This is a genomic window from Rhizobium sp. 01N447_2 (assembly GCF_056399245.1).
In genome coordinates, this window is record NZ_JBFTQY010000049.1 from 1 (window position 1) to 50,578 (window position 50,578).

General features: G+C 59.2%; 45 protein-coding genes and 4 pseudogenes. 10 read left to right on the top strand and 39 right to left on the bottom strand.

Annotated features, from left to right (window positions below):
* Both AC1ECN_RS26310 and AC1ECN_RS26315 read right to left on the bottom strand, forming a co-directional pair.
* Window positions 1–203: pseudogene (locus AC1ECN_RS26310) on the bottom strand (branched-chain amino acid ABC transporter ATP-binding protein/permease); the annotation flags it as partial.
* Window positions 204–205: 2 nt separating this feature from the next.
* Window positions 206–1,051 carry a branched-chain amino acid ABC transporter permease gene (locus tag AC1ECN_RS26315; protein WP_477954552.1) on the bottom strand — a complete coding sequence of 282 codons (846 nt, stop codon included), beginning with the start codon at window positions 1,049–1,051 and terminating at the stop codon, window positions 206–208.
* A gap of 378 nt (window positions 1,052–1,429) precedes the next feature.
* On the opposite strand from AC1ECN_RS26315, the gene AC1ECN_RS26320 reads away from it, so the two are divergent.
* The gene (locus AC1ECN_RS26320) at window positions 1,430–2,431 is read left to right on the top strand and encodes a LacI family DNA-binding transcriptional regulator (protein ID WP_477954554.1); all 1,002 of its coding nucleotides are present in this window, start codon (window positions 1,430–1,432) and stop codon (window positions 2,429–2,431) included.
* A 311-nt stretch (window positions 2,432–2,742) separates the two neighbouring features.
* On the opposite strand, the gene AC1ECN_RS26325 is transcribed toward AC1ECN_RS26320, so the two are convergent.
* From AC1ECN_RS26325 to AC1ECN_RS26380, 12 genes and pseudogenes are all read right to left on the bottom strand, one after another.
* Window positions 2,743–3,276 (bottom strand): carboxymuconolactone decarboxylase family protein, encoded by a 534-nt coding sequence (locus tag AC1ECN_RS26325; RefSeq protein WP_477954556.1) that lies wholly within the window; start codon window positions 3,274–3,276, stop codon window positions 2,743–2,745.
* Window positions 3,277–3,453: 177 nt separating this feature from the next.
* Window positions 3,454–4,227: a fumarylacetoacetate hydrolase family protein gene (locus AC1ECN_RS26330; protein ID WP_113546411.1), complete on the bottom strand. Its 774-nt coding sequence runs from the start codon at window positions 4,225–4,227 to the stop codon at window positions 3,454–3,456.
* A gap of 97 nt (window positions 4,228–4,324) precedes the next feature.
* A pseudogene (locus AC1ECN_RS26335) lies at window positions 4,325–4,543 on the bottom strand (IS110 family RNA-guided transposase); the annotation flags it as partial.
* A gap of 610 nt (window positions 4,544–5,153) precedes the next feature.
* Window positions 5,154–5,660 (bottom strand): acyl-CoA thioesterase, encoded by a 507-nt coding sequence (locus tag AC1ECN_RS26340; RefSeq protein ID WP_113546409.1) that lies wholly within the window; start codon window positions 5,658–5,660, stop codon window positions 5,154–5,156.
* A gap of 214 nt (window positions 5,661–5,874) precedes the next feature.
* Window positions 5,875–7,308 carry an NAD(P)(+) transhydrogenase (Re/Si-specific) subunit beta gene (locus AC1ECN_RS26345; protein WP_477954558.1) on the bottom strand — a complete coding sequence of 478 codons (1,434 nt, stop codon included), beginning with the start codon at window positions 7,306–7,308 and terminating at the stop codon, window positions 5,875–5,877.
* Window positions 7,309–7,327: 19 nt separating this feature from the next.
* Window positions 7,328–8,902 (bottom strand): Re/Si-specific NAD(P)(+) transhydrogenase subunit alpha, encoded by a 1,575-nt coding sequence (locus tag AC1ECN_RS26350; RefSeq protein ID WP_477954560.1) that lies wholly within the window; start codon window positions 8,900–8,902, stop codon window positions 7,328–7,330.
* Window positions 8,903–9,047: 145 nt separating this feature from the next.
* Window positions 9,048–9,494: a RidA family protein gene (locus AC1ECN_RS26355; RefSeq protein WP_477954561.1), complete on the bottom strand. Its 447-nt coding sequence runs from the start codon at window positions 9,492–9,494 to the stop codon at window positions 9,048–9,050.
* Between the two features lie 132 nt (window positions 9,495–9,626).
* Window positions 9,627–10,133, bottom strand: coding sequence for a cupin domain-containing protein (locus AC1ECN_RS26360; protein WP_222334178.1), 507 nt, complete (start codon window positions 10,131–10,133; stop codon window positions 9,627–9,629).
* A gap of 202 nt (window positions 10,134–10,335) precedes the next feature.
* Entirely contained in the window at window positions 10,336–11,640 is a 1,305-nt protein-coding gene (locus AC1ECN_RS26365; protein ID WP_113546404.1) for an MFS transporter, read from the bottom strand.
* Window positions 11,641–11,678: 38 nt separating this feature from the next.
* Window positions 11,679–12,467 carry an SDR family oxidoreductase gene (locus tag AC1ECN_RS26370; protein ID WP_222334177.1) on the bottom strand — a complete coding sequence of 263 codons (789 nt, stop codon included), beginning with the start codon at window positions 12,465–12,467 and terminating at the stop codon, window positions 11,679–11,681.
* Window positions 12,464–13,468 (bottom strand): D-2-hydroxyacid dehydrogenase family protein, encoded by a 1,005-nt coding sequence (locus tag AC1ECN_RS26375; protein ID WP_205928428.1) that lies wholly within the window; start codon window positions 13,466–13,468, stop codon window positions 12,464–12,466. The genes AC1ECN_RS26370 and AC1ECN_RS26375 overlap by 4 nt, the downstream gene beginning before the upstream one ends.
* Window positions 13,469–13,473: 5 nt before the next feature.
* Entirely contained in the window at window positions 13,474–14,220 is a 747-nt protein-coding gene (locus AC1ECN_RS26380) for an RraA family protein (RefSeq protein ID WP_131591830.1), read from the bottom strand.
* Between the two features lie 55 nt (window positions 14,221–14,275).
* Between AC1ECN_RS26380 and AC1ECN_RS26385 the strand changes: the two genes are divergently transcribed.
* Window positions 14,276–15,307, top strand: coding sequence for a LysR family transcriptional regulator (locus AC1ECN_RS26385; RefSeq protein WP_245506149.1), 1,032 nt, complete (start codon window positions 14,276–14,278; stop codon window positions 15,305–15,307).
* Window positions 15,308–15,908: 601 nt separating this feature from the next.
* Here the strand turns inward: AC1ECN_RS26385 and AC1ECN_RS26390 are convergent.
* From AC1ECN_RS26390 to AC1ECN_RS26425, 8 genes and pseudogenes are all read right to left on the bottom strand, one after another.
* On the bottom strand, window positions 15,909–16,226 hold the full coding sequence (locus tag AC1ECN_RS26390) for a MurR/RpiR family transcriptional regulator (RefSeq protein WP_131591829.1): 318 nt from the start codon (window positions 16,224–16,226) through the stop codon (window positions 15,909–15,911).
* 45 nt (window positions 16,227–16,271) lie between these two features.
* Window positions 16,272–16,892: a dual specificity protein phosphatase family protein gene (locus AC1ECN_RS26395; protein ID WP_477954565.1), complete on the bottom strand. Its 621-nt coding sequence runs from the start codon at window positions 16,890–16,892 to the stop codon at window positions 16,272–16,274.
* A gap of 101 nt (window positions 16,893–16,993) precedes the next feature.
* Window positions 16,994–17,878, bottom strand: coding sequence for an inositol monophosphatase family protein (locus tag AC1ECN_RS26400; RefSeq protein ID WP_477954566.1), 885 nt, complete (start codon window positions 17,876–17,878; stop codon window positions 16,994–16,996).
* Between the two features lie 56 nt (window positions 17,879–17,934).
* Window positions 17,935–18,997: pseudogene (locus AC1ECN_RS26405) on the bottom strand (ABC transporter substrate-binding protein).
* A 37-nt stretch (window positions 18,998–19,034) separates the two neighbouring features.
* Window positions 19,035–20,174, bottom strand: a complete 1,140-nt coding sequence (locus AC1ECN_RS26410) for an ABC transporter substrate-binding protein (RefSeq protein WP_131591826.1) — start codon at window positions 20,172–20,174, stop codon at window positions 19,035–19,037.
* A gap of 23 nt (window positions 20,175–20,197) precedes the next feature.
* Window positions 20,198–21,325 (bottom strand): ABC transporter substrate-binding protein, encoded by a 1,128-nt coding sequence (locus AC1ECN_RS26415; protein WP_131591825.1) that lies wholly within the window; start codon window positions 21,323–21,325, stop codon window positions 20,198–20,200.
* A gap of 42 nt (window positions 21,326–21,367) precedes the next feature.
* On the bottom strand, window positions 21,368–22,501 hold the full coding sequence (locus AC1ECN_RS26420) for an ABC transporter ATP-binding protein (RefSeq protein ID WP_130659488.1): 1,134 nt from the start codon (window positions 22,499–22,501) through the stop codon (window positions 21,368–21,370).
* Entirely contained in the window at window positions 22,501–24,354 is a 1,854-nt protein-coding gene (locus AC1ECN_RS26425; RefSeq protein WP_477954569.1) for an ABC transporter permease, read from the bottom strand. Before AC1ECN_RS26425 ends, AC1ECN_RS26420 begins: the two co-directional genes overlap by 1 nt.
* Window positions 24,355–24,855: 501 nt before the next feature.
* On the opposite strand from AC1ECN_RS26425, the gene AC1ECN_RS26430 reads away from it, so the two are divergent.
* Complete coding sequence (locus tag AC1ECN_RS26430; protein ID WP_097624466.1) at window positions 24,856–25,839, top strand: LacI family DNA-binding transcriptional regulator; 984 nt, start codon at window positions 24,856–24,858, stop codon at window positions 25,837–25,839.
* On the opposite strand, the gene AC1ECN_RS26435 is transcribed toward AC1ECN_RS26430, so the two are convergent.
* From AC1ECN_RS26435 to AC1ECN_RS26500, 14 genes are all read right to left on the bottom strand, one after another.
* Window positions 25,836–27,476 carry a Na/Pi cotransporter family protein gene (locus tag AC1ECN_RS26435; RefSeq protein WP_442139348.1) on the bottom strand — a complete coding sequence of 547 codons (1,641 nt, stop codon included), beginning with the start codon at window positions 27,474–27,476 and terminating at the stop codon, window positions 25,836–25,838. The two genes, AC1ECN_RS26430 and AC1ECN_RS26435, sit on opposite strands and share 4 nt — an antisense overlap.
* Window positions 27,477–27,589: 113 nt before the next feature.
* Complete coding sequence (locus tag AC1ECN_RS26440; RefSeq protein ID WP_442140930.1) at window positions 27,590–29,290, bottom strand: metallophosphoesterase family protein; 1,701 nt, start codon at window positions 29,288–29,290, stop codon at window positions 27,590–27,592.
* Complete coding sequence (locus AC1ECN_RS26445) at window positions 29,287–29,892, bottom strand: dual specificity protein phosphatase family protein (protein ID WP_128450443.1); 606 nt, start codon at window positions 29,890–29,892, stop codon at window positions 29,287–29,289. The genes AC1ECN_RS26440 and AC1ECN_RS26445 overlap by 4 nt, the downstream gene beginning before the upstream one ends.
* Window positions 29,893–29,952: 60 nt before the next feature.
* A complete protein-coding gene (locus tag AC1ECN_RS26450) occupies window positions 29,953–30,813 on the bottom strand; it encodes an inositol monophosphatase family protein (protein ID WP_017997276.1) in 861 nt (286 codons plus the stop codon).
* A gap of 191 nt (window positions 30,814–31,004) precedes the next feature.
* Complete coding sequence (locus AC1ECN_RS26455; RefSeq protein ID WP_245274069.1) at window positions 31,005–31,553, bottom strand: hypothetical protein; 549 nt, start codon at window positions 31,551–31,553, stop codon at window positions 31,005–31,007.
* Window positions 31,554–31,629: 76 nt separating this feature from the next.
* Entirely contained in the window at window positions 31,630–32,757 is a 1,128-nt protein-coding gene (locus AC1ECN_RS26460; protein WP_113548586.1) for a gluconeogenesis factor YvcK family protein, read from the bottom strand.
* Between the two features lie 88 nt (window positions 32,758–32,845).
* A complete protein-coding gene (locus AC1ECN_RS26465; RefSeq protein WP_041935949.1) occupies window positions 32,846–33,409 on the bottom strand; it encodes an NUDIX domain-containing protein in 564 nt (187 codons plus the stop codon).
* A 171-nt stretch (window positions 33,410–33,580) separates the two neighbouring features.
* The gene (locus AC1ECN_RS26470) at window positions 33,581–34,108 is read right to left on the bottom strand and encodes an NUDIX hydrolase (RefSeq protein WP_012759971.1); all 528 of its coding nucleotides are present in this window, start codon (window positions 34,106–34,108) and stop codon (window positions 33,581–33,583) included.
* Window positions 34,109–34,175: 67 nt separating this feature from the next.
* Window positions 34,176–35,183, bottom strand: a complete 1,008-nt coding sequence (locus tag AC1ECN_RS26475) for a LacI family DNA-binding transcriptional regulator (RefSeq protein ID WP_012759970.1) — start codon at window positions 35,181–35,183, stop codon at window positions 34,176–34,178.
* Between the two features lie 97 nt (window positions 35,184–35,280).
* Entirely contained in the window at window positions 35,281–35,928 is a 648-nt protein-coding gene (locus AC1ECN_RS26480) for an HAD family hydrolase (RefSeq protein ID WP_017997282.1), read from the bottom strand.
* A gap of 115 nt (window positions 35,929–36,043) precedes the next feature.
* A complete protein-coding gene (locus AC1ECN_RS26485) occupies window positions 36,044–37,105 on the bottom strand; it encodes an ABC transporter ATP-binding protein (RefSeq protein ID WP_012759968.1) in 1,062 nt (353 codons plus the stop codon).
* Complete coding sequence (locus AC1ECN_RS26490) at window positions 37,102–39,324, bottom strand: ABC transporter permease (RefSeq protein ID WP_477954574.1); 2,223 nt, start codon at window positions 39,322–39,324, stop codon at window positions 37,102–37,104. Before AC1ECN_RS26490 ends, AC1ECN_RS26485 begins: the two co-directional genes overlap by 4 nt.
* Before the next feature lie 68 nt (window positions 39,325–39,392).
* The gene (locus AC1ECN_RS26495) at window positions 39,393–40,421 is read right to left on the bottom strand and encodes an ABC transporter substrate-binding protein (protein ID WP_477954576.1); all 1,029 of its coding nucleotides are present in this window, start codon (window positions 40,419–40,421) and stop codon (window positions 39,393–39,395) included.
* A 118-nt stretch (window positions 40,422–40,539) separates the two neighbouring features.
* Window positions 40,540–41,562, bottom strand: coding sequence for an ABC transporter substrate-binding protein (locus AC1ECN_RS26500; protein ID WP_130659496.1), 1,023 nt, complete (start codon window positions 41,560–41,562; stop codon window positions 40,540–40,542).
* 215 nt (window positions 41,563–41,777) lie between these two features.
* Between AC1ECN_RS26500 and AC1ECN_RS26505 the strand changes: the two genes are divergently transcribed.
* Window positions 41,778–42,518, top strand: coding sequence for a response regulator (locus AC1ECN_RS26505; RefSeq protein WP_221966112.1), 741 nt, complete (start codon window positions 41,778–41,780; stop codon window positions 42,516–42,518).
* Complete coding sequence (locus AC1ECN_RS26510; RefSeq protein WP_477954578.1) at window positions 42,515–44,608, top strand: ATP-binding protein; 2,094 nt, start codon at window positions 42,515–42,517, stop codon at window positions 44,606–44,608. The genes AC1ECN_RS26505 and AC1ECN_RS26510 overlap by 4 nt, the downstream gene beginning before the upstream one ends.
* Before the next feature lie 127 nt (window positions 44,609–44,735).
* Here the strand turns inward: AC1ECN_RS26510 and aztD are convergent, their stop codons facing one another.
* Entirely contained in the window at window positions 44,736–45,974 is a 1,239-nt protein-coding gene (aztD, locus tag AC1ECN_RS26515) for a zinc metallochaperone AztD (protein WP_222334208.1), read from the bottom strand.
* A 1,012-nt stretch (window positions 45,975–46,986) separates the two neighbouring features.
* Between aztD and AC1ECN_RS26520 the strand changes: the two genes are divergently transcribed.
* Entirely contained in the window at window positions 46,987–47,175 is a 189-nt protein-coding gene (locus AC1ECN_RS26520; RefSeq protein ID WP_315855606.1) for a hypothetical protein, read from the top strand.
* Window positions 47,176–47,484: 309 nt separating this feature from the next.
* Here AC1ECN_RS26520 and AC1ECN_RS26525 read toward each other — a convergent pair.
* Window positions 47,485–47,688, bottom strand: a pseudogene (locus tag AC1ECN_RS26525) (methyl-accepting chemotaxis protein); the annotation flags it as partial.
* A 12-nt stretch (window positions 47,689–47,700) separates the two neighbouring features.
* On the opposite strand from AC1ECN_RS26525, the gene AC1ECN_RS26530 reads away from it, so the two are divergent.
* From AC1ECN_RS26530 to AC1ECN_RS26540, 3 genes are all read left to right on the top strand, one after another.
* A complete protein-coding gene (locus AC1ECN_RS26530) occupies window positions 47,701–48,168 on the top strand; it encodes an SH3 domain-containing protein (RefSeq protein WP_315860815.1) in 468 nt (155 codons plus the stop codon).
* A gap of 474 nt (window positions 48,169–48,642) precedes the next feature.
* Window positions 48,643–49,083 (top strand): MarR family winged helix-turn-helix transcriptional regulator, encoded by a 441-nt coding sequence (locus tag AC1ECN_RS26535; protein ID WP_222334068.1) that lies wholly within the window; start codon window positions 48,643–48,645, stop codon window positions 49,081–49,083.
* Between the two features lie 89 nt (window positions 49,084–49,172).
* Window positions 49,173–49,580, top strand: coding sequence for a hypothetical protein (locus AC1ECN_RS26540; RefSeq protein WP_222334066.1), 408 nt, complete (start codon window positions 49,173–49,175; stop codon window positions 49,578–49,580).
* 295 nt (window positions 49,581–49,875) lie between these two features.
* Here AC1ECN_RS26540 and AC1ECN_RS26545 read toward each other — a convergent pair whose 3' ends face one another.
* Window positions 49,876–50,304 (bottom strand): response regulator, encoded by a 429-nt coding sequence (locus AC1ECN_RS26545; RefSeq protein ID WP_261321060.1) that lies wholly within the window; start codon window positions 50,302–50,304, stop codon window positions 49,876–49,878.
* Window positions 50,305–50,367: 63 nt separating this feature from the next.
* Here AC1ECN_RS26545 and AC1ECN_RS26550 point away from each other — a divergent pair, with 63 nt between their 5' ends.
* Complete coding sequence (locus AC1ECN_RS26550; RefSeq protein WP_261321059.1) at window positions 50,368–50,496, top strand: hypothetical protein; 129 nt, start codon at window positions 50,368–50,370, stop codon at window positions 50,494–50,496.
* Window positions 50,497–50,578: the final 82 nt, after the last annotated feature.

Consider the following 50,578-nt stretch of genomic DNA (forward strand, 5'->3'; position numbering starts at 1 on the left):
GTTGTGTAGACGCCAATCCCGAAGAACGCGGCATGACCAAAACTCCAGTAACCCGTATAACCGCTCAGGATGCCCCAGCTCGTTGCCAGCACGACCCAGAAGAAGATGATATACAGGTAGGAAAGGTAGTAATCCGCCATTCCCAGGTAAGGCAGCAAGGCCAGGACCGCTACGATAGGCGCCGTGATTAGAAGCTTTTTCATAATCAAATCACCGGTTTGCGCAAGAGGATGACGATGAGCACGCTGAATGCTACGAGCGGCGCCCAAGCGGGATTCACAACGGACATGGTAAGGCTCTCGGCCACGCCAATTAGCATTCCGGCGCCCAGTGCACCAATGGGGCTGCCCAATCCTCCGATGATGGCGACGGCAAATACGACCCCTATCCAGGCCTCGATTTGAGATGGTGCCAAAGTTCCGATCAGGGCGATGAAGACACCGGCGATACCCGCTGTCGCCGAGCAAAGGCCAGCCAGAATATATGACACGCGAGCAGAGTTGATACCGAAAGCTGACGCTACGGGGGCGTCATGGGCGGCCGCACGCAGCGCCTTGCCGAGCATGGTCTTGTTCAACGCGTACCAGGCCGCTCCAGCGAGCACCCCGGCGCAAACAAAGGCGGAAAGATCCAGCACGGGCACAAAGATCGGACCAAGCCGGATGGTGCTCTGGGCATAGGGTGTTTCATAACGAAGGAAGTCAGCCGACCAGATCCATTGGATCAGCGACTCGATCAGGATCGTGACGCCGAACGTCACCAGGAGAGACGCGAATTCCTTCACCTGAAAGCGGACGAACACGCTGTGCAGCGCAACGCCGAGTGCGAAAAACAGCGGCGCGATCACCAGAACGCTCAAATATGCCGGGACGCCGTAAACGGTGCCAAACTGATAGGTCAGGTAAGCACCAAGGAAGGCCAGCGCGAAGTGACTGAGGTTCACCAGCTTCAACAAGCCCCAACTCAGGCTGAGGCCCATCGCCAGCAGGCCATACATCCCACCCAGCAAGACGCCACCAACAGCCGATTGCAAGAAAAGAGCAAGGGTCATCAGGATCCACGTCCTTCTGTGGATACGATGACCGGCTCCAGGAACACCAGAACATCCATACGTTATGCCTCCTCCCGTTTGCGCTAACGTTCGCACAACATTCGTCTCATAGCGAAGCCTGCCTGTCAACGCCGTTCAACAGGTTAATTCGCTGCCGGCGTTCGCTTCAGGCGCGGCGACAACGAGCGAGAAGTCCCGGAACGCGAGATCAAGCCTATGAGAAATTTGGAATTTTTATGACTGCGCCTCGTCAGCGAACCGAAGCATCGGGGCGAAAATTAGATCGCATCGATTTGGCGAAATCGATTGTGATTTCGGAGTTTGACAACTGCGACGTCAGTGCTATCGTTGGCGAAGTGATCATTCGAGCCAAGCACAATGGTAACAATTAAAGACATCGCCGCCACACTGCAAGTTTCACCCTCGACCGTGGGTCGCGCCCTTGCCGACGATCGACGCATCAGCGCCGAGATGAAGCGAAAGGTGAACGAAGCTGCAACTCAAGCGGGGTACATTGCCAATCGTGCCGCGCGCATGATGCGTGGGGTTCAGAGTAATCTCGTTGGGCTGATCGTTCCAGATATCCGGAACAGCTTTTATTCAACGATTGCCCATGCTCTGTCGCGGTGCCTTCTTTCAGCGAATTACCAGCTGACCTTGTGTGAAACCGATGACGACAGAATGCACGAGCTTCGTCACATCAAGGAACTCACAAGCGTCAACGTCGCCGGGATCATTCTGGTCCCGAGCGCAAAACCTCATCCCGATTCTGCGCGAATCCTGAAGATGACGCCTCACATCCAACTGCTGCGAAAGGCGCCGCTGCTCGGCGAACAATGGTTTGGGATTGATGACAGACGGGCGCTTTACGAAAGCACTGAACATATCATCAATGAAGGCCACAAACGGATCGCTTATATCGGCGGCACGGAAGAGCTGCCCACTGGCGCAGCCCGCGTGCAGGGTTTCCGGGACGCGATTAAGAGCTCCGGCCACACGATCACCATTTATGAGGAACTGGGCGCGCCTTCGTCGACCGAATTCGGACGGGAGGCCGTGCGTCGCCTTCTTTCCTTGAAGGATCGACCGACGGCGGTTGTGATCGGTGCGGTACAAAACACTTCCGGAGTCATTGATGAAATACAGGATCAGGCTTTGCGCGTCCCCCGCGACATTTCCGTCATCGGGTTTGGCGATGAACTTGGGTATCGGTGGTGGGGGCCGGGACTGACGACGGTCCAGTTGCCTGTTTCGGAGTTGGCAACGGCTTGCGGGCTTTGGTTCCTGCATCATCTTCAGAACAAGGGTGACCTAAGCAAGCCCTACAGCTTCATCTCTCCGCCCCAATTGGTCATTCGCGGCAGCACGAGCGCTCCGTGAAACGCCGGCAGGATGTCGATCTCCCGCAGCAAGCCGCCGAATCAAAGAGAGGCGCCCCGTCCAGCGACGTGCGCCTCTCTTTGATTGGCTGCGATTCATCCCATATCCCAGGGCCGGACGCTGAAAGCTCTGGAATGATCTTGATGAGACGCCGCCAAAACTAAAGCATGTCGCGCAAAAGTGTGCAGCGATTTTGCGACAACAACATGCGTAAAAACAAAGATCTAAAGCGCGAGGAGCGAATCTGAAAGATCGCGACGCGCTTTAGGCGGCAAGCCGAGGCGGACGCCGCTTCCACGCTGCCCGCTTGCTCATCGGTATCCCTCTTCAAGATCGATCTTCAGCGCGCCCATGAGACGAACGCCGGAATTGTACCAGGCGACATTGATCGACAATTCGACAAGCTGCTTCTCCGACAGGAACTTTGCGACCCCGTTCCACACTTCATCGGAAACATCGACGTTCAGCGTGGAGTCCTTGGCAAAGGCCATCACAGCCTTTTCCTGCTCGTTAAAAAGATCCGAGTGTTCGAAATTCGGAATGGCATGGAACTGCTCCTCCGTCAGGCCTGCCTTGAGCCCATGAGAATGGTGATGCTTCACTTCGTACTCGGAGTTTGTACAGTAACCGACCGTCAGGATCGCCATCTCACGCAGCTTCGGGCTGAGGTCAGCCGCCCGGACCGCATTCGCATAGGTCAGGAAGTCGTTGAGGACTGCCGGAGCATTGGCGAGCGCAAGGAAGATATTTCCGGTCGGAACCTTCCTCTCCTTCAGCAGGCGCTCATTGAGTGCCGGTTGCGTCTCGGCCAGTTCGGTATTCGAGACATATTTTACGCGTGCCATTTATCCACCCTCAACTTTGTCTTTCGCAAATCTCCCTGCCCGAGGCCGTCCGGTGCAGAACCGTCTCGCTGGCATATGCTAACGTTAGCATTAATAACACTCGAAAACTTGAGGTCAACCGAAATTTTCGCTCCGCGATATAAATCCATCTGAGGAGAGTCTCCGCTCGCGCGCCGCTTAGTGTGGAGCGGGAACCACGGGGTTCTTCAAAACGCCGATCCCGGGAATTTCCACCTCGAGATCGTCACCGGGAACGATCGGCCCAACTCCCGCGGGCGTACCGGTCATGATCACATCGCCGGGCAGTAGCGTCATGAAACGGCTTAAGTAAGCAACGATGTCAGCTACCGGGTTTACGAGGTCTCGCGTATTCCCGGACTGTTTGACGATGCCGTTCTGACGAAGGATGACGTCAAGGTTCGTCGGATCGAGATCCGTTATGATAGCCGGACCCATCGGTGCAAAGGTATCGTAGCCCTTGCCCGCCAACAGGCACCCGAATTTGCTTTCCTGCCGCTGTATGACGCGGTCGCTGATATCGTTGCCACATGTGTAGCCGAGGACGTGCTGCAAGGCATTTTCCTTGCTGATGTGACGTCCGCCTTTGCCTATGATGGCAACCAGTTCAGCCTCGTAGTGGACGATTTCGCCGTCACTCGGATATTCAATCGCATCGCCGTTGCCGCTCGCTGCCGTACTTGGCTTCATAAACAGCACCGGAAGCGTCGGCTGCTCCTTTCCGGACTCGTCGGTGTGCTGTCGGTAATTGTACGCGACGCCAAATATCCGGGGCCGCTCCACCGGGCACAAGAGGCGGACGTCTGAAAGGCGATCCACCTCCCCTGTCCACTCGACAGTTTCGAACGGATCACCGACAATACGTTCAATCCTGCCCTCACTTTCAGCCCCGTAGTGAATCCCATCGACGGTCTGGTAGCGCACAATCTTCATTTTTCGATCTCCGCTTTTGCTAACGTTAGCGCACTCGTGAGGAGTTCGTCAATGCACCACGATCTGCAGCCGCGCGCTTTCTCATCGCTCTTGTTCATGCGTGCCGCGCGACGATACAGAACACTGGCACGCCGATCCTCTTCAGTCCATGCCAGAGCCAGCTCGACATTGCACCGGTCTCGAAGCCAACGCGTTCAGCATGCGGGGCCTTCGTCGCGAGAAGCGCCGCCAAAGCGCCAGGATCCGATTTCGCCCGGCCCTCGAAGATCAGGCGACCGGTCTCGTCAACGACGCAAACTGGGACATGCGGCAGCAATTACGTCATCGTGTCCAAATTTTGGTCTAATGCAATCTCGATGACATCAGGCTGTCTCCGACGATACGTGCGTCAAGCAAATCGAGTTTCCCGCACCCGTACATCTGGCGCTTAGTGATCTGGCCCCCGCCGAGTCGGACGGTCAGGTGCAATTCGATCCTTCGACCCCGCACGCGGCAGATCGGCAATCATCCGAGGATAGCGACTATGAACGCGATGGGAGGTCTTACCGCATTCGGGACACTTGCAATCTCGGGACTGACCATGTGCGACGACGACAAGCACGTCGCGTCTGTGATGTACTGCCTCCGCATTCGACTCGGCGGGGATCAGATCGCAAAGCCGAAAATGGGCTCGCATGGCGCTGATTCTCCTTCAGAAACCAGGCCAGTGGAATCCAAAACCTCATCGAGAATAAGTCAGACCCAAATTTGCACGCCGGAACACATGATTACCGCGAAAGGCCAAGAAATGGACTGGGCAATCGCAATGATGGCGGCAAGCGCGACACTGACCGGAACGACGTCGCAATGCTATACCCAGCCCAACCGCGAGTGCGGCGAATGTCCCACGGCTTACGCGATTTGGTCACAAGCCCTTTTCATAGCTCTTAGTGTTCACTGCCGGCTGCGTCCAATCGCTCCTCGAACTCCTTACGCAGTTTACGGCGGACCTCAGCGGCCCGAAGTCTGCGTTCAGCAAGTTCAGTCTTCGGAATATATGCAGGTACCTCGGCAGGTTTCCCGTCCTCGTCAACAGCGACCATTGTGAAATAGCACGAATTCGTATGCCGGCGTGCGCCGCTGCGCATATTCTCGGCCTCAACCCGTATCCCCACCTCCATCGAGGTTCGGCCAGCAAAGTTAATCGCGGCGCGAAACGTCACGAGCTCTCCGACATGGATGGGTTGGCGGAATACCACCTGATCGACCGAGAGGGTTACGGCATAGCACCTGGAGAAGCGCGAGGCACAGGAAAAGGCTACGCGGTCCAGAAGGTTTAGCAGAGCGCCACCATGAACCTTTCCGGAAAAATTGGCCATGTCCGGGCTCATTAGGACCGCCATTTCCAGCGTGGTCGCCTCGTGCCCTAATTCAAGAAGATGTCCGTTCTGCATTTTTCAGGCCTCCTTCCCGGAGCTACGTGATTAGAAACACGGTTGGCAGTTCATTCATGTCTCGAGAGGGTACCTAAGAGTGGTTTCGGAAAGCAGTTCGTCAAACGATAGGTAACCACCACCGAAGGCTACAAAGATGAACGCACCGCCCGTCCTGAAACATTTGTGGACTATGCTCGGGTTTGAACCTTCTCCAAACCGCGCGCAATTCGCTTCAGTTCGTCAATACCAGCAATTCACCTATCGACTTCTTGGCATCACCATAGAACATGCGGGTATTGTCCTTGAAGAACAGCGGGTTTTCGATGCCCGAATAGCCGGTGCCCTGGCCGCGCTTGGATACGAAAACCTGCTTTGCCTTCCAGACTTCCAGCACCGGCATGCCTGATATCGGCGAGTTCGGGTCCTCCTGAGCGGCCGGGTTGACGATGTCGTTTGAGCCGATGACGATGACGACGTCTGTCTCGTGGAAGTCGTCGTTAATCTCGTCCATTTCGAGCACAATGTCATAAGGCACCTTGGCCTCGGCGAGCAGCACGTTCATGTGACCCGGAAGACGGCCTGCCACCGGATGGATGGCGAAGCGCACCGTCTTGCCAGCGGCACGCAGCTTGCGGGTCAGTTCCGAAACCGCCTGCTGAGCCTGAGCGACGGCCATGCCGTAGCCCGGCACAATGATAACGCTGTCGGCATCGTTGAGCGCTGCTGCGACGCCGTCGGCATCGATGGCGATCTGTTCGCCGATGATCTCAATTTTTGGTCCACTCGAACCACCGAAGCCGCCGAGAATGACCGAGACGAAGGAGCGGTTCATCGCCTTGCACATGATGTAGGAGAGGATCGCCCCAGAAGAGCCGACCAGGGCACCGGTGACGATCAGTAAGTCGTTGCCGAGCGAAAACCCGATCGCCGCTGCCGCCCAGCCCGAATAGGAGTTGAGCATCGAAACCACCACCGGCATGTCGGCGCCGCCGATGCCCGTGATCAGGTGATAGCCGATGAAGAAGGCAGCGAGCGTCATCAGGAGGAGCACCCAGACGCCTGCGCCATTCAAATACATGAGGAGCAGGATCAGCGAGAAGATCGCAGCACCGGCATTGAGGAAATGGCCACCCGGCAGCTTCTTCGCCTTGCCGTTTAGTTTGCCGGCAAGCTTGCCAAAGGCAATGACCGAGCCGGTAAACGTGACCGCACCGATGAAGACGCCGAGAAAGACCTCGACCTTCATGATGGCGAGTTCCACCGGCGCCTTATGGGCGAGGATAGCGGCAAAACCGTCTAGCGCTTCACGAGCCGCCTCGTCTAGACCGGCGACGCGGGCGGCCTCGATATGGGCATTGAAACCGATGAACACAGCAGCAAGACCGACAAACGAATGCAATGCCGCGACGAGCTGCGGCATCTCCGTCATCTGCACCCGACTTGCCACATAGGAGCCAAGCACCGCGCCGCCGGCGATCATCGAGGCAATGATGAACCAGTTGCCAACATCCGGACCGAAAACGGTTGCGATGACGGCGAGCGCCATGCCTGAGATGCCGAACCAGACGGCGCGCTTGGCGCTTTCCTGACCCGACAGGCCGCTCAGAGACAGGATGAAGAGAACTGCGGCTGCGATATAGGCTGCCGATACGATACCGATAGTCATTTTGAAGATCCCTCAGCGCTCAAGACTTTTGGAACATGGCGAGCATGCGCCGTGTGACGAGGAAGCCGCCGACAATGTTGATGGTAGCAATCAGCACCGACAACGCCGCCATGACCTGCACCAGTCGGTGGCCGGAGCCCACCTGCAAGAGTGCGCCCAGGATGATGATGCCGGAAACCGCATTGGTGACCGCCATCAGCGGCGTGTGCAGGGAATGAGAGACGTTCCAGATCACCTGGAAGCCGACGAAGCAGGCCAGCACAAAGACGACGAAATGGCTCATGAAGCTTGCCGGCGCAAAGGCACCGACGAGAAACAATAGCGCAGTGCCACCGGCAAGTAGCATGACCTGGCTCTTCGTCTGCGCTTTGAAGAGGGCCACCTCCTTCGCGCGCCTTTCTTCCGGTGTCGGCTCTTTCGCCTTGTCCTTGGGTCTCTGTGCAGCGATCGCCTGGATCTTGGGAGGCGGCGGCGGATAGGTGATTTCACCCTGATAGGTTACGGTTGCACCCCGGATGACGTCGTCTTCCATGTTGTGGACGAGCTTGCCATCCTTGCCAGGCGTCAGGTCTGTGATCATATGGCGGATGTTGGTGGCGTAAAGCGTGGAGGCCTGMGYGGCCATCCGGCTCGGAAAATCCGTGTAACCGATGACGATGACGCCATTGTCGGATACGACCCGCTGGTCGGCGACCGTCAAGTCGCAATTGCCGCCGCGCTCGGCGGCCAGGTCCACGATTACCGAACCGGGCTTCATTGCTGCCACCATATCGGCCAGCCACAGTTTTGGCGCGTCACGACCAGGGATCAGGGCGGTGGTGATGACGATGTCGATCTGAGGCGCCAGTGCGCGGAACTTCTCCAGCTGCTTCTCGCGGAACTCCGGCGAGGACGGTGCGGCATAGCCGTCGGTCGTAGCGCCATCCTGGTTTTGGCCGGCGAAATCCAGGTAGACGAACTCTGCACCCATCGACTCGATCTGCTCAGCGACTTCCGGCCGCACGTCAAACGCATAGGTGATAGCACCAAGCGAGGTTGCCGTGCCGATCGCCGCAAGGCCGGCAACGCCGGCACCGATCACCAGCACCTTGGCCGGTGGTACCTTACCAGCCGCCGTCACCTGACCGGTAAAGAAGCGTCCGAAATTGTTACCGGCCTCGATCACTGCCCGATAGCCGGCGATGTTGGCCATCGATGACAGTGCATCCATCTTCTGCGCACGCGAAATACGCGGCACCATGTCCATGGCTATGACGTTGGCGCCCTTTGCTCCAGCCTGCTCCAGAAGCTCCCTGTTTTGCGCGGGATTGAACAATGAGATCAGCGTCTGGTTTGGGCCAAGCCGGCATACCTCACCGGAGGTTGGCGGCCGAACCTTCACGATAACGTCGCCGATGGCATAGAGTGCCGAGGCATCATCGACCACGGTGACACCGACCGAACGATATGCTAAGTCCGGAAATCCAGCCGAATGGCCCGCCCCTGCCTCGATCACACATTCATGTCCAAGTTTCTTCAGTTGAGCCGCGCTGTCGGGTGTCATCGCGACGCGCGCCTCGTGCCTACTGATTTCTTTAGGTGCGCCAATCTTCATCGTTTTTTCTCCCTGGACGATCGTTTCGAAGTATTCGCTCACCAGGCGGCGATGAACTACTAGCACTGACGGATGAGCGTCTATTGAGCAGGCTTAAGCCAATGGAGCCGCCGACACCCAAATCTGTAAACGAAAAGCAACGACCTCAGCCACTCCGCCCAATTACCGCAATAAAATCGCATTGCACTAATGAAGGACCTTCCGTCAGCAAGGGCTGCGAGTGCCGAGCCGGCCGGGTTGCAGGATCCGTAAACATGCGCACCCATTCTGCGTTCAGCGGCTCTCGATTGTCGCGGTCGCGCAAATAGACGGTCATTTTGATAATGTCGTCGGTACAGCCGCCGGCAGCCTCGACGATCGCCTTCATGTTTACGAACAGATGAGCACACTGCGACGTGAGATCCGGTGGCACTAGATGCGTTTCGGGATCCACCCCCTGGATCGCGCCGGACACGATCAGGTTGTCGATCCGACAGGCGTTCGGCACCGGGTACTTGTGGGCGAGCGCCTCAACAGTGACGCTTTGGCGRCGGCCTTTAGTTGTGCCTCCCTTCGCCACATCAGAAGGATTGTCGATTGTGGGTTGAACCATGTCATTTCTCCTGTCATTTCACTCAGCGCTCTTGCTATTGCCTGGTGCACATCGCTTTCGGAACCGTGCTTGCCATCTGGAAATGCACGGCACCGAAAACAATGAGGCGCTTCGGTCGGTCCTCGGATTGATCTATTTATTGACCGCGCTTGGCGCATCGGCGGGATCCGCATAGGTGGTCCCGCTCGGCCCGTATCCGGTGATTGCGACGAGCGCCGGCTCGTCTCGCGTCTCTCCGAAATGATTGGCATTGGCGGGTTCGGTGTAGATACCTCCCGCCGGGAGTGCTTTGAGCTTGGTCTCGTCGTAGGTGTCGCCCCATCCAATATAGAAGCTTCCCGCCAAGACGGTCACGAAGCGGGAATCGGGATGCGACAACGGCATGATGCGCTTGTGTGGATCGAGGCGCAGAATGACCGTATAAAGTCCAGGTTTTGTCGGATCGCCATAGAGCATGCTAGCGCTCTGCCCGCTGACTTGGGACACGCCGACAGTCTTGGACGCACTTTGGGTGACGGAGAGTTCCTGCGGCGTCGCAACAATGACTTGCATCGGTTCGCCGGCGGCTTGGGCCTCGGACATGCTCGCCTGTGTCATCAGCGTCATGGCGAATGCGAGGTATGGGAATTTTGACTTCATTGATCTTTCCTTCGTATGGATGGATCGGAACCATTCTGGCTTCCGTCGCAGAAGTGGTTCGGATTTTACCGACGTCTCCGAGCGTCATTCAGCTTGGCAAGCCGCTGGTTAGTGACTTCGCGTCTCGAGGAGTCCCAAGGTCACTGTGTCGACGTTGTGATTTGCATAGTGCACAGCAGCGTTCCCGGGCTCTCGGGCAAGGCTACCGCCCGCCCGGAGCAGGTTGTTCCGCCACCGCGATCGAGGGGGCTTCCTCGGGCGCTTGCTCAAGGCTGGCCGTAAGGTTGATGCCTTTGGTTTCCGGAAGTAGCAGCGTCGCCGTGATCGCGATGCTGTAGCCGAGCAACGCGATCAACCCAATGGCCTCGGCTAGGGTGATCCACTGCGCGAGAATGCCGATGCAGGAGACTGCGATGGCACCAGCGGCCTTGCCGAAGTTATAGGCGAAGCTCTGACCGCTGCCGCGCACCGCTGTCGGGAACAACTCCGTGAAGAAGGGGCCGAGTGCCGCATAGTTGCCGATCGTGAAGAAGCCGAACGGTACTCCCATCAAAATGAGTCCCCAGCCTGACAGCGGCAGAAACATATAGGCGATGGTCACCAGCCATGAGCAGACCAGAAACAGCTGGAATGTACGCCGCCGCCCAAGCACGTCGGATAAGTAGGCGCTTGCCAGGAAGCCGAAGAAGGAGCCGCCGGTAACCAGAAATATGTAGTAGCCGGAGGCACTCGGCGAGAGATGGCGAACCGTTTTCATGAACGTCGGCAGCCAGTTGACGATTGCTCCGCCGACCCCAACGACGCCGAACGCCAGCAGAGATGCCAGGATTGTCACGTGCAGTATGCCGGGGCGGAAAATCGCGCTGAGGCCCGGATCGCGGCCGGTGGCCTTTATGGCAGCACGGGTCTGTTGATAGAGCTCCGGCTCCTCGAGCGATCGACGAAGGTACAGCACCAGAAAACCTGGCAGCACACCGATCATCAGGAGCGTCCGCCATGCGTATTCCGCCGGCACGTGGGCGAGAATGACGCCGGCCAATATGGCCGCCGCGCTCCAGCCGACGCCAAAACCACTCTGAACGCTACCCACCGCCTTACCACGATGGGCAGGCCGGATGATCTCGCCCATCAGCACCGCACCGGCGGCCCATTCGCCACCAAAACCAAGCCCTTGTAGCACCCGCACGACGATGAGCTGTTCGAAGTTCTGGGTGAATGCAGCGAGGAAAGTGAACACCGAGAACCATAAGATGGTAAATTGCATGATCCGGACACGACCGAACCGATCTGCAAGATAGCCGCAGGCCCAGCCGCCCACTGCTGCGGAAAGGAGTGTCGCTGTGGCGAGATAGCCCGCCTGCGCTGTCGACATACCCCACGCTGCGATGAGAACGGGGAGGACGAAGCTGAAGAGCTGCGCATCCATTGCGTCCACTGCCCATCCCGCAAAGCATCCCCAGAACGTATTTCGCTCTCGTTTTGTTAACTCACGATACCAATTGAACATTTGGTTTCCTCCCAATGTTGATTGTTCCCGACGCGCCGTCACACGACGAGCGGTGTCAGTCCTCCGTCCATGGTGAGCGACGCGCCCGTCACGTAGGATGCTCGCGCGCTCGCAAGGTAGAGCGCTGCATCGGCGACCTCCTCCGGCGTGGCGTAACGCCCGAGCGGTATGCGCTGCTGGTTTTGACGCAACAGCTCCTCAGGCGGCTTTCCGGTCGCACGCGATTCAGCATCCAATGACATCTGCACTCGGTCGGTCATCGTGGCGCCGGGGTTGATAACGTTGACGCGTATGCCGGCGTGTCCCCAAGCGGCGGCCAGACCTGCAGAGGCCAGCATCAGTGCCGCGTTCGCAGCGCCACCAGGAATGTGGATTGGCGAGGCAATCTTGCCTCCGGTGCCGATGATGTTGACGATCGCACCCGCGCTCCGAGCGACCATGCGTGGCAGGACATAGTCCATCACGTTCATATAGGTGAAGAACTTCGCATCCATGGCGACGCGCCACTTGTCCGGGGTCAGCTCGCTTGGCGGGACGCGGACGGCGCCACCTGCGGAATTGACCAGCACAGCAATCGGTCCGACCTGTTCTTCCGCAGCAATCACTGCGCGTTCCGCCGCCGCCGCGTCGGAAAGATCGGCAGCGAAGGGCGTGACGTCRATGCCGCCCGCCGCAAGTGTCGCCTTCGCGGCGGCCAAGTTATCCGGGCTGCGTGACACGATGACCACGCGGGCACCTTCCCTGCCGAATGCGCGCGCGCAGGCAAGTCCGATGCCTTTGCTGCCGCCGGTGACCAGAACGATTTTCCCGTCGAGCTCGAGGTTCATAGTAGTGCTCCATGTTTCAATACATCCGGATTGTGGATGTTGATCGGCATGCCCTGGGCGAAAGCCACGACCTGGTCGAAGGCATTGCCGTAGGCAAATTCGTAATTGTCGCGCTCGACGTAGCCGAGGTGCGGCGTGCACAAGGCGTTGGGCAGCGACAGCAAGGGATCGTCGGGGTCAGTAAGCGGCTCGTGCTCGAACACATCGACCGCCGCTTTTCCAGGCCGACCGTTGCGCAGCGCCGCAACAAGCGCCCCGGGCTCGATCAGCTCCGCCCGACTGGTATTCACCAGCAGTGCCGTCGGCTTCATCAGGGCAAGCTCCCCGGGGCCGATCAGGCCGGTGGTCTCGGCATTCAGGCGCAAATGCAGGCTAAGCACGTCTGCTTGTTCGAAAAATGCCTCTTTGCTCGGGGCAACCTGAAAGCCTTCGGCCCGCGCCCTATCCAATGAGCCCTGGCGACCCCAAATCAGCAATTCCATGCCGAATGCGCTGCCGATCCGCGCCACCATGGAGCCGAGACGGCCAAAGCCATAAATCCCAAGTGTCCGACCGCGCAACCCAAGCCCAACTGTGCTCTGCCACGAACCTTCCCGCAGCCTGGCGCTTTCGAGCGGGATGTTGCGCATCGCCGCCAAAATCAGACCCCAGGTGAATTCCACCGTCGGGTAGGAAGGGCGTTGCGTCAGCGCCGATGAAACGAGCACGCCCCGACGTGTGCATGCGGCGAGATCGATGTGTGGCACGTGACCGTTCTGGCTGATCAGCTTGAGGTTCGGCAGCCGGCTGACCAGCGGTTCGTCCACCTTGGTCCGCTCGCGGAGCAGTACCAATACGTCAACAGCCGCAAGCCGCTCCGCCAATATGTCCACGTCGGCTACAGTATCGTTCCAGATCTTAACCTCATGGCCCTCAAGCTTGCTGAAGCAGTCGAGCGTACGAACGATATCCTGATAGTCGTCGAGGATCGCAACACGCAGTCTCGGCGCGAGATGGGCCATTGAACTCACTCCTTGCTCGGCAGATCGGCGACTGGGGTTCCGAAGTCGATTGCGCTACATTTCTCGTGCTCGAAAGCAGCTTTTGCCAGCGCCCGTTCCAGCACCTCAACTGCGCGCGTAATCGGGATGAAGCAAACCCCGGTTTCATCGGCCACGACGATATCGCCGGGCGATACCCGGACGCCTTCGATCTGGATATCGCCGTTGATCTCCACCGTTTCAATCCGCCATTTCCCGGTGACTGGCGTGATCTCGGTGGCCCAGAGCGGATACTCTACGCGGCGGGAATGGCCGACGTCACGGATACCCCCGGAGACGATCGCCCCGGCTTCGCCTTGCCGTTTGCCGGTCTGGGCCGATATGCCACCCATGTTGGATACGCCAAGAACGCCATCGATCACGATGACGTCCCCGGGGAGCGCCAGATTGTGGGCCTCGAACTCCGCCATACGATTCTCACGGCGACGAGCAGTCTCGTAAACATGCTCGCGTTGCATGATGTTGCGTACGGTCAGGGCCGGTCCGACGATGCTGGCGCTTGGCAACGTCGGCTTGAGAAGCGAGGCACCGACCGCGCCCGTGATGCCCAGTTCGTCCATAACGTCGGCAATGACGCTGGTGGCGTCGGCAATATGCTTGAACTTCTCGACCAAGCCCGCAGGCGGTCGGGGTGCGCGCAACAGACGAATACGTTCTGGACTGATCTTCCCAGTCAATTTCGGCATCAGGTCTCCGGCAGGAGCATCATTCATAAGATAAATCCTCGCATCTTTGGCGCAGACAGCTATTTTCAATAGGTATTGCTTCTTGCGCTTTGGCTCCGGGATACAGTTGCGCAAAATTCCTGATGGGTCCAATTTCGATTTTGGTCTAACCATCATAACTGAGGTGAATAACGTGCGGCTTGATCTAAACCTGCTTGTGGTCATTGAAGCCATCATGCTGGAACGAAACGTGACGCGCGCCGCCGCCAGTCTCGCGATGAGTCAACCGGCAGTCAGCAATGCCCTCAGGCGCGCAAGGAAACTGACGGGCGATCAACTATTCCTAAAAGTGGCGGATGGAGTTCAGCCAACCTCCCGGATGATGGCCATCTGGCCAGAACTTCATCGTTCGCTCGCCACGATCCGTTCCTCGATCGCACCGGAGCAATTTGATCCGCGTTCTGATCCGACGAGCTTCCGAATTGCGGTGACGGATAGCCTCGCCGCGGAAGCGGTATGCGGCATTACGATGAGGCTACGGTCAATGTCGCCTTATGCCCGCGTAGTTTTCTCCATTCATACCAATGCCAACTCTCTCGAGGCAATTGACCGCGGCACGCTGGATTGCGCTGTCGGAATGTTCCCGTCCCTCCCCCGGGACATTCATGTTCGGGGGCTTCTGACGGACCAGTATGTGTGCGTGATGGGGCAAGGACACCCATTCGCAGGAGAAGTAAGCCTGGACCAATTCGTGGCCGCTTCGCATGTTCTGGTCACGCCATCTGGGATGGACCTGGGCGTAGTCGATGGCTGGCTCAGCCTACACGGTCGTACACGGACAATCGCCGCTGTTGTCAATCACTTTGCTGATGCGCTCAAAATCGTCGCGGGAAGCGACCTACTCACCTGCGTGCCAACCAGCTTCATAAATGGACCTGGCCGAGCGCTTGTGTCGCAGCACGGATTAGCCCCCTGCAGCCTCCCTTTTGAGGCCGAGAGGCTGATCTATAAGCTGATCTGGCACGAGCGGCTTCACTCCCATCCCGCACACCAATGGTTCCGCTCGCTGGTTGCCGATGTCTGCGGCGGGCCGGCTCACACCTGTCGAGATGCTGCTCGATCGCCTCATCGATGACAAACCCGCGCATTTGGACGAGCCGAAGCTGCTGTCCTCCTACCTGATCAAAATCGCCCAGATTGGGTGGGTATCTCGCACGGGCGAAAGACCCGCCTCCGGGCAACATCGTCATATGGCGCGGTCTATCCCATCTCACTGACATCACGCTCGGCACAGCCATCGGAGCGGAACTTGTAGGTAATTGAAAGCTTCGCCGCACCCGCTCATGAAGATGAGGGAGAACTTGACGCAAATTGCGGCCACATGCTGCATCCTGCTCATTCTTCGCCTGTAGGAACACGATCCCCGGATGGGCATGACGCCGCCAACACAATCAACTCCATACAGAAAGGTGGAAGTCGCTTTGGCAAGGGGTCGCCAACTAGATCTATAAGAGCAGTCCGGCTATTCCAGCCCATGACCTTGTGGTCGCCACTTTAAGAAGCCTATGCAACTCCATTGCGAGATCTTGAGAGCCATTTTCCGTCGTTCTGATGATTTGATGAGTAGCTATCGAAAGCCAGAGGCGCACGGGTGGCAAAGTTGCACACCGCTATATTATTCGACCGCAAAACTTTGGCAGCGAGCTTATCGAAAGATTGCACAACAACCTCGTGCTTTAGAGCGTAGGGGCCGGGCGCGGGCTTTCCGTCCCAGATCCAATGCCCCTGAGGTGTAGCCGATACATTTCCTTGAAATCCGCGAAGTTTGCAAACCCGGCGAGGCGGGCCACTCTGACTATAGTCGTCGGGGCAACCGAACATTCGGTGGCGATTGACTGTAATGTCCCGAAGGCAATCAACTCCGGTTTTTCGAGCGCGATACGAATGACGCGTTCCGACTGCCCGTTGAACACGACCACCCCTGCCGCGATCATGTTTTTCAGATCGCGCAAGTTCTTGGGTTGGCTGTTGGAAGTTTGACGTTTCGTTATCATATCGATCGATACCGCATTGGAACCATTAGCCTTGCCAGACGAAGCCTATTTTGCGGCGTCAATCATCCGTATCCACCCAGCCGCCCGCCGGGCGGCTTCTGCGAGAACTGGCTTCGGCGCTTTATAATATTCATCGACAGGCAACTCTCGCTTTCGACGAACGAAATCGATCGCGTCGTCCAGTGTTGGAAACTCATTTGGCAACGTGAGATGCAGGAAGAGTGCTACGACTGCGACCGAACGAGAACGGCCACCACGACAATTCACGAGAACGCTGCCACGTTCGCGAAGCGGATAGGACGGTTTGTCAGGCAGGATCTGTTCAAGTGCTGCACGAAGGATATAGTGGGCCGCAACCATCTGGGTATCCGGATTTCCGGCGCCGTCTATGAGGCCCACCTTGTAATAGCGAATCTCCCCCGGCCCATAGACGCTGCCCTCATGATCCGAGACGATCTTGTCCTGCTGCACGAAATTGAAGTCGAGGTTGACGGCGCAGTTGACTACCGTCGTGATGCCGTTTCGGCGCAGAAGGCCGAGGTCGCTTGCCCCCTCCTTTCCCGATATGAACATATCGACGCCGTAAAACGGGTGCGATTGATAGATGCGGCTCAGTTTGGGCAGGTGTCTCTCTTCCTGTCCAATCACGGCTTCAGATTTCTGCATGTGTCGTCTCCACGGCCGCTACCCTGAGGCAGGCGGCGTTCAAAAAGTGATGGTTGATGGCAGGCTGCGCATCGGCTGATGCGTCGCCGCCGGTGATCCTGTTAGGCAGCCGCCCTGGCTGCCCTGTTTTCGCAGATGGACCGTGCCACCCGCTCCAATGTCGGGTRGTGCGCCCCTTCGCCTGTCGCGACGTAACCAGGACAAAGGAAATCGGCCGCCCCCACGGGAACCTTGCCGAGGGTCAACCGTTCATACCGCCCGCCGGCGTTCTTCAGGATCAGCGTGGCTGCGGCAACGTCCCACGCGTTGACGCCAAATCCGGCGGCAGCATCAACCCATCCGGCGGCGACATGAGCGATGCTGAGAGCGGCGCTTCCGGGACGACGCAGCGTCGAAAAGGTCTCGACCAGTTCACCCATATTGGCGAGTGCTACCTCGCGACCGTCGAGCCGGAAATCCCGCGCCACCGGATAGCCGGTGATCAGCGTCGCATGCGCTTCCTCTGCAACCGCACGCGACCGCAGCGGACGATCGTTCAGATCGGCGCCCGCAAGATCTGCCGTGAACATCATTCCGGAAACTGGATCGAAGATCGCGCCGGCAACAACCTCCCCACCGATGACGGCGGCGATCGATACACACCAGAATGCCAGGCCACGGGCAAAGTTCGCCGTTCCGTCGATTGGATCGACATACCACTGAATACCCCCACTGCCCGTCTGTCCGCCCTCCTCTCCCATGATCGCCGAATTGGGCTCATGCTCGAGAATATAAGCCCGGATCGTCGCCTCGGCACGCTTATCGTGGATGGTGACGACATCGTGGAGATCGACCTTGTAGTCAACGTCTATATTGGATCGGAAGGCTTGCAGCAGAGGCTCGCGTACGGCTAGCGCCGCGCCTTTGGCGATTTCCATCAACCTGCGGGATCGCTTAAGCGCGTCTTCATTGTCGGGGCTCGGGTTGACGCGAGTGGGGTTTTGCATCGGCATGTCCAGTCTGTCATATGGGAACAGGTTCCCGCGCTTCACGTCGGAATTGCTTACTTCGTGTAGTTTACACGCCAGAAATCCTGCCATTCCTCGCGCCGGTCGAAATCATCCAGACCGGTGGACGTGTCATAGGCCTGCAGCTTGTCGGCGACCTTCATCAGGCCGGAAGGCTCGTCGTCCGGCATCCTGACGTCGCTATTGGTCGGCAGTTTGCCGTCCTTCATCTGCGGCGCGATGCCCTCCTCGGTCAGGATATAATGGATGAAGAGCTTTGCCGTATTCGGGCTTTGCGACTTGGCGGCGATCAGGCCGAGTTTGATATAGTTCCAGCCGACCCAGGGATCGAGCGTGGTGCAGATGCCGAGCTTGTAACCCTTGTCTTCGTTGTCACGGAATTTCGCAGAGCTCAACAGGCCGAAGAACGGTTCCTTCTGACCTGGTGCGCCCACGGCTTCCGATATCCGGTCGTCGCTATCTGTTGCCAGCGGGGCATTCTGAGCCAGGGCCCTGATCCAGGCGGCAGCAGCGCTCTTTTCATCAGTCTGCAGCTCCTTGCCGAAATGCGCCTTGTAGGCGGCAGCAACCGCATCGCTGCCGTGGGCATCGAGTTGATTGAACCAGTCCGTGTAATTGCCCTTCGTCAGCGGGTCGATGATTGCAACCTTGCCTTTCCACTTCGGCTCCGTCAGCTCCCAGATGTTGGCCACGGGGCATTTGTCATAGGCCTCGGTGTTGTAGGCCCATACGTTTGCATTGGTCGAGATCGCCAGAGGATTCTGGAACTGCTTGGGGATCTTGGAGGCCATGTCCGCAGGGAGGTAGTTTTCGACGAACTTTTGCGGCAGCAACTGTGCCAACGCCGCCGGAGCATCGGTGATCAACACCACGTCGCCCTGAACGTTGTTGGATTGACTTTCTCGATTTGGCGCTGAAGTTTTCGGCCATCTCAACGATCTTGCCGGTGCTGTCATAGACATTGATCGGCTTTTCGCCTTTGGCCGCATTGACCAAAGCTTTGATATCGGCCGTATCGCCAGCGACTGCCGGAACAGCAAAAACCGCTGTCGCCATGGCGGCGATCGCCGCGACTGAAATCTTGGCATTTCTATTCATCGTTCCCTCCCAGGAGATCGCCAAAGGCTGCTACGGCTTATTTCTTGTAGTTCATGCGCCAGAAGTCCTGCCACCCCTCGCGCTTGTCGAGATCCGCGGCTGCGGTGGACGCATCGAATGCCATGAGCTCATCGAGATGGGCGGCAATGCCCGACGGCTCATCGGACGGCAAGCTAATCGCCGAATTCCCGGAGATCTTTCCATCCACCGTCTGCGGGGCAATTCCCTCTTCGGTCATAAGATAACGGACAAAGAGCTTTGCCGCGTTGGGGCTCTTGGTTTGCGTGGCGATCAAACCTAAGCCAGGATAGAGGAAACCCGAAAAAGGCTGGACCCCGGTGCATAGGCCGAGTTTCAGGCCCTTGGCCTCATTGTCGCGATACTTCGCCGTCGATGTGATCACGAAGAAAGGGTCGGACTGGCCAGGCGCCCCGGCGGCATCGGCAACAGTGGTGGAGTCCGACAGAAGCGGTCCGTTCTGGGCAAACGCCTTGACCCAGGCCGCTGTCGCGCTCTGGCTGCTCGTGTCGAGCTTCTTGCCGTAGAGCGCTTCATAGGCCTTGGCGACATCCACGTCGTGATGCATCTCGATCTGGTTGAACCAATCCGCATAGAGCGGCTTGTCGAACAGATCGAGCATGGCGAGCTTGCCCTTCCATTGCGGCTCGGTCAGTTGCCAGATGTTGGTCACCGGGCATTTGTCGTATTTCTCGGTATTGTAGGTCCAGACATGCGCATCCGAGGCGACGACCAAGGGGTTGCGCAGCCTTTCTGGAATATCCTGTTGAAGATCCGGCGGCGCCCAGCTTGTCACCACGCCTTCCGGCAGAAGCTCGCCCACTGCCGCGGCGACGTCGGTTGCCACACTGACGTCGCCGACGACATTTCCTGCCTGCCGCTCGCGGATCAACAATTCGACCTGCGTCGCCTCATTGACCTTCTTGCCGCTCGCCTGCACGCCATATTTCTTCGTGAAGGCCTGGGCGGTATCGACGATCTTGCCGGTGACTGCATAAACCGTGATGGGTGGTTCTTTTCTTGCAGCGTCTATCAGCGCGTTAAGATCGAACGTGTCTTCGGCATAGGCCGCGGCCGAAAGGGCGGACGCGAAGACGAGCACCGCAGTCCCGGCGAGCAAGCCTCGCCATGCCGATCTTGTCTGGTTCGAATGGGCCATGATGTGCCTCCCTGGTCGGCTCGTTATTTCTGATAGTTCATCCGCCAGAAGTCCTGCCACGTTTCGCGGGCATCCCAGTCGTCAAGACTGGTCGCCATCTTGTATGGCAGCAACTGGTCTAGAGCCGCGCCGATCCCGGATGGCTCATCGGCGGGAAGGCTGACATCCTTGTTCGTCGACATCTTGCCGTCGATAGCCTGCGGTGCGATGCCCTCGGCGGTCATGACGTAGTGGATGAAAAGCCTAGCGGCATTCGGGCTGTCGGTACCCTTCGTGATCAGGCCTACGCCGGGATAAAGCCAGCCGAGCCATGGCTTGAGGTCCTTGCAAAGGCCGAGCTTCATGCCGCTATCGGCGTTATCGCGAAACTTGGCCGAGCTGATGAGCCCCATGAAGGGCTGAGACTGCCCGGGGGCGCCGACGGCGTCCGCAGCGGCGGCGTCGGCATCGGTCAGGAGCGGCGCATTGGCGGCCAGCGCCTTGACCCATGCTGCGGTCGCGCTTGCCTCATCCGTCTGAAGATCCTTGCCGTATCGCTCCTTGTAGGCCGCAGCAACCTTGTCGTCGCCATGTTTTGCCATCTGGTTGAACCAGTCGACATAGGACGCTTTTCCGAGCGGATCCTGCATCGCAACCTTGCCTTTCCATTTCGGCTCGGTCAGTTCCCAAATGTTGTCGACAGGGCATTTGTCGAACAGCGCCGTATTATAGGACCACACGTTCGCGCTCGTGACGACCGTCAGTGGATCCTGATATTCGGCAGGGATGTTCTTGGCCAGGTCCGGCGGCAGCCAGCTTTCGGCAAAGCCCTGCGGGATCAGCTGGGCCATGGCAGCCGGAGCGTCGCTGACGATCGACACGTCGCCCTGTATGTTGTTTGCGCGGGCCTCGCGGATGATCATCTCCAGCTGCGCCGACGCCTTGACCTTGGAGCCTTCTGCCGACAGGCCATATTTCGCGGCAAAGTTCTTCGCCATTTCGACGATCTTGCCGGTGCTGTCATAGACCGTAATCGGCTTTTCCTTCTTGGCAGCCGCGATCAACGCATCAAGGTCGAACGACTCCTCGGCGCTTGCCGCACCTCCCAAAGCCATCGCAACGGCAGTCGCACACAACACGCGGCCCATGCCGCCGATCAGGTTTCTCTTCATTACTGCTCCTCCTTCAGTAAGCTATTCGTGGTTGCGCGGGTGTCAGTTGTAGACGCCGCTCCTCAGCAGCGTATCTGACTCCGCAATTCGCTCTCCGCGTGCATCGAAAACATGCAGGGCCTCAGGTGGTGCGTGGAAAAACACGCGCTCCCCGGCGTCGATACGCGGCAGCGCGTGGGTCGTGAGAAACAGCGTATGGTTGTCGCTCCGCAATTCGAGGATCCAACTGCCACCGGTTGGCAGGACGCCAGTGACGGTCATCTCGCCGAAAAAATCACCTTGCGGTATGTCCTCGAGCTTCAAGACATACCCGATCGCCTCCGGCCGGATGCAGACCGAGCCGATGCCGGAGAGTGCAGGATACCGCGCCGAGAAATAGGCTTCAGCCTTGTCGGCGATATCGGAGACACCCGGCTGTCCGAATGTCAGGATATTGATCGGCGGGCTGCCGACGAACTCCGCGACGAAACGATTGGCCGGCCGGTCATAGATGTCATTGGGCGTCCCCATCTGTTGGAGCGTGCCCTCGTTCATGACGGCGATCGTGGTCGCAAGCGTCATTGCCTCCCATTGGTCATGGGTCACGAAAACGATGGTCGTCTTGAACTCCTTGTGTAGCCGCTTGAGTTCGGCGCGCATCTCCAGCCGAAGCCGAGCGTCGAGATTGGACAGAGGCTCATCGAGAAGCAGCACGCCCGGATTGACCGCGAGCATGCGCGCAAGCGCAACGCGCTGCTGCTGGCCGCCGGAAAGCTGCGAGGGATAGCGATCGCGATATTTGGCGATGTCGAGCGCCTGCATGACCTTTTCCACGCGGGCCTCACGCTCGGCTTTCGGCAGTTTGCGCAGCCGCAGGCCGAAATCGGTATTCCGCTCGATCGTTAGATGCGGCCACAGCGCGTAGCTCTGAAAGACGAGACCCATCTCGCGCTTTTCGGGAGGAACGAAAACGCCCTCGGCAACGGAATCGATCAGTCTGTCTCCGACGCGAATTTCACCTCCAGACAGGTTCTCCAGCCCGGCGATCATCCTCAAGGTCGTCGTCTTGCCGCAGCCGGAGGGGCCGAGAAGGCACATGAACTCACCATCGCGAATTTCGAGATCGAGGTCCGAGACCGCGTTTGCTGCATTCACGCCGTAGTTTTTTTGCGCACCGCGCAGGTTGATCGTAGGCATCAGCTTCCAAGTCCTTCTGCAAGATTTGTGCGGGTGAGTTTCTGGGCCAGCAGCGTGCCGAAATAGGCAATGCCGGCGATGATCAGGACGACGGCATTCGCCGCCTGGGTGTAGTGATAATCGACAAGCCGGAGCGAATAGGTGGTCAGAACGTCGGTGCTCGGGACGGCGAGGATCACGAAGAGGCTGAGGCCCTTGATCCCGGAAATGAACGGAAGAAGCACGCCGGTCACCAGGGAGCCCTTCTGGATTGGGATCACGATCGAGATCATGCGCCGCAACCACCCTGCCCCGGCGATCTGGGCGGCCTCTTCCGGATCCTTGCCGAGCTGCGTCATTGCGGAGATGCCAGCGCGGGAAGCGTAGGGCATCTGATCGGCGATAAGGGCAAGCACCAGGATGGTCACGGTCCCATAAAGCGCCGGCATCGGCCCGCGCGGAACGGCAAACAAGGAGAGATAGGCCGCGGCAAATGCGATACCCGGCACGAGATAAGGCAGGAACGTCACTTGACGGAGGTAGACCGACAGCGCGCGGACCGGTGTACGGATGACGACATACCCGACGAAGAGACCGAGAATACCCGAGGTCAGGGATGCTAGGCCGACGATCATCAATGTGTTTCCGGCCGCTGCCCAGAGATCCGGGCTGAAGAGAATGCCGGTCTGCAGCGCGACCGTGTCGAGATTGGTGCCGATCCAGTAGTCGAGCGTGAAGTTGTCGAGTGTGAACTKCGCCGGAATTTTCATGACGGTAGACAATGCGAGCGTCAGCAGCGGCAATCCGACACCGAGAAGGAAGATCGCTGCGGCGAACCCGGTCGCCGGAAGCCGCATCCTGCCCAGGCGGCTTTGGCGGTTCATCGACCCCTTCGAACCGATTGTGACGAAGCGGCGAGCCTCGCGCACCAACCGTGCGTCGATCATCAGCGTTATGATGCCGATCACCATGATCGAGGCTGCGACGACACCCGCCACGCCAGTCTGGCGTGAGGCGATACTGCGAAACAGCGAGGTCGAAAGCACCTCGAACTTCACGGGCAGGCCAAGGACGTAGGGAACGCCGAACTCGCCCAGGCACTTGGCGAAGATCAAAACCATTGCCGACAGGAGAGCCGGCCGCATCAGAGGCAGAATAACCTGCAAGGCAACCTGGTAACGCCGGGCGCCCAGGATGCGGGCGGAATCCTCAAGCTGGGAATCGAAGCGACGGAGCGCAGAACCAAAAAGGAGGATGACGAAGGGCGTATAGTGCAGGGCAAGAATGATTGTAATCGGAAAGCGACCATAGGCGACCCAATCTGGTGGGGTCATGCCCATCGCCTCGAACCAACCCGGCTGACCGCCGATTGTTCGGTTCTTAAACAGCGTCATCCAAGCGAGGGCAAAGGTCCAGGCAGGCAGCATGTACGGAACGATCAACGCGGTCGCAAACCAGCGTCGCCCGAACATGTCAGTCCGACTAATCAACCAGGCCAGGATGGTGCCGATCACCAGAGAAAGGGCTATGGCACCAAATGCAACGGTCAAGGTATTGACGAGCGGGTGCCAGAACAGGTCGGTCGCAACAGGAGAGAAGAACGTCCGATCGAGATAATAGAAGGTGAGGTCGCCGACCTGTTTGCCGAGTCGCCGCTCATTGCCAAATTGGACGCGTATGGAATCCAGAACGATCGAGATGATCGGAATGACGATCAGGTAGGTGAACAGCAGGGCCGTCAAGACACCGATCAGCGTTGTTGGCTCGCGAAGGGCGACCTTGAGCCGATAGCGCCACACCTGCCATCCGGATGGCTTTGCGCCAGCACCCGTGGCGGGCACTTTTGCCTTCATCGTATCGCTAAAAAGAGCCATCGTGCCTCCCGTATCGTCATCTCCGTGCTCGCATGACATCGTCCAAGCGAAGGCATGCACAGAAGGCTCCCGCGAACGGGATGACCCTGCGCGCAAAAGCGCGAGCAAGAATTCAATCTTTCACAGGCCTCTGTGGCCCGTCACCGGCGAGCGAGCCGGCTCCTCCCGGCGCGCTCGTCAACGGAATATGCATTCCATTTATGCCCTTCTATAGAATGCATGATCCATTGAAACGGTCACTTTGTCAACGATAAAATGCACGCGCGGTCAATATGTTATCTATCTGTTTTCATGGAATATTTTATCACGTTCAAATGTACTTTCGAACAGGTATGCATGGCGGCCAGCGGCGATATCGTGCGAGGCCTCATCCTGCGCAGCCGGCGATGCTGATTGGTCAGCTGTCGCTAAGCGTGACTGGCAGGCGATTGAAAATTTTCGATTGGAAAAACCGGGACTTTATGGCCACTGATAAAGACCCTGGTTCGAGTGGAAATATTGATGGCACAAACATTTGTGACGGCAGAAGAAGTGGCGAAGCGCGCGGGAGTTTCGCGCTCGGCCGTGTCGCGCACTTTCAATGGCGGAAGTGTATCGAAATCGGTGCGACGCAAGGTCCTTAAAGCCGCCGGTGAACTCGGCTATCGCGTCAACCGTCTGGCTCAGGGTCTGATGAGCGAGCGCTCCAATCTCATCGGTGTGGTTGGCGCCAATCTCAGTTCGCCATTCATTTCCAGGCAGCTTGATCTTCTCAGCATCGGTCTGTTGCGGCGGGGCCTGCAATGCCTGCTCCTCAACGCAGCAGATGCACGCAAGGATATTGCACCCCTCATCGAACTTCTGTTCGAGTTCCGGGCTCAAGCAATCATCGTTCTTTCGGGGGAGCCTCCAACCTCGATCATCGACGAGTGCATCGCCAACGGTGTTCGCCTCATCCTGATCAACCAGCGCCTCGACAGAACCGATACGAGCATGGTGTTAAGCGACGATTCCCACGGTGCCGAGCTCGCCGCCATGCGACTTGTCAAAGCCGATTGCAAAAAGGTCGTCGTCGTCTCGAGCAGCAGCCAGACCCCGTCACAAGTTCGTCGGGCGAACGCTTTCAGCCAGCGCATGGGGATAGAAGGCATAGAGGTCGTGGCCTGGTCGGGTGGTCCGACGTCCTATGACAGCGGTTATAAGGCCGCCTGCGAACTGCTTTCGGACAAGACTATTGATGGCGCATTCTGCGTCACCGACCTCATGGCTCTCGGATTTCTGGACGCAGCCCGCCTGGAAATGGGCCGCCGCGTGCCTGAAGATCTGTCGGTCGTCGGTTTCGATGACATACCTCAGGCGAGCTGGAAGAGCTACCAGTTGACCACGGTTGCCCAACCGCTAGACGACCTGACAGACAAAGTTCTGACGGCGCTCGACAGCGACGAGACAGAGACCCGGCTTCAAGTCGTGTCGGTGTTCATGGTGGAGAGGACAACAGCCCGCTAGTTGGCCTGGCGGATTCGGCTTTCAATCAAAAGACCGCTTTGATTGAGGATTGGATGGGCGACGGCCGCGATATGGGCATGAATGCGTTTCAGGTCGCGCAGAATATCGAGGTGCAGCGAGCTCGTCTGAATGCTTTCGGGCCGCTCTTCGCGCAGGCGCTGCAGGTGCCGTTGGGCCGATTGCTTTTCGAGCCGGCGCACGTCTTCCTTGATTTCGACGAGCCGGCGCGCCAGCGTGGCGTTCTGTGTTGCAAAAACCGTCTGTGCCATCCTTAGGCTTTCGAACGTAACAGCGAACAGGCCGGAGATTTCTTCTTTCCCATCCGGCGAAAATTGCAGGCCACGTTCGATTTTCTTGGCAATTTCCGGGAGTATCCCTTTTTCGATAATGTCGCCGATGTGTTCCAGATTGATGGCATATTCAACGATGCCCATGGAGCGACGATGTTCTTCTGCGCTCAAGCCATCATGACCAAGCTTGGATATATAGACCTTGATCGCGTGTTGAATCCGATCGACCCGGCCTTCCAGCATCGCAATTCCGGCAAGAGTGGAGGAATCGTTTCGGTTTATCGCCTCAGCCGCCTGCGACAGCATTTGTTCGACTAGATCGCCGACCACCATGACCTCGCGGCTTGCCCCGGCGAGAGCGGAGAGCGGACGTGCGAGATCATTGCTGTCCAGATAGCTGTTCTCAAGATTTTTCTCTCCCTCCGGCAGGAGGCGAGACATCAGTGACAGGACGTATGGCGACAAAGGCCAGGCAACGAGAGCGACGAGCACATTGAAGGCGAGATGTGCGTCGACTGCGAAATTCTGATGCGGCAGCGGCGATAGTTCCAGAAGGTCTGCGCCATAGCCTGCAAGAGGAAGGGCGATGCAAACGCCGATCGCCCGTACGATGAGGTTCCCGAGTGTAACCCTTCGGGCACTCGCCGGCGCCCGAAGGGTGGCAAGAACGGGCGGAACCGCCCCTCCGAGATTGGCGCCAAGGACAAGCACGATCACGAGCCCCGTGTCGATGCCACCACCGGCGGCGAGTGAAAGAATAAGAACGACAATCGCAAGGCTGGAAGATGCCAGGATCGCCAGAACGGCCGAAAAGATCAAGGCAACCGGCCACGCGTTTCCGAGCATAGTTATGAACAGGCTGAGCGCCGGCGATTGTCGGATGGGATCGGTCGCTCCCGAGAGCAGATGCAAAGACAGCAGCATGAGGCCGATCCCAACCAGTGCCGTACCCGTGCCTTGGCGGGCTGTGGAGCGGCCCCGTAACAGGATGGCGCCGGCAAGGATTAACAATGGCGAGAGCCAGCCGAGGCCGAGGGCGACGATCCAAGCGGTCGCAGCGGTGCCGACGTTCGCTCCGAGGAGCACGATCTGTGCCATGGCCGGCACGATCAGGTCTTTCTCGACGAAGGAGGCAACCATCAAGGCGGTGGCCGTAGAACTTTGCAGAGCAACAGTGGCAATGAAGCCAGCGCAAAGGGATCTGGTGCCGCTTCTGGTACTCCTGGCAAGGCCCGCACGAAGTTTCGTACCGAAGGCGCGCGTCATGCCGCCCTTGACCTGGGCTAGACCAAACAGAAGCAGAGCGACCGCGCCGAAAAGATTGATGCTGACGATAGCCGATTCCATATCACACCTGCTGCATTCTGCCGGCTTCGCGTTCCGGCATTCACGGCGACCAAACGCGTCGTCAGACCCCTATTTTATTCCAACTCACATTATCGTCGTTCGATGTCGCGCTGCTATGCCGGGACATCCTGCTGAACCCTTTCGAGCGGGACAATGATGTTAGGTCTGCCCTTTGCCGCGCGGTCCAGGAATAGGCCAAGTGCTCCGAGGAAAACGCCAAGAAAGCTAGGAAGCGATCCATCATAGGCGTCGGGCGCGCGACCGAACTGATTTGTCAGCGACCGGTAGAGTGCCAGTCGTTCGGGTTCTATATGCTCGATTGACAGATGCCCGCCTTGTCTCAGGCAATACCAGTCGGCGATCAGATCGATCATCGGAAGATCTTCTGCCTGGGCCGAACTCGACAGTTCGAGACAGTCACTTTCCCCTGCGGCGCCCCCTGCTACGCATTGTGCTGCCTGCGCGACATTCATCTCCAGGATCGCTGCCGCGAACGCGCCTGGCCATTCCTTCGGCAGGTAACGATGGACGACCAGCGCCCGCTTGTGGGCCTGGAGAAAGGCGCCGTAGCTGTCAGCAGACAGCGCATCGGCGCCGCGCTCATGGCGACCGTTGGTTTCAAGCCGATAGCCTGAGAGGAGATCACGGTCGACAGCGATTGCCGAAAGCCCGACCGTATCGACGGCCAAATGGTGTCGAGTTGGTCGTATGACCTTGAATGCTGGGGGGAATGCGACGAGCGACGGGACAGCAATATTGGTCACACGGCTGCTATCGTAACCTCGCGTGGTGACGCCTTCAACGTGCAGATGGCCGCTGAAGTGGACCTGCAAGCCTGCCGAAAGGATCGCCTCTTCGACTTCCCGCCGGGGCGTGCGGCGCACGACGTTGGTCTCACCGAAGAGCGTTTTTTCCGCATCGGAAGCGCCGTCGAAGGGATCGAGCGCCGGATAGTGAGAAAAGGCGAGCACGGTCTTGTCGAGAAGACGTGCCCGGCGCGTAACGTCGCTGACCCATGAGAAGATGAAAGGCTTAGCACGCAGCATGGCATTCCAGCCGCCGGCGGTGCTGTCGGTGAAGGCTGCCTCCTCACCATCGGCGAAGGCTCCATCGAGGGGCTCGAACACATTTGCGTCGATCATCAGCAGCCAGAGGCCAGGCTCTGGTTCGACGAGATAGGATGCGTCCATGAGCCGATAGCGATTGACGCCGTCCGGCGACGTCACCTCGTAGACCCTATCCTCCTGAGCATCTGATAATCCAAAAGGGCTTTCCCAATGGATGTATTCCGGCCGGCGGAAATAGCCGAAATTCGCCATCGCGCGAAGCCCATCCGGATATCCTTCGCAATACATCCTGTCGCTGAAGACAGCACCCTCGCGTGCAAGTCCGGCATCGCTCGAGACGAGGATCGCCTGACCACCTTCCGTCAGGAACTGCTTGGTGTGATGACGGCCGCGCGGGCCGAATATGTCGTGATTTCCCGGCAGCGCATAGAAGGCCGTTCCATGCTCCCGGCTGTGCTGTTGCAAAATGTCGGCGAGCTTTTCCGTCGTTGCCCGCTGGCCATCGTCACTGTAGTCGCCAAGCAGCACGACATGTCGGATGCCACGTTTCTGTACGTGTTCAAGCGCCGCAAGGAGTGCGCCGGCACTCTCGTTGAAGACTCGCGTTGACTGGCGTGTGTCCGACCAACTGCGCATCGTCATGGCGCGACCGCCGATCCTGACACTGGAAAAGCCGAAATCGGCATCGACGTCGTGAAAATGTGCATCCGCGATGACGGCAATCTCGGGATAGGATCGGGGCATCATGAATTGCGTTGCCTGCGTTCTTCGATCATGTCGATCCACTCCGACGCCCGCTGGGCTGCTCCGTAGAGCATCGGCTTTGGCGTTTCGAACCACTCGTCGGGACGCAGCTCGCGCCGCTCGCGGATGACGGCGAGGGCGTCATCCAGGCTTGGATAGAGATGCGGCTGCTGCTTGTGCAGAAAAAGCGCAACCAGCGAAACAGAGCGGCTGCGCCCGCTTCGACAATTGACGAGCACATTGCCGCCGTCGGGAAAGGGGTAGGTCTCCCGCTTCGGCATGGTCTGGCGCAGAGCGCCGTCGAGAATGTAATAGGCGCCGAGCATCATCGTATCAGGGCTGCCCTCCCCGTCGATGAGGCCAATTTTGTAGTAGCGAATATCTCCGTAGCCTGACGCCCGCAGGTCAGCCGTTCCCTGGTCTGCCTGCACGTAGTTGATATCGAGATTGACGGCGCAGTTCACCACAGTCGTGATCTGGTGCTGGCGCAGGAGACCAATGTCGCTTGCACCGGTGCTCCCGCCAATGAAAAGAGCCGCCCCGAAAGGGCCTAGCCCTTCCGCGATCAGGCTGATCGCCGGGCGAGCGTAAACGGGTCCGTCCATGTCAAGTCCTCCTTCGCGCCGCGTGCGCCTGTCGCCGCTACCGGCGGATTGAGCTTGTTCTCAAGCTCCTGCGAGAGCCCCGGGGCCACCCAAGTGTGCTTTCTCAGGCGAATTGCCTGCCGTCGAAAGCGGGATTTTGGCGACCTTGCTGATCCCTGCGGCAATGGCTGGAGCGGCGGCAAGGACGGGACCACCCTTTTCCAGGCTGCCGATATCGAGGAAGGGGCAGACATCGCCCCCCGCCTCGCTGACGAGGAGAAGGCCGGCCAGGCAGTCCCAGGAATTCATGTGCAGTTCGACATATCCGTCGGAGCGGCCGTCGGCCACATAGGCCAGAGCCAATGCACCCGAGCCCGCCCTTCGGACGTTTGTGCCGAGATCAAGCAATCCTTTCACGACCTCGAGGTAGGTCTCGTTCGCAACGCGCGTCGACCACCCCATTTCGATGGTAGTGGCATCGTAACGGTGTGTCGCAGCGACCCGAATCGTCTTGCCGTTCAAACTGGCGCCGCGGCCGCGTTCTGCGAAATACAACTCATCGAGCGCGGGGTTATAGATGGCGCCAAATTCCGTCACACCCTTTTCTACGTAGGCGATCGAGATGCAGAAATGCGGAATACCGCGCGCGAAATTGGCTGTACCGTCGACCGGGTCGACGACCCAAACGCGCTCACCGATTGCGCCGCCGCCTTCTTCTCCAAAGAAGCTGTCGCCCGGAAAGCGAGCCAGGATGCTGTCGCGGATCAAGGCCTCGGACGCGGCATCCGTTTCCGTCAGGTAATCTTGTGGCCCCTTCATCGACAGACCGGTTGCCACTCCGGCATGAAAGCCTTTGAGAACCAGATCCCCGGCAGTGCGGATGACGGCGCGGCAATAATCCGCGCGGGTTTCGGCCAAGGCTGCATCGGATACTGAATGCATATGATTCCCCTCAGGTGTTTTGCACGCGCGCTCATATTTGCACGCGCGTGCAATCGGGTCAAGTCCTGCGATCGCTGGTGATCACTCGGTTCTGTTCGTCCGTTTTCCTTGATGGTTGCAAGCGCGCCCGACCATCTGCCGGCCTCTGGAATGTTGAAGCCCAATCGATGTCGCCCCTCTTCCACAGCGGCTTAGGATCGCTCGTCTTTCTGGGGATGAAAATAGCTCTGCCACCGCTTCGGCGCCTCGGAAAACAGCCCAAATGCCTGAATGACCATGCCCGCCGGGAGATCGATGTTTCTGGCAACCCCGCTGCCTTTCAGGACTGCTCCTCGCTTGTCCGGATCACGCTCGCGAAAGGAGCCGCCGCCGCCAAGCTGGCAATTCTGGATGCGGATCGGACCAAGAACCTGCGCGCCGTTGCCAAGCGTTGCGCTCTGGGTAATCGAACCGCCGCCATTCAACCGGACATCGTTTCCGACATCGATTTTGTCACTCTGTGCGCCAACCACAAGGGTAAAGCCCCCCTCCCGACCGAGATCGCCGTTTGCGCCTATGGCAATCGAACCGGCGCCGGCCTCGATCCGCACGCCGCTGTGAAGCACGGTCGACGCGCCAATGCTGACCGATCCCTCCGGGCCGACCTCGATTGTCACATTAGGCCAGAGGAAGACGCCAGACCCCAGGCTGGCGCGAGAGGAAATCAAGGTCGAAAACGGATCAATGACCGTGACGCCCAAATCTGCAAGCTGCAGCGTTTGCGCAATGGTCAGGAAACCCTTGAGGCGCCTGACCTCGTCGACCCTACTTATTATCTCATGCATCTGAAGCGTCTCCGGATGCGATTTTCAGCAAGGCTGCAGCGGTTGCATCACCGTCATGCTGACCGCGGCTCCAGGCATCTTCGAATTCGCCCTTGATGATGTGACGCCCGTTCTTTTCCTGCGGTTTCTCTCTGAGATAGGGAAACGTTCCGACCGTCTTCTCGAAGGGAAACAGCATCCTGTTTGCGAGAACGAAGGTGAACAGATTCGAGGTTCCGCCGCCCTTGCGCGCATGCAGATCCGCGGCCGCCAGGACGTCTTCGAGCGTTAGTCCCATGGTCTCCCGGCATTGCAGGATGTTGCCGATGAAGACTTTCGGGCAGTTGGCCTTCTCGATAGCTGAAACGAGGCCCGTCACCAGAAGATGAGGAAGGATACTTGTGTAGAGACTGCCCGGACCGATGGCAATCAGGTCCGCCCGGCCAACGGCGTCCAGCACAGCCGAGTTGGCAACCGGCGGGGCCTGATCGGCGCCAGCCAGCTCGACCTCTGCGATCCCAACCTTTGCATCCCCTGCCCCCATCGATGTGATGACGTCCTGCGGCGCAAGCCTCCGACCGTCCCTCAGAGTTGCGGAGAGAACCAAGTCGTTGTCACAGGACGAAGGCCATACGTTTCCGACGATGCCGCACAGCTTTCTGAACACGAAGATCGCCGTGTTGACGTCTCCATTATGCGCCACGCAGGCGCCCGTCAGAATGAAGTTCCCGACGCTGCCGTGCCTGAAGTCGAAATCTCGACCAACAGAAGTGGCGAATGTGTTCAGATAATTCAGGATTGCACCGCGCAGGCCCGGCTCCATTCTCTCGAGCAACGGATGACGGCCTTCGGCGTAGAAGAGGAATTCCTTGCGGGCATCGTCAAAGCCAAGATTGGCCGATACCCGGGCGTTGCAGATCTTGACGACGTCACCGGCGCAGCCTTCTCCATGTGCCATCGTCATCAGAGCCTGGCGGATGTCTCCCACTGAGAGGATGGAGAGCCGCTCGCGAATAACTTTCGAGCTGCCGCCGCTATCCCAAGCAGGCACGACGCGGGTGACATCGGCTCCACGTTGGCACAGCGCCACATTGATTGATCGACAGGCGCTGCCGCCCGAGAATAATACAATCCGTTTCATACCCGCTCGCGATCTTTGGAAGCACATGTTTAGCCTGCGCGGATTACGTGCAAAAGTTCTCCCCTCGTCACATATCGTGACGAGGCTGTCACAGAAGCTTCCGCAGCCTGGCAAGCCCGAAAGCGGCAATCGTGCCCGCATCCTGGAGATCGCCGTCGAGGATCATCCGTTGCAGCTCATCAACCGAAACGGTGGCGCGAACGAGGTCCTGTTCTTCATGCTCGAGCTTGTTATCCCCTGGCGTGAGATCCGTCGCGAAGAAGACATGGCATCTCTGGGTCACCGTTCCATAAAGTGGGTAGATAGTGCCGATCCTGATCAATGAGCCCGCAATCAACCCGGTTTCCTCCTGCAATTCGCCGCGGGCGAGTTCGCCGGGATCGGCGTCCGGTTTCTCCTCCCAGCTTCCCTGAGGAAATTCCCATTGGCGCGACTTGATCGGATATCGGAATTGTTGAACGAGGTGAACGAGACCCCGGTCGAAGGGCAGGATCATCACGAAGTCGGGTTTGTCGACATAGCCGTAGAGCCCGGGCGACCCGTCACGGCGCAGGATCTTGTCCTCGCGGACCGTCATCCACCGGTTGGCATAGACCTCCCGCGAATCGACTGTGATGATGTCCGGTCCCGCGCCTTGCTCTGACGTTTTCATGATTGAAGATGGATCCATGGCCGTATCGGTTCCTGTTCATGGCTGGATATGCCGGGCCAAATATATGAAGCCAAGCTCTATCTGTTTCGAAAGACTGTTTGAATGTCGGCGCCTGCTTCGTGCTGGGAAAATGGATGTCTGAACAGTCAGAAGGCCCGAGGACGGCCCTCACTACCTATTTTTTATCTTTACTCTCGGTCGATGTGGTCGAAACGACACGAGGAGCGATTTGAGTTCAAGTTCACGCACGCGCCGGGCTGCCTCATCGGGAGAGACCCAGACGAGAACCCGCTCGCCACGCTCCTTGAAGTCGTCCGTCAGGCGTTCGACCTCGATCTGAAACAGGTCGACCATGCATGGCGAAACCACGTCAGGACCAAGTTCCTTGAGATAGGTGTATCGGCCAATCGGCTTCTTGCGCACGCTCCCTTGAACACCAGCTTCCTCCCAGGCTTCAGTGGCAGCCGTTTCGAATGGCTTCTTTCTCCTCATCGGCCAGCCCTTGGGGATGACCCATCGACGACTTTGACGCGACGTGACCAACAGGATCTCGACCTTGTCCTCGTCGCCGAGATAGCGAAAGCAGACCGCGCCATATTGCTGCAGAAAGGCTCCCTTGAACAAGGTCTCGGGCACGAGCGCAAGTTGGTGCAGCAAACCCGCGGCTTTGTTTTTCTGGCGTTTATCGTCGTTCTTCATGTGTTTCCCGAGGACGGATATGAAGCCTTTCCAGGTTACTCGCGCGAGGGTTTGACGGGGGAATATGTCACCCGCCGCGGATCGAGCCGCGCCAGACCAGTTCGGCATGAAGTTTCAGAGACCTAACCTCACCGGCATCTTCCGGAAGGGTAGGAGCAGCTAGAAACGCGACCGCTTCGCGCGCCACCATCTCAACCGGCTGTGCGAAGGTCGTCAGATCGTAGGAAGACCACGACGCCTGCTCGATATCGTCGAAACCTGCAATGCAAAGCTGGTCAGGAACAGAGATCTTGAACTGATGGCGCGCGGCATCCATGACGCCGCAGGCGAGCAGATCGTTGGCGCAGAAGATCGCGTCGGGCCGATTCGTGCGCGTCAGCAGCCTCTGGGCAACCACCTTTCCAGCCTCGTAGCCAGTCGAGCCATGACGCTCGACCGCAACCTCGATGCCGAGGGCCGCAGCCGCCGCAACGAAACCGCGCTCGCGCGCCATCAGGCTCGGTGTTCCGACCTCGGAATTGGCGAATGCCAGTTGTTGGCAGCCTGCACGCATGAAGGCGGTGAGGATGCGGCTAGCGGCCTCCTGGTCGTCGATGTTGATGCGCAGCGGCCCCGGCTGGTCGTCATCACGGTTGATGAGGACAAGGCGTTGACCATTCCTCAGGCAGAGCTGTGTGATCGACTTGTCCGGCAGTCCGGATAGGATGATCGACGCATCGGCCCGGTAGTGAATTGCCTGGCGCAGCGCCCGATCCACACTGCCGTCGGAACGGTCGGTGTTAATGAGCATGGCAATCTTTCCACTATTCTGAAGCTGCTGCGTGATCGCCCGGATCAGAGATGAGCGAAAGGGCGTTCCGAGTTCCGACACGATAAGACAAACGATGCCGCTTTCATTCGTCATCAGCCCCCGGGCCAGATGATTGACGTGGTAGCCAAGCGCCTCGGCCGCATCCATCACGCGTCTGCGCGTCTTCGCCGATACACTGGCACCCGGGGTAAAGGCACGCGATACCGCCGAGCGCGAAACGCCCGCTTTCTCAGCAACCTCCTGCGCGCTGACAAAATCCTTCATGACCACCGGCAACTCCCTTTGCCCGGACTGTGCACAAATTGCAATTGCGTGCAAGAGCCGGCCCCGGCGGTTCTTTAGGACAAAACCTGCCGCAGGATTAATGCGCCTGCACCGACCGAATGCTCAGGCATTCATCTGCAAGCTGTTGCTGCTCATGGAGATCAAGTCGATTCACATCAATGGCGCTCATACCCGCCCGTCGAGCTGCTTCAAGACCTTGTTCGCTATCTTCAAACACGACACACCGGGCTGGTTCTATTCCCAACAAAGCGGCCGCCTGCAGAAACAGGTCCGGCGCCGGCTTTGGATTTGGCACGTCATCGATCGTGACCACCTGGTCGAAATACTCCCGCAGGCCCGTTCCTTGTAGGGTCGCTGTGACAATTTCTCGCGAACCGCCGGATGCAACAGCCATGGGACGCAAGCCGGCCAACCGGCGAACGGTTGCAGCAACCGCGCGAACTTCGCGCACATTGTGGACATTCTGGAGAAAGTGCGATCGCATGGTGGCGATGACGGATGCGCGATCGAGCACAACGTCGAATTCTCGCTCAAAGGCGTCCATAAGAACCACTTCAGACATTCCGGCCCGCATCAAATACCAAGCCTCACTCATCGGTTTGCCGGAAAGGGCAAAGCCGGCCGCCCATGCGTCCGCATAGACAGGGGGCGTGTGAACAAGTGTGCCGTCGCAATCAAAAATCACGGCCTCGAAATCATTTTCCAGCGATAGAATATCAATCATACCTCATCCTTCCGGCGGGCGAACATCGGTTTGACGCGAGGCTCCATTCAGGCGTAATCGTCCTGGTCGACGGGCATCGAACGCGCCTCGGCCCAGGGCCTCGTGTCAGAGGCTCTCACGTGCTGATAAGGGCGATGCCGCGACTTCGGAAGCCGAGCGTGGCGTCGGAGGCGACCGGTAGGATACGGTCGACGGCGTGGTCGACGATGAAGAGCGTGCCGACGTCGGTTTCGACCTCGTACTCGACATGATCTCCGAGATAGGCCGAATGGAGGATGCGGCCGGCAAGCCCGTGCCCCCCTCCCTCGGAGAGCGCGATCGCGCCGGGACGAACGGCAAGGCTCGCCGCGCCCGGCGTCGCCCTACCCGCCGGCACACGATGTTTGAAACCGCCAATGCGGATGTCAGCATCTGCGCCATCGATGCCAACCACCTCGCATGGGATGACATTCGCCTCTCCCATGAAATCAGCGATGAAGGCGGAAGCCGGCGATTCATAGAGGTCGCGCGGGGCGCCGGACTGGGCAACTTCGCCATCCTTCATGATAATGATGCGGTCGGACACGGCAAGCGCCTCGTCCTGATCGTGCGTGACATAGACGGCGGTGAAGCCGAGACGCTGCTGGAGTTCGCGGATATCTGTGCGTACCTTGCGGCGCAGGCGCGCATCGAGGTTGGAAAGCGGCTCGTCGAGCAGCAGCACCTGCGGCTCCAGCACCAGCGCGCGGGCGACGGCGACGCGCTGCTGCTGGCCGCCGGAGAGTTCGGCGGGCAGGCGATGGCCCATGCCGGCAAGGCCGACCAGCGCCAGCCCCTCCTCTGCCTTCTCGCGCGCTTCCTTGCGGTTGAAGCCGGAGGATTCCAGGCCATAGGCGACGTTGTCGCGCGCATTCATGTGCGGAAAGAGCGCATAGGACTGGAAGACCATCGAAACATCGCGCTCATTGGCCGGCAGCATGGTGACGTCCTTGCCGCCGATCAGGACTTTTCCGGCCGAAGGATGTTCGAGGCCTGCAAGCATGCGCAGCGTCGTCGTCTTGCCGCAGCCGGAAGGGCCAAGCAGGGTGACGAGCGTGCCGCGCTCGATGGTGAGCGAGAGGTCCGGAATGGCGGTGAAGGCTCCAAACGTTTTGCGCACGTTCTGGAAGACGACGGAACCGGCTTTGGGGTTGATCATGCGATTTTCTCCTGGCGAGAGGAAGCGGATGTGGCGAGGCCGGCGACGCGGTTTTCACGGCGCAGGCGCCGTTCGCCGACGATGAGCTGGAAGCCGGCGATGACGGTGATCATCACGACGATCAGCATGGTGGAATAGGCGATGGCCACACCGTATTCCCCGTTCTCGACGAGGCCGACGATGTAGGAGGTCGCCATGTTGTACTCGGCGCTGACGAGGAAGATGACGGCGCTGATGGAGGTGATCGCGCGCACGAAGGAATAGACGAGCGCGGCGGTGATGGCCGGGCGTAAGAGCGGCAGGATGACCTTGCGGATCGTACGGAAGCTGTTGGCCCGGAGCGTCAGGGAGGCCTCATCCAGGCTCTTGTCGAGCTGGCTCATCGCCGCGATGCCGCCGCGCACGCCGACCGGCATGTTGCGGAAGACGAAGCAGGCGATCAAGATGAGGGCCGAGCCGGTCATTTCCAAGGGCGGCAGATTGAAGGCCATGATGTAGCTGACGCCGATGACTGTGCCTGGAATGGCAAAGCTCATCATCAGGGCGAACTCGAAGGCATTCTTGCCGACGAATTTTTGACGCACGATAATATAAGCCGTCAGCAGGCCGACGGCGGCGGTCAGCGGGGCAGACACCAACGCGATTTCTATCGTTGTCCAGAACGAGTTCCAGGCGACGCCCGTCCAGGCAATCCCATTTTCGAAGCTGATCGAGAAGGCCTTGGCGTAGTGGTCGAGCGTCAACGAGTTGTCGAGACCCCAGGTCTTCACGAAACCGCCGATCAGGATCATGCCGTAGATGACGAGCGTGAAGAGAATCCACGGGATGACGACGGCGTGAACGCCGATCGACAGCCCGCGCGGCAGAGCAATATGCGATCCGCTATCGCCCTTGCCGGTGACGGTGGCGTAGTTCTTGCCCGACAGCCAGACGCGCTGGGCGAGGAAGGCGGAGAGCGTGAAGAGCAACAGCACCGTGGCGAGCACGGCGGCGCGCGACGGATCGTTCTGCGACCCGACCACGGCAAAGAAGATTTCCGTCGAGAGCACGCCATTGCTGCCGCCGAGCACCAGCGGATTGCCGAAGTCGGCCATGCTTTCGATGAAGCCGATGAGGAAGGCGTTGGCGAGACCGGGCTTCATCAGCGGCAGCGAGACCCGCCAGAACGTGCGCCAACGGTCGGCGCGCAGCGTCGTGGACGCCTCCTCCATCGACGGGCTGACGCCCTCGACGACCCCGATCAGCACGAGGAAGGAGATCGGCGTGAAGGACAGCACCTGCGCGATCCAGATGCCGGTGAGGCCGTAGAGCCAGCGCCCGGGCTCGAAGCCGAACAGTTGCGACAGCCCCTGCGTGACGACACCGGCGCGACCGAAGAGCAGGGTGAGCGCCAGACCGATGACGAAGGGTGGAGTGATGATCGGCAGGATCGTCAGCAGCCGAAGGCCCTTCTTGAAGGGAAAGCGCGTGCGGGTGGCGACGAGCGCGAAGGCGAGGCCGAGCAGGGTCGAGCCGAGGCCGMTCATGATGGCGAGCCAGAGCGTACGCCAGGCGACGCCGCAGCGACCGGCGCCGATCAGGCAATTGAGGCTCCAGATGCTTGGATCCTGCACGTTGCGGATGAAGTTATCAGCATTGAAAGACCCATCGAAATCCTGCACCGAGCCGACGAACATGCTGCCGATCGGGTAGAAGACGAAGACTGCGACGAGGAAGACGAGCAGCGCAATCGCGCTGACGACAAAGGCGTCGCCCTTCATGACACCGCGCTCGGCAAGGCCGAAGGCGAAGAGCAGCATGAAGGTGATAGCAGAGAGCACCGCACCCGCCCCCATGGAAGCCTGGCCGTTCGAGAGTGTGCCGAAGAGCGTTTCGCTCACCGTCCAGGTCCAGCCGGACAAGCCGATGGCGAGGCCCTGGAGCGACAGGAAGAGAACACCGATCGCGCCGGTCCAGGCGAGCGCGGCGCCGCGGCGCATCGGGTCTGCCATGCCGCGGGCCACGATCGCCAGAAGAAAGAGCACGAGCGCACCGGCAAGCCACAGCCGGCCATGCGCGAAAATCTGCACGATACCGGGGGCGGCCTCCGGAGAAAGGGGGAAAGCGGCCAGCCAACCGAGTCCGAAGAAGCCGTTCTCGATCCGATACCAGGGCAATAGGGTCAATGCGACCGCGCCGAGGACAAGGACGATGTCCAGCCTACGATTGCCATGTCTCATGGCTGACCTCGCTGTCTTTGAGTGTGAGGAGGCGGCGCCCGGGGAGACGGGCGCCGCCGGTCAGGGCATCAGTTGGCGGCGGCGCCGATTTCCCGATCCCAGCGTTCCAGCAGTGCCTTGCGCTTTGCTGGGTCGCCATAGGTCTTGAAGTCGTAGTCGATCAGCTTGATGTCCTCGAAGCGCGGCGCCTCCTTCGGGATTACGGCGCTCTTGTTGGAAGGCAGCTGGAAAGACTTGGCATCCTTCATGCGCGACTGGACTTCCGCCGTCAGCGCCCAGTCGTACCAGACCTTCGCATTTTCGAGGTTGCGGGCGCCCTTGATGATCGACATGGAGCCGATCTCGTAGCCGGTACCTTCGCAAGGCGTGATCGACTTGACCGGGAAGCCTTCAGCCGTCTGCGCCACCGCATCGTGCACGAAGACGATGCCGAGCGCCGTCTCGCCGCGTGCTGCGGCCTTGACGGGTGCCGATCCGGACTTGGTATATTGCGATATGTTGCCGTTCAGCTTCTTCAGGTAGTCGAAAGCCTGGTCCTCGCCCATGATCTGCACGAGAGAGGCGAGCGCCGTGTAAGCGGTGCCGGAAGAATTCGGGTTCGCGATTTGAATTTCACCCTTCAGTTCCGGTGCCAAAAGGTCGGCCCAGCAGACTGGCTCCTTGTAGCCCTTGGTCTTGAAGATTTCCGTGTTGTAGCCCCAGCCGAGCGCGCCGGCATAAACGCCGACGGTCTTGTAACCGGAGCTTTCTGCCTGCTTCTTCGCCCAGTCGTTGAGTTCGTCGAGTTTCGACGACTTGTATTCCAGCGTCAAATTTTCCGATGCCGCCTGGAGATGCGGATCGCCTGTGCCAGCCCACCAGATGTCGGTCTTCGGGTTACGAGACTCGGCGCGCACCTTGGCATAGGTCTCGCCCGACGAGAGGCGAACCATGTTCACCTTGATGTCGCTATGCGCCTTCTCGAAATCGCCCTTCATCTGCTCGCAGATCACGACGTCCGCCGAGCAGATGAGGTTGAGTTCGCCGGCCGCCTGCGCCGGTAGCGCACCGAGCGYCGTGCCGGCGAAGAGCATGAGGGAAAGGGTCTTCATTTTCATTGGGGCATCCTCCTGTTGCCTGGGTTAATTCTCGCACGAACAAGACACAGCGCGGCCATCGGCCTGCCCGCGGCGGCGTGTGCATGTTTTCGGATTGTGGTTTGTCGAAAGACCTTGATCAGTTTGTCACGGCGATTTCCGCATCGAACCTGCGGAGCAGTCGACTTCGTTCACCCGGCGAGCCGAAGGTGGCAAAGTCATAGTCCACCATCTTGATCATCGAGATATCCGGGGCTGCAAGCGGCAGGCTGGATTTCGCGTTGGATGGCACTTGGTTTTGGCCTGACGCCGCGCCTGTACCCTGCCCTTCCGGGCTCAGCGCGAAATCGACGAAGCGCTTTGCTTCCTCGATATTTCGTGCGCCTTTGACGATGCTCACGGCGCCGATCTCGTATCCGGTGCCCTCGCAGGGCGCGACGATGACGAGGGGAAAGCCGACTTGCTTCTGCGTGACGGCGTCATGCATGAAGGAAATGCCGATGAGCGTTTCTCCGCGCGCCGCCGCCTTGACGGGCGCAGCCCCCGAGGGGGTGTAACGCTCGATATTGCGGTTGAGCGCAGCGAGATAACGGAAAGCCTCGTCCTCGCCGAAGAGCTGCACCAACGTCGCAAGCGTCGTGAAGGCGGTGCCGGACGAATTCGGATTGCCGCTCTGGATGCGGCCGCGATAGGCGACGTCCGTGAGGTCCTTCCAGCAGGTCGGCGCGGGCAGCTTCAGCTCGCGCAGCAGGTCGGCATTGTAGGCAAAGCCGAGCGCCCCCGCATAAATGCCGGCCGAGCGGCCGCCGGACATAGCGAAGAAGTTCTGCGCCCACGGCAGCATGTCGCGCTCATGGGCAGGCTGATACGGTTCGAGAAGATTTTCAGAACCGGCCTGCAGATGGGTATCGCCGGTGCCGCCCCACCAGACATCGACGGTAGGCGCCGCTTTCTCCGCGCGGATCTGATTGAGGATATCGCCGGTGCTCTTGCGCGTCACCGAAATTTCGAGCCCGGTCTTTGCCTCATAGGCCGTCTTCATCGCGGCACACCACATCTCGTCCACACCGCACAGAACGGTGAGCGACGGGGCTGCCATGCCGGTGCTGGCGCTCGCCAGCCACAAAGCTGCTACCGCGCTGAAAGCGGTGATGCCTCTCACAATTTCCTCCCATTGGACCTTGCGTCCCAATCTCCGCAGTCAGGATGTCACATCTGTTTCCCTGCGCAATCGAAGAATGGTTACGGTTCTTACAGCGGGAGCGGCTTCATCGTCGAAAACATGACAAAGGTTACAAATGTGACAAATCGCATAACAAGAGCTCGCTTTGAAGATCGTGGCGGCTCTGCCTATAATAGGCGCGGGAGGACGTGCATGTGTTGAATGAGAGGATAAACATTCTGATCGTCGAGGACGATCCGGACATGGCGGAGCTTATCTCCGACCTCGTTGAGGCGGAAGGATGGACAGCGCTCACCGCGCCGTCCGCGGAAGAGGCCACGATCGTACTTTCGCGCGAAACCGTGCATCTCGTGCTCGTCGACCATAACCTGCCCGGCACCTCCGGCCGCACCTTCGCGCAGCGCCTGCGTGCGCAGGCCAATATCGGCATTGTCATGGTGACGGCTGCCGGCAGCGCCGTGGACCGGGTGCTCGGTCTCGAAACCGCGGCAGACGACTATGTCGTCAAACCCTTCGAGCCCATCGAATTGACTGCCCGTATCAAGGCCGTGCTGCGCCGGACGATCCCCTCGCTGAAGCCGGACCGGGAAAGCGAGCGGGAGCATGAACCGACATCCCTGAAGCTCGGCGAATGGTCGGTGGATCTCAAGGGCCGCCGCGCCATCTGCCGCACCGACCCTGCCAAGTCGCTCACGAGCGCCGAATTCGCGCTGCTCGAAATCCTCGCCGAAACGCCCAACACACCCGTTAGCCGCGCGCATATCCTCGATCGATTGGGCGCGGAAAGCGAGCGCTATATCGACCGCAATGTCGACGTGCTTGTGCTGCGTCTGCGTCGCAAGATCGAGCGCAATCCGGACCTGCCGCGCCATATCAAGACGCGCCGCGGCAAGGGCTATGTTCTCGACACAGACGATGGCGAGATCGCACCGTGATCAGCCGCCCCTTCCTCTCCTCCATCGCCTTTCGCCTGCCCTTCGCCATCGCCTTCATCTGCGTGCTCGTCTTCAGCCTTTCGACCATTGCCGTCTACGGCCTGCAGCGGGCGCGCCAAGAGATGGCCGCCTATGGCCTGCAAGCGTTTTCGAGTCTCGCCAAGGCCTCGCTGGTCTCGCGGCAGGTTTCCGATCTCGTCTCCAGTGCGCCCTTCCTGATGAATGCGACCTCACCCTACCGGGTCTCCAGCGAAAGCCGCTCGGTCGTCGTGCAGGTCGACGCGCTTTTACGCGCCATGCAACCTGAAAACGACGGGGCTGCCGTGCAGAGTTTTGCGAGCAGCCGCATCATCGAGCTACTCGAAACGATTCGCACGCAAACGACGACGCTTGCGGGCGACGCAGAATCGGCCCAGCAGCACAAAGCGGAGGCTGCGGCAGCGCTCGGCGAGATCGCGACCGGCAGCGGCATTGCAGACGCCGGTTTCCGCAGTCGGTTGAACGCCATCGTGCAATCCGCCTCCAACTCGGACAGCCTCTTTCAGCTCGGCGAACTGCGGCGGCGCTACGTGTCGGAAACCGCGCCGCGCCTCGAACGTGCCGCGCCGGACACCCGGATTGCCGCCGCCGAGCTTGCGCCTTACGAACGGGTCTTCGAGGCACAGACGCGGTATCTCCTCGAAATGTTCGCCATCCGCGCCGCCGTCTCGCGTCTGCACAACGTCTCACGCGATCTGTCGCATGCGACGGAAACCCAAAGCGAGGCCGTCGCCCGCAGCCTCAGTGATGACCTCGTCTCGACCTCCGATGCCTTGAGCCGCATCCTCGTCATCGTCGCCGTCGCCTCGCTGCTGGTGCTGGCAATGGCCGTCGTCTCGATCCGATCGGTCATGCGCGTCTCACGCGGCATCGTCTCCCTTTCGAACGGCATGAACGCGCTGGCAGAAGGTCGCAAGGATGTTGATACGCCGTGCTATGACGGCACGGAAACCGAGCTCGTGCGCCTGCTCGAAGCCTTCCGCGCGTTCCGGGAGAGCGTCGAGCGCGTGACGCAGCTGCGGCGCACGGCAGAGGCCGCCGCACGCACCATCCGCTCCACCTTCCGCAGCATGAACGAGGGCATCGCGTTGTTTGATCCGCGCGGCCGGCCGATCACCATGAACCGGCGTGTCATCGAGTTGGTCGGCTGGTCTGGTTCGGCCAGGAAATTGCCGCTCCGCAGTTTCGTGGCGCCGCTGCCAGAGATCGAGCCGACTCTCCTGCCGGCCGAAAACGATGCTGGGCTGCTCTCCGACCGGTCGGTGCTGCGCCACCGCTCCGACGCGGGGCGGGTGACGGAAGTGTCGCTGTCGCGCCAGCCCGATGGCGGAATCGTGCTGCTGGCGCGCGATATTACCGACATAGACCGGCAGGAGGCGGAGGCAGCAAAGATCCAACGCCTCGACGGCATCATGCGCATGACCCACCAGGTGAGCCACGAAGTAGGCAACATGATCGGCATCATCACCGGTAGCCTCGGCCTGCTGGAGCGCGAAACCGGCTTCAATGACCGGCAAAAACGGCACCTCGCCCGCATCCGTAAAGCTGCCGACCGTGGCAGGTCGCTGGCCGGGAGCATGCTTTCCATCGGCAGCCAGCAGCCGATCCATCCAGGCGCGGTGGAGATTGGTGCCGTGCTGCGCGGAATGGCCGACGTGCTGGAAATCGCGATCGGCGAAAAATGCCGGCTCGCCTTCGAAATAGCCGACGACCTGCCTATCGTCTTCATCGACACGGCGCTCTTCGAGCAATCGATCCTCAATCTTTGTCTCAACGCCGCCGCGGCCATGCCAGCGGGTGGAACAATCCATATTCGGTGCTCCCGCAGCGAGGCTAGCGTCAGCGTCAGCGTGACGGATGATGGCATCGGCATGTCGCCGGAGGCCGTCGACAAGGCGTTCGAGCCCTATTTCACCACGCGCGACGCGGAAGGAGGCGCGGGTCTTGGCCTTGCGGTGGTCTATGGCTTCGTACGCCAAAGCGGTGGAGACGCTCGCATTGCCTCGCTGCCGGGCAAGGGAACCGTCGTGGAACTTTTGTTTCCGGCGTGAATCGAGAGCACCAGGCTCTGGTTTTCGCGAGCTTCAGGTCGTCAGCGAGGGTATGCTGCATCGCCATCTCCCCATGGAACGAGCTTAGTCCGGAGCTAACAAGTGCTTCCGGACCAGGGCCATCGCGTCAATGCGAGGCGCCGGAGCCGCCTACACCAACGATCGTAAAGGGCTTGCCTTCGACTGGGATCGCACGAACTTCCTTCAGGCTCTCGGCGTCGACGACGCGAATCAGCGAATGCCGCGGATCGGTAATGGCAAGATGGCCGTCCGCAACAGCGAGACGCGGACGCGGATCACGCCAATGGCCGTCCTTGCTGTAGGCTTCAGTGACCTTGCCCTTGCGCACGATCTCGCCCTTGATCACGTCCAGTACATGAAGATCACCGTCCTCCGTCAGTATGTAGGCGTTGCGCGATGTGGCAGGATCAAGCAAGAAGTCGACGCGGCGGGTGGGAAGGTCGATCAACCGGAAGTGCTCCTCGCCGTCCGGATCGATCAGGACAATTTTGTCCTCGCCATAGTTGCCGAGGAAGAACTGCATCGCCTTGCCGCCAAGCAAGGTTCCGGTGCTGCCCTTTGGCAGGTCAGCGGGGTACGTCAGCATTTCCAGCTTCGGACCATCCAATCCACCGGGACGCGCGACGAGGACGCCTTCCTTGCAGCCGAAGGCAACCAGACGGGCCGAGGTGGCCTCGCCGTGAAGATCGGTGCACTTTGCCATCGCACCGACCTGTTCGCCCGTCTCGTCAACGACGCGAAGTCCCACTCGTGGTGGCAGTTCGTCGGGTTTGGTCGGAACTTCGATATTCGGTACGGATACGAGCACAAAACGTCCCATCGTCACCGCGACTCCGTGATGCGGCCTCGTCGTGTCGATCGTCCTGATGTCAGCCTTGCCGTCGAGAAGCGCCGCTTCATCAATGATATCGGCCTTGCCGCCGCGGTCGTAAAAGAGGATCGCGTGATCATCATGCGGAACGACGTGGAAAGGGCGCTTGCCCTCGAACGTCACCGGCAACAGCCCCGCGTCGGAAACGTCAAGATCCCGATGCTCGCCGTGGTCGGAAAAATCGATGCCCGTCTTTATGACGTGGACGATGTCATGATCCGATTGGGTGGCAAAAATGGTCTGGCCGGACGCACTTGCGGTCAGTGCCGCAGGCCCCTTGATGTCGTAGCGGCCGAGTTCCTTGCCGCTGTCGAAGTCGATCGCGCGGACAACGGGGTTGGTGTGATCCGCGACAAACAGGCGCCATGTTTCCCTCGTCTCGTGATCCTCATCGGCAAACGCTCCCGAAGCAGCAAAGATCAGACCTGACGTGACAGCAGCCAGCAGGCGATTACGGGTAAGGGACAGCTTCATAAGGATCCTTCCTTGGTGTTTGAACTTGTCGTCACACCGGCTGGGCTTACGCAGCAGCCTGGCGATCCGCATGAAGGAGAATGTTATTACGTTACATCCCCATTTGGGGAGTGTAATAACATTACATAGACAGTAGCTGTCAACCCCGATGAAGCGAGGAACGACATCTGCCAGAATGTCAGCGATGTTGCGCTCGGCTATCCGGGTCGCGCCACCATTCACCCCCTCCCCGGACGCATCGAGAATGCTCACTGACCGTGGTTGTCGGCGCCAATGGTTCCGAAAATTCCACCCGGTTTGAGGACGATCGCCGGTATCCTGAAGGCAATCAAGGGAGGTTCGGCTCTGCCGTTGAGGGGCCTGCCGGTTCGACCATTTCGACGGGTCTTTGCTGCGCATGGCCTCCTATCGGGCTGAAGGTGAACGGCTGAGCATTGCTGCCAGCCAGACCCGCTTTTCTGCCTACGTGGCGACACGCCACGAACATCCGCACGCGGATCGCGCTGATCCCCTTGGATTGACCGCTATCGTGCTGACGGCCGACGGTAAGGTCATGTCACGAAGCGAAGTCTGCTGGCGGACCAAAACCCCGACGGCCTCTATCTAATCGGGGGCTACGCCGAGCCCGATGAGAGCGACGGACCCGTAGACCTCTTCAACGAGATTGCCCGCGAAGTAGAGGAGGAAATCGCCGTTGGAGATGTATCCCGATCTGAAGCCGTGGCTATCGGTCTGGCTTATGACCCGGTTCTGCCACCCGGAACTATTTCTGCTGATGCCGAGCAAAGCCACGGCTAAGGATATCCTGCCTCGCCCTTGCAGCGGGAGCCACTCACATCTTATTCTTGTAGGCCCGAGCTCAAATATCCATTGTCTTTTGGATCGCATTTCGGACAGCGCCGGCCGTCGGAGTGGTAAGGCGTTCCCGTGCCGATCAAGCATTGTCCCTTCAGGATAGGGGCGGTCGGTTGTTTTTATCTTAGTCATGCTGCAGTGCAGGAGGCGGCTTAAGATGCAATTCCTGGTCCATTCAAAGACGATCGCCGAACTTGAATACGACGGCGAGACCTGTCTTTTGCAGGTGCTCTACAAAGACGGACGAGTTAGGTCTGTTCCTGATGTCGCTCCCACGCTCGTGATGAGAATCCTCGCGCGGGTTCCCGTCGAAAAATCTCCATACCTCATGCAGAGAGCGATCTAAGGGTTTTGCGGAAATCGTGACTGCCTCGGAGTTCGGGTGCCTTTACTCCAGTGTGACGCCCGATGGCGCCCGACCTTTTTCCGCGCAGTACGAGCCGCCGGCGAGATCGCGTTAAGAAGAGTTTAGGGTCCAAGTCCGGTCCAGGAAAGATATCAAGAAAGGAAAATTGTACCCAATAAATCAAGGTAATATCGAAAAGCGGCCTTCGAACAGGCTCAAGACTGGCCATGTGGTAGTCCATACCGTTGTCGGCGGTGAAGGGTATCTGCTCTTGACATCCCGTTCTCCGATCGCGCCGGGCCGAAAAGTCCGCGAGATACGGCCCATGGCGGCAACGGCATCAGTCACCACCGCGCTCGATTGATCCGTGCTTCTACGAGCTTCGCCAACCATGTGGCTGGCTTCCGACGCTCGCTCGGTAGAGCTCTTGACGGCGGATGTGATCTCCTCAAGGCTTGCGGCAGTTTCCTCCAGCGACGCGGTCTGTTGCTCTGTGCGGAAACTGGCCTTCCCATCCCGAGATTCGTGTCGCTGAAATCGGCTCGGGCGCGAATGCGAATCGGCCCGGCGTTTGAATACGCGGTTAAGTGGCTTTACCAGGCATCAGGTTTGCCATTGGAAATCACTGAAGAACATGGAAATTGGCGACAAGTCCGCGACTGCGATGGCGTATCCGGCTGGATGCATAGATCGCTTCTCGCCAGTGATCGTACAGCAATCGTTGGCCCCTGGCTCAAAGAGATGACAGCGCTGAGAACGCAAGCGGAGAAAACCAGTTTCACAAAAGCCGAACTTGAACCACGGGTGCGGGTTCGGATCCGTTCATGCACGCTTTCGTGGTGCAATGTCGTTATCGACAAGGACCAGATCAGTGGCTTCGTGGAAAAGTCTGCTCTATGGGGCGTGGGATGCTTCGCCGACCCCTCCTCGCTCGCGCCAACGCAAAGCGTCTATGAGGAAAGTCGTCTGGCATGGGTGTTCGATGTCGCTTAGGCAAAGGCGTCGGCAGTCGGGGCCTGTGTCTCCCGGCGATATCCGAGCGGTCGCCCCCAACTTCGTGAGGCCGAGAAGACCGTGGGAGAAGTCCGATCCGATTTTTCTCGCAACCCGCGGCCGAAGACGGTGCTACGAAGGACCATTCATAAGTTCCTAGGTGAATAGTCAAATCGTCTGGATTGCGTCCTGACCATCATCAGCATCGTCGCCGAGTATTCCCGTCAAGGCCACGTTCAAGCGGTCTCTCCATGTGAGAGCGCTCCCGATCCGCGGCTTTGAAGCACGATGGAATTTTCTCGCGAAGTCACGAAATAGGCACAGTCTTTTTAGCAACATTAGTGAATATGGCTGGCAAATTTTCAGCCGACGCCATTGTGGTGCAACGCAAATCGCATCGGCCAGCTCGCGAACCATACTTCCAGCGTGCTCCGCCGTTCATTCACATCATGACATTTAAGAAGGACTATTCGCATGCCACGATCGGGACGCCGGACCTCTGGCCTTGCTGACGATGTCTATGAAGGCCTGGCGGGGTTCCGGCTGGCCATGAGGCGGTTCCTGTCATTCAGTGAGGCCGCTCTCGCCGAAGCCGGCGTCACATCGCAGCAGTACCAGGCTCTCCTGGTGGTGCGGACGACGCCGGGCTGGCAGATCAGGCTCCGCGACCTCGCCGAACAGATGCTCATGCACCATAACAGTGCCGTTCAGCTTGTGGACCGGATGTGCTCGGCAGGTCTCGCGGAGCGGATACCGGCGGAAGATGACAAGCGCAGCGTGCTGATCGGCATGACGATGAAGGGCGTGCTCACCCTTGAATCCCTGGCGAAGGTTCATGTCGAAGGAATGCATGCCCACGAGCCGCTGTTGGCTGAATCCCTATCCCGACTACGTCAGGTGACGGAACTGGCCTGACCGTCACTCACCATTTCTTGATCGCGACGTTCTTGACCTCCAAACGCGCCGTTGTATCATTGTGTGATATAAATCCGAGGAGAACGGCTATGCAGTATGAAGAAGACGGCTACCGACCAACAAAGAGCGTATGGGCTTGGTCTGTTGTCGGCGCCTCGGCATTGACCGTGGTGCTCGGATTCACCTGGGGAGGATGGACGACGTCGGGACGGGCCGCGGTGATGGCCGATATCGCCGTCCGTAACGCAAAAGCCGATCTGGTCGCGGGCATTTGCGTCCATAACTTCGTCACGGCGAGCGACGCTCAGGAGAACCTCAAGACGCTGCAGGCGAAGTCGTCGTGGCAGCGTGACGACTTCATCACCGACGGAGGTTGGACCAATATCGCGGGGATCGACCATACTATCACAAACGCGGCGGACGCCTGCGCCGACCAGCTCGTGAAGATGAAGGAACTGCCGCAATCGGGAGGAGATGCCGCAGTCACCGACAGCTAGAGTTCAGGCCGGAAGTGATGAGTTATCCGGTCCGCGCGAGGCCCGTCCGAAATGATTTCGGGCGGGCCGTCTTTACGCTCTGGAATCGCTTGTGCCAGCGAGCTCGGGCTCCCTGCAATGCCTGCAGAACCTCGCTTGTCATGAGGTGAGCGGCCATCAGGACCGCAGGCGAGATCGCGAGCTCGCCGTCCTCCCTTAGCACTCCAAGACCGATCAGAATGGTTTCCAGTCCCCCCATCCTGAGATCGAGTTCAGCGCGTCTATCGATATGTCGTTTTCCCCCTCCCCAGCCTGTTCAAGCGAAAAGCCGCATTCCTCCTGGCGGGACGCCTCGTTCGCCTTCGCGGACCGTCTTCAGATATTCGAGAACATCTCGGATAAGGTTTGGATGGGAGGGTTTTGATATCAGGCCGATCACCTTTGAAAGATCGGTTTCAATCATTTCAGGGCTTCCTGTGACCATGACCACCGCGACGCCGAACTCGCTCGCGAGATACTGCCCGATCCGTGGACCGGTCGCTCCGTCCCTCAGGTTGACGTCCACAAGGGCAATCGTGCTGAAGGCGGCGAACTGCTGCGCGGTCTCGAAGCTGTCGGCCGTCCCGGAGATCTCATAGCCAAGTGTCGTCACAATATCCTCAAGATCAGCCGCGATCAGCACGTCGTCTTCGACGATCAGTATTTTCTCCCCAGCCATCGCTCCCCCTTTTTGTTCATGCTGCATTCAGGATTGACAATATGGGCGAACGGTTAAAGAATGTCACCACATGATATAATGAGCGAGCCCATGACCAAGACCGCCTTCCTCTCCGCTGTGTTTGCCTGCTATGTCGCGGTCATGTTCGCCATCGCCTCTATCCCTGGAGAGATGTCTTCCGAAGTTTCGCAGGCTCAACAGCTACAGGCGGTGAATTGATCTCCGGCGCAGGGTGGCGAAAATCAACCACGCACAGACATCGGAGCGTGACCATGTCACCGGATAGCAAGGTCTTTATCGC

Coding starts and splice junctions, on each gene's coding strand:
- AC1ECN_RS26535 (WP_222334068.1), top strand. CDS start 48,643: ATGCCACGATCGGGACGCCGGACCTCTGGCCTTGCTGACGATGTCTAT.
- AC1ECN_RS26450 (WP_017997276.1), bottom strand. CDS start 30,813: ATGCATTCAGTATCCGATGCAGCCTTGGCCGAAACCCGCGCGGATTAT.
- AC1ECN_RS26475 (WP_012759970.1), bottom strand. CDS start 35,183: ATGAAGGATTTTGTCAGCGCGCAGGAGGTTGCTGAGAAAGCGGGCGTT.
- AC1ECN_RS26325 (WP_477954556.1), bottom strand. CDS start 3,276: ATGGCACGCGTAAAATATGTCTCGAATACCGAACTGGCCGAGACGCAA.
- AC1ECN_RS26465 (WP_041935949.1), bottom strand. CDS start 33,409: ATGAAAACGTCAGAGCAAGGCGCGGGACCGGACATCATCACAGTCGAT.
- AC1ECN_RS26345 (WP_477954558.1), bottom strand. CDS start 7,308: ATGACTATCGGTATCGTATCGGCAGCCTATATCGCAGCCGCAGTTCTC.
- AC1ECN_RS26445 (WP_128450443.1), bottom strand. CDS start 29,892: ATGGACGGACCCGTTTACGCTCGCCCGGCGATCAGCCTGATCGCGGAA.
- AC1ECN_RS26545 (WP_261321060.1), bottom strand. CDS start 50,304: ATGCAGCATGAACAAAAAGGGGGAGCGATGGCTGGGGAGAAAATACTG.
- AC1ECN_RS26550 (WP_261321059.1), top strand. CDS start 50,368: ATGACCAAGACCGCCTTCCTCTCCGCTGTGTTTGCCTGCTATGTCGCG.
- AC1ECN_RS26410 (WP_131591826.1), bottom strand. CDS start 20,174: ATGGCCCATTCGAACCAGACAAGATCGGCATGGCGAGGCTTGCTCGCC.
- AC1ECN_RS26390 (WP_131591829.1), bottom strand. CDS start 16,226: ATGATAACGAAACGTCAAACTTCCAACAGCCAACCCAAGAACTTGCGC.
- AC1ECN_RS26315 (WP_477954552.1), bottom strand. CDS start 1,051: ATGACCCTTGCTCTTTTCTTGCAATCGGCTGTTGGTGGCGTCTTGCTG.
- AC1ECN_RS26485 (WP_012759968.1), bottom strand. CDS start 37,105: ATGATCAACCCCAAAGCCGGTTCCGTCGTCTTCCAGAACGTGCGCAAA.
- AC1ECN_RS26415 (WP_131591825.1), bottom strand. CDS start 21,325: ATGAAGAGAAACCTGATCGGCGGCATGGGCCGCGTGTTGTGTGCGACT.
- AC1ECN_RS26440 (WP_442140930.1), bottom strand. CDS start 29,290: ATGATGCCCCGATCCTATCCCGAGATTGCCGTCATCGCGGATGCACAT.
- AC1ECN_RS26430 (WP_097624466.1), top strand. CDS start 24,856: ATGGCACAAACATTTGTGACGGCAGAAGAAGTGGCGAAGCGCGCGGGA.
- AC1ECN_RS26480 (WP_017997282.1), bottom strand. CDS start 35,928: ATGATTGATATTCTATCGCTGGAAAATGATTTCGAGGCCGTGATTTTT.
- AC1ECN_RS26540 (WP_222334066.1), top strand. CDS start 49,173: ATGCAGTATGAAGAAGACGGCTACCGACCAACAAAGAGCGTATGGGCT.
- AC1ECN_RS26470 (WP_012759971.1), bottom strand. CDS start 34,108: ATGAAGAACGACGATAAACGCCAGAAAAACAAAGCCGCGGGTTTGCTG.
- AC1ECN_RS26460 (WP_113548586.1), bottom strand. CDS start 32,757: ATGAAACGGATTGTATTATTCTCGGGCGGCAGCGCCTGTCGATCAATC.
- AC1ECN_RS26340 (WP_113546409.1), bottom strand. CDS start 5,660: ATGCAGAACGGACATCTTCTTGAATTAGGGCACGAGGCGACCACGCTG.
- AC1ECN_RS26435 (WP_442139348.1), bottom strand. CDS start 27,476: ATGGAATCGGCTATCGTCAGCATCAATCTTTTCGGCGCGGTCGCTCTG.
- AC1ECN_RS26420 (WP_130659488.1), bottom strand. CDS start 22,501: ATGCCTACGATCAACCTGCGCGGTGCGCAAAAAAACTACGGCGTGAAT.
- AC1ECN_RS26520 (WP_315855606.1), top strand. CDS start 46,987: ATGCAATTCCTGGTCCATTCAAAGACGATCGCCGAACTTGAATACGAC.
- AC1ECN_RS26380 (WP_131591830.1), bottom strand. CDS start 14,220: ATGAATGATGCTCCTGCCGGAGACCTGATGCCGAAATTGACTGGGAAG.
- AC1ECN_RS26320 (WP_477954554.1), top strand. CDS start 1,430: ATGGTAACAATTAAAGACATCGCCGCCACACTGCAAGTTTCACCCTCG.
- AC1ECN_RS26365 (WP_113546404.1), bottom strand. CDS start 11,640: ATGTTCAATTGGTATCGTGAGTTAACAAAACGAGAGCGAAATACGTTC.
- AC1ECN_RS26395 (WP_477954565.1), bottom strand. CDS start 16,892: ATGCAGAAATCTGAAGCCGTGATTGGACAGGAAGAGAGACACCTGCCC.
- AC1ECN_RS26360 (WP_222334178.1), bottom strand. CDS start 10,133: ATGAAGTCAAAATTCCCATACCTCGCATTCGCCATGACGCTGATGACA.
- aztD (WP_222334208.1), bottom strand. CDS start 45,974: ATGAAGCTGTCCCTTACCCGTAATCGCCTGCTGGCTGCTGTCACGTCA.
- AC1ECN_RS26375 (WP_205928428.1), bottom strand. CDS start 13,468: ATGGCCCATCTCGCGCCGAGACTGCGTGTTGCGATCCTCGACGACTAT.
- AC1ECN_RS26330 (WP_113546411.1), bottom strand. CDS start 4,227: ATGAAGATTGTGCGCTACCAGACCGTCGATGGGATTCACTACGGGGCT.